The organism is Bacillus cereus group sp. BfR-BA-01379 (assembly GCF_022663605.1).
Taxonomy (GTDB): Bacteria; Bacillota; Bacilli; order Bacillales; family Bacillaceae_G; genus Bacillus_A; species Bacillus_A mobilis.
In genome coordinates this window covers 1-57,671 of sequence record NZ_JAKUFT010000015.1, presented here as the reverse complement: position 1 = coordinate 57,671, position 57,671 = coordinate 1, and the positions used below count along the sequence as shown (strand labels likewise).

Below are 57,671 nucleotides of genomic sequence, written 5' to 3'. Positions count from 1 at the left end.
ACGCTGATGCAATGGCTCGTTACGGTTCTGATAAGCCAGATACACGCTTTGAAATGGAACTAACAGACCTATCTGAATTTGCAGCAGGTTGTGGATTTAAAGTATTTACAAGTGCTGTAGAAAGCGGCGGACAAGTAAAAGCAATTAATGCAAAAGGTGCTGCGAGCAAATACTCTCGTAAAGATATTGATGCATTAACTGAATTCGTAAAAGTATACGGTGCAAAAGGTCTAGCTTGGCTTAAAGTTGAAGAAGACGGCTTAAAAGGACCGATTGCGAAATTCTTCGGTGAAGAAGAAGCAAACGCGTTAATGGCTACATTAGAAGCTACTGCTGGCGATTTATTACTATTCGTAGCAGATAAGAAAAGCGTTGTTGCAGATAGCTTAGGTGCACTTCGTTTACGTCTAGGTAAAGAGCTTGAGTTAATTGACGAAAGTAAATTTAACTTCCTATGGGTAACTGATTGGCCACTTCTTGAGTACGATGAAGATGCAGATCGTTACTTCGCAGCTCACCACCCATTCACAATGCCATTCCGTGAAGACGTTGAGCTATTAGAAACAGCACCAGAAAAAGCACGTGCACAAGCATATGACCTTGTATTAAACGGTTATGAGCTTGGTGGTGGATCACTTCGTATTTACGAGCGTGACGTACAAGAAAAAATGTTCAAAGCACTTGGATTCTCACAAGAAGAAGCACAAGAGCAATTCGGATTCTTATTAGAAGCATTTGAATATGGTACGCCACCACACGGCGGTATCGCATTAGGTTTAGACCGTCTTGTTATGTTACTTGCAGGCCGTACGAACCTTCGTGATACAATTGCATTCCCGAAAACAGCAAGCGCAAGCTGCTTATTAACAGAAGCTCCAAGCCCAGTTGCAGAAGCACAGCTTGAAGAGTTAAGCTTAAAATTGAGCGTGAAAGAAGAGAAGTAAGAGAAGTAAAAATAAGGTCTAGATGGTTATACTAATACCATCTAGACTTTTTTAATGGATAATTGAGAGAAGAGGTAAAAGCGCGGTTTACACTATGCTTTCCTTCTCGAAATATGTATTTTTAGGAATTCTATAACTTTTTCTATACAAATAGTCGGAAAAACGCTAGAATACATGGTAGACCATTTTTGTAATAGGAGTGTAGAGCTGAATGTTACATCAATTTTCACGTAATGAATTAGCCTTCGGTAAAGAAGGACTTGAAATATTAAAAAATAGTACAGTCGGTATTTTAGGAATTGGCGGCGTAGGGTCATTTTCGGCAGAGGCGTTAGCGCGTTCTGGCGTTGGGCGTCTCGTATTAGTTGATAAAGACGTTGTAGATATTACAAACGTAAACCGTCAAATTCACGCGTTAGTATCTACTGTAGGACGTTCAAAAGTAGAATTAATGAAAGAGCGTATCGCAGATATTAATCCAGAGTGTGAAGTAATTGGACTAGAAATGTTTTATACTGATGAAACATATGAAGAGTTTTTCAAACATGGCTTGGATTTCGTAGTAGATGCATCTGATACGATTACGTTCAAAATTCATTTAATTAAACAATGTTTACGTCGTAAAATTAAAATTATCTCATGTATGGGTGCGGCAAATAAAATGGACCCAACTCGTTTCCGTATTGCGGACATCTCTAAAACACATACAGATCCAATTGCGAAAGTAATTCGTACGAAGCTTCGTAAAGAGGGTATTAAAAAAGGTGTAAAAGTTGTCTTCTCTGACGAAAACCCAATCGTAATTCGTGAAGAAGTACGTAAAGAAATCGTACCAGACGAAAATGCAAAAATTCGTAAAGCGAAATTACCACCTTCATCAAATGCATTCGTACCATCTGTGGCAGGCTTAATTATGGCAAGTCATGTTGTACGTGAACGCATTAAAAACGTAGAAGTGAAACGTGTAGGGCAAGAATAAAGTAAAAGCATATACCCATTTCGGATATATGCTTTTTTGTATGTATTAAAGAAATATGGATATTTGCATTACTACTAGTTCAAATGTAAGCAAAGCTAGTAAGTAATGATCATATTTATCTGATGTATAGGCGGACGTCTTTTTTAAAATGTTAATGGTGAAAAGAGCTAAAGTTAGGACGAGAACACCGAGTGTTATTTTGAAGACTATTAATGAAATAGTAACCATCTCCCTTAAAAGATATATGTTTATAATAACATTTTAGTAAAAAATATCCAATTATTATCCGGGAGTTTTCTTGTATGACAGGGAGGCATATTTCGTCAATTTTTGTCGGTAAATCGATGTAATTTCATGTGCCAATATACTCTTTAACGAAGAAAAAAAGGGATGTCACTTAGTCAAAAAAGTGACATCCCTTTTCTAATTCTCAGCAGAATATATAATATCTAAATTTCCATTTTGATCTGTCTTGAAAATGGGAGCAATCTGTTCTTCTTGTTCTTCAACGGAAACGAGTTTTCGAGCACGGTCCATAATTCTAACAAGCATTGCATAATCTTCTTCGATTGCTTGTTGTTTTTTTGAGAGTACTGCTAATTTTGCTTCGAGTTCATGATTCGTTTTTTGCAGGGATGTGAGCTGAGCTTGTAATACGTCATTTTCAGTTTGTAACTTTGCGAGTGAAGGGTTATTGTGCTCTAAGTTTTGCAAAAATGAAATGACACTTTGCATTGTAAGTTCTTGTTTATTTGGCGTAATATCTTCTGAAAACTCGGCATCGATTACGAGTTGTTTCGTTTGCGTGAAATGCTCTTTTTCTATTTTAGCTTCAGAGCGTTTTAATTCTTTACGTTGTTTTTTTGCAAGTTGCACCGCATCTTCGTAATTCGGTCGTACTTCAGCATTCCATCGAAAGCCGCAAGCTGCTGAAGTGCGGTTCAATGTATCGCCGACTTCATCGAATGCTTTTATTTGTGTACTGCCGCTACGAATATGTCGTAAAACAGTTTCTGCTAAAAGGAGATCGTCTTCTTTTGTCCATGCATCTTGACGTGTTTTCATAAGCGAAGCCTCCATAATGGTGACGTTTTCGCTTATGTTACCCTTTATTTTTCGTTTTATTCGAACTTTGTAATCTTTCATATACAGTAGAAAGTGCTTGCTCAAATTTCCCTGTCGTTTTCGGTTTATAATATTGTTTGTTTTTAATTTTATCAGGTAAGTATTGTTGTTGTACCCAGCCATTTGGATTGTCGTGTGGATATAAGTATCCAATGCCTCTGCCAAGTGATTCTGCGCCTTTGTAATGACTATCTTTTAAATGACTTGGGATGTCGCCTGTTTGACCGTTACGTAAATCGTGTAGTGCAGCATCAAGTGCTTTATAAGCTGAGTTTGATTTTGGTGATAGGCAAAGCTCGATAACAGCATTTGCAAGTGGTATGCGTGCCTCTGGGAATCCAACTCGTTCAGCTGATTCTATAGCTGCTAGTGTACGCGGTCCGGCTTGTGGGCTAGCAAGTCCGATATCTTCATATGCCATAATAAGAAGCCGTCTACCAATGCTCTGTAAATCACCAGCTTCAATAAGGCGTGCTAAATAATGAAGTGCTGCATTTACATCACTTCCGCGCACCGATTTTTGAAATGCCGATAATACATCATAATGAGCATCTCCACCTTTGTCGTGAACGAAGCTCTTTTTTTGTAAGCATTCTTCTGCGATTTCTAGCGTAATTTCCGCAGCTTTGTCATCTGTTGTAAAGCTAGATAAAACAGCTAGTTCAAGTGCGTTATAAGCGGAACGCATATCTCCGCCTGATGCATTTGCAAAGTGATGTAATGCTTCAGGCGTAACAGTTACATCATATTCTCCAAGACCTTTTTCTTTATCTTCAAGTGCTCGTTTTAAGCCAATTAAAAGATCATCTTCTGTTAATGCGTGTAATTCGAAGATTTGACAACGACTTCGAATAGCAGAATTAATAGCATGGAAAGGATTACTCGTCGTTGCACCAATTAAGGTAAGGAGTCCACTTTCTAAATGAGGTAATAGAAAATCCTGTTTTGCTTTATCTAGACGGTGTACTTCATCTAAAATTAAAACAAGGTGTCGATGCATCTTTGCCTCTTGTACGACAACTTCCATATCTTTTTTATTATGAGTAACAGCATTTAATAGGCGAAAAGGGGTTCCGGTACTCCCTGCAATTGCGCTCGCAATGGATGTTTTTCCAGTGCCTGGAGGACCGTATAAAATCATAGATTGAAAATGATTTGCTTGGACCATTCGCCATAAAATCTTTCCTTCACCAACTAAATGTTGTTGTCCGATAATTTCTTGAATATTTGTAGGGCGCATTCGATGTGCGAGTGGTTGTTTCATTTTTACCGTCTCCCTTAATGTATAATCTCTTTCTATCGTATCATTTTTTTTAGTGGAATTTGAAATAGGATGCCGTTTTGTGGGAAAAATGAATATTAATATTTTCATTTTTCTTTCAATTGTAATAATTTCCGAGTTTTTCAATGTGATTTTATGTTATCATTTTGATACACAAGTTGAAATTTCTTATAATACTATATTATGCTATAATTTCATAGGATTTTAAATTGTGTTCTTTTATAAATAAGATATAACCAATAGAAGTGAAAATTTGAAAAGAGGTGCAAAATAGATGAAGATTTCAACGAAAGGCCGCTACGGCTTAACAATTATGATCGATCTTGCAAAAAAGTTTGGTGAAGGTCCGATTTCCTTAAAATCAATTGCGCAGGCACATGACTTATCGGAACATTACTTAGAGCAGTTAATTTCACCACTTCGTAACGCTCGTCTAGTAAAGAGTACGCGCGGGGCATATGGCGGATATGTATTGTCAGACCAGCCAGCTAACATTACAGCTGGGGATGTAATCCGTGTACTAGAGGGTCCAATTAGTGTTGTAGAAATGATAGAAGAAGAAGAACCAGCACAACGCCAATTATGGATGCGTGTTCGTGATGCGGTGCAAGAAGTGTTAGATAGTACAACGTTAGAAGATTTAGTACGTTATGAGGAAGAAAATCACGGGGGCTATATGTTTTACATTTAATTCCTTGTGAAACGATTTGGAAAGAAGGAGATTTAATGGAACGCATTTACTTAGATCATGCTGCGACATCTCCGACTCACCCAGAAGTGGTCGAAAAGATGATTCCATATATGACAGAAATATTCGGGAACCCGTCTAGTATTCACTTTTATGGACGTCAAACGCGCCATGCAGTAGATGGGGCGAGACGTGTGTGTGCACGTAGCATTCATGCGAATTCGAATGAAATTATATTTACGAGTGGTGGTACAGAAGCTGATAATTTAGCACTTATTGGTGTAGCACGTGCGAATCGTCATAAAGGTAACCATATTATAACGACGCAAATTGAACATCACGCAATTCTGCATACGTGTGAATTGTTAGAGCGTGAAGGGTTTGAAGTCACATATTTACCTGTTGATGAAACAGGACGCGTTCAAGTTTCTGACATACAAAAGGCATTAACAGAAGAGACAATTCTTGTATCCGTTATGTTTGGGAATAATGAAGTTGGAACGATGCAATCAATTGCGGAAATAGGTAAGCTGTTAAAAGAGCATCAAGCTTATTTCCATACAGATGCGGTACAAGCTTACGGATTAGTAGAAATAGATGTGAAAGAGTTTGGCATTGATTTATTATCGATTTCAGCTCATAAAATTAATGGGCCAAAAGGTGTAGGGTTCCTATTCGCTGGTGCAAATGTGAAATTTGAACCGTTATTAATAGGCGGGGAGCAAGAAAGAAAACGCCGTGCTGGTACTGAAAATGTACCGAGTATCGTTGGTTTACAGCAAGCAATTTTGCTAGCTGAAAAAACTCGTGAGCAAAAAAATGCCCAATATGAAGAGTTTAAAGATATAATGGTATCTGTCTTCAAAAATGAAGACATTACTTTCGAGGTAAACGGAAACTTAGAATATCGCTTACCGCATGTGCTTAATATTAGTTTTACAGGAATGAACATTGAACCGTTTCTTGTGAACTTAGACTTAGCTGGCATTGCGGTATCAAGTGGTTCTGCTTGTACAGCTGGTTCGATTGATCCATCACATGTATTAGTAGCGATGTTCGGAAAAGACTCCGATCAAATACGTTCATCCGTACGCTTTAGTTTCGGACTTGGAAATACGAAAGAGCAAATTGAGAAAGCGGCGTACGAAACAGTGAAAATCGTGAAGCGATTAACACAAAATTAGCATAGGAGGTGACATGATGAACAAACTACCTCAAGAAACACGCGTTGTCATCGGGATGTCTGGTGGCGTCGATTCATCTGTAGCAGCCCTTTTATTAAAAGAGCAAGGTTATGATGTAATCGGAATTTTTATGAAAAACTGGGATGATACAGATGAGAATGGTGTCTGCACAGCAACAGAAGATTACAATGATGTAATTGAAGTGTGTAACCAAATTGGCATTCCGTATTATGCAGTAAACTTTGAAAAACAATACTGGGATAAAGTATTTACGTACTTCTTAGATGAGTACCGAGCTGGTCGTACACCAAACCCAGATGTAATGTGTAATAAAGAAATTAAATTTAAAGCATTTTTAGAGCATGCAATTGCGCTTGGTGCTGATTATGTAGCGACAGGTCATTATGCACGCGTTGCTTATATGGACGGCGAATATAAAATGCTTCGCGGCGTTGATGACAATAAAGACCAAACGTATTTCTTAAATCAATTAAGCCAAGAGCAATTATCAAAAACAATGTTCCCGCTCGGTGAACTGAAGAAACCGCAAATTCGTGAAATGGCGAAAGAAGCTGGTTTAGCGACAGCGGCGAAGAAAGATAGTACTGGTATTTGCTTCATTGGTGAGCGTAACTTTAAAGATTTCTTAAGTAATTATTTACCAGCACAACCAGGTGTGATGCAAACATTATCTGGTGAAGTGAAAGGAAAGCATGACGGTTTAATGTACTATACAATTGGACAACGTCATGGCCTTGGTATTGGTGGTAACGGTGATCCGTGGTTTGCTGTTGGGAAAAACCTGAAAGAAAACATTTTATATGTTGACCAAGGATTCCATAACGAACTGCTATATGGTGATGAAGTTATTGCTACGAATATTGGCTGGGTAAGTAATGAAGCGAAGGAAAAAGAATTTAAATGCACAGCGAAATTCCGTTATCGTCAAGAAGACAATAAAGTAACGGTTCAAATCGTTGATGAAAATACAGTTCGCATTCTTTGTGACGAGCCAATTCGTGCAATTACACCAGGACAAGCAGTTGTTTTCTATGATGGAGATGAGTGCTTAGGCGGTGCTACAATTGATGAAGTGTACCGTAGCGGTAAGAAATTGGATTATTTAGGATAAAAAGAGAAGCCTCTGCCGATTCGCGGTTAGAGGTTTCTTTTACATAAAGCGAATTTTCGTTCGCTTGGAAAATACATTCTTTGTTATAATTTGTTGTAGAGGTGAAGGACATGTCAAACAAACTTGAAACAGGTATTCAATATATGCAAGAAGGAAACTGGGAAGAAGCTGCTAAAAATTTCACAGAAGCAATCGAAGAAAATCCGAAAGATGCGCTTGGATACATTAATTTTGCGAACTTATTAGATGTACTAGGTGATAGTGAAAGAGCAATTTTGTTTTATAAACGTGCATTAGAGTTAGATGATAAATCTGCTGCTGCTTATTATGGATTAGGAAACGTATATTACGGTCAAGAGCAATTTGCAGAGGCTAAAGCTGTATTTGAACAAGCGATGCAAGCTGGATTACAATCAGCTGATGTAACATTTATGCTAGGTATTACACATGTGCAACTTGGAAATGATCGTCTTGCGCTGCCATTTTTACAAAGAGCAACAGAATTAGATGAAAACGATGTAGAAGCTATGTTCCAGTGCGGACTTTGCTTTGCGCGTTTAGAACATATTCAAGAGGCGAAACCTTATTTTGAAAAGGTATTAGAAATGGATGAAGAGCATGCAGATGCGTATTATAATTTAGGTGTTGCGTACGTATTTGAAGAAAATAACGAGAAGGCTCTTGCTTTATTTAAGAAAGCAACTGAAATTCAACCAGATCACTTTTTAGCTGGTAATGGTGTTCGTTTATTAGAGCAAGAAGCTGAATAAGATGAAAATATAGTTTAATGGGTAGTTATCCCTCATCTAAAAAGGTGGGGGATGTACTGCTCATTAAAGTGAAATGAAATCGGAAAGGAGAGGAAGAATGGGAAATCAACATGCAATGGATTTGTTTGAGGAAGAGAAAAAGTTTATAAAAGCGCAAGTTCTTCATACCATTTTCCACAACGAAGAAAACCTCTATTCCGTTGTCAGTATGAAAGTCATTGAAACGAATGAAACGTACGACGAAAAAAAAGTGATGATAAACGGTCATTTTCCCCGCATGCATGAAGATGAAGTGTTTACATTGACAGGGCATTTTAAAGACCATCCGAAGTATGGGAAACAATATTTAGTTGAAACGTTTAAGAAAGAATTACCGCAAACAAAAGCTGGTATGGTGCAATATTTAGCGAGTGATTTATTTAAAGGGATAGGAAAGCGTACAGCTGAAAAAATTGTGGACCATCTTGGGGAACATGCCATTTCTAAAATTATGGATGATCCTGATGCGCTAAATGGTGTTGTCAACAAACAAAAAGCTCAGGAAATATATGAGACGATTGTTGAACATCAAGGGCTAGAGAAAGTAATGAGCTTTTTAAATGGCTACGGTTTTGGAACGAAGCTTTCTATTAAGATCTACCAACAATATAAAGAGATGACATTAGAAGTGATCCGTAATAATCCATATCAGCTTATTGAAGAAGTGGATGGTATTGGATTTGGAAGAGCGGATGATATAGGACGTGCGTTAGGGATATCGGGTAATCATGATGATCGTGTACGTGCGGGATGTTTTTATACGTTAGAAAATGTATCATTACAACTTGGTCACGTTTATATGGGGAAAGATCAACTCGTAAGAGAAACGATGTCACTTTTAAATAATCAAGAAGGAAGAGTGACAGAAGAAGATATTGTAGGTTGCGTTGAAATGATGCAAAGTGAAGGGAAAGTTATCATAGAAGAAGAACGAGTGTATTTAGCTTCGTTATTCTACTCTGAAAAAGGTGTTGTAAAGTCTATCCGCAGGCTCATGAATCAAGAGGAAACACCTTCATTTCCTGAAGCAGAAGTGTTAAAGACGTTAGGTCAAATTGAAGAACAACTGAATGTACAGTATGCACCATTTCAGCAAGAAGCGATTCAAACGGCACTTCATAAACCGATGATGTTATTGACAGGTGGACCGGGAACAGGGAAGACAACAGTTATTAAAGGAATTGTTGAAATGTATGCATCACTTCACGGGCTATCGTTAAATCCGAATGAATACAGTGATGATAATCCATTTCCGATATTATTAACGGCTCCAACAGGAAGAGCGGCGAAGCGAATGAGTGAATCAACAGGGCTTCCAGCTTGTACAATTCACCGTTTACTTGGCTGGACGCCAGAAGGGTCTTTCCAGCGTAATGAAACGGATCCGGTACAAGGGAAATTACTCATTATTGATGAATTTTCAATGGTTGATATTTGGCTTGCAAATCAGCTGTTTAAGTCATTGCCGACTAATATTCAAGTTATCGTTGTAGGTGATGAAGATCAATTACCATCCGTAGGCCCTGGACAAGTGTTGAAAGACTTATTGAATGCAGGTGCAGTTCCGACAGTAAAGCTTACTGAAATTTATCGTCAAGCGGAAGGCTCATCTGTTATTCAACTTGCCCATGCGATAAAAAATGGAACGCTCCCACCGGATTTAGCGCAAAATCAAAAAGATCGTTCATTTATCGGGTGTACAGGAGCTCAAATTGTTGAGGTTGTTAAGAAGGTTTGTGACAATGCTAAGACAAAAGGGTTTAGCGCAAGAGATGTACAAGTATTGGCGCCGATGTACCGTGGGCCTGCTGGTATTAATGTACTAAACGAAGCGTTGCAAGAAGTGTTTAATCCGAAAAGGGAAAAGAGTAAAGAAATTGCTTACGGTGATGTTGTATACCGAAGAGGCGATAAAGTATTGCAGCTCGTTAATCAGCCGGAGAGCCAAGTGTTTAATGGGGATATTGGAGAAATTGTTTCGGTGTTTTATGCGAAAGAAAACGTTGAGCAACAAGATATGATTATCGTTTCATTTGATGGAATTGAAGTAACGTATACAAAGCCAGATTTAAATCAAATTACACATGCCTATTGCTGTTCGATTCATAAGTCGCAAGGTAGTGAGTTCCCAATCGTAATCATGCCGATAGTAAAAAGTTACAATCGTATGTTACGTCGTAATTTAATTTATACTGGTATTACAAGAAGTAAGAAGTTCCTTATTATTTGCGGGGAGGAAGCCGCATTCCAGTCTGGTGTAAATCGCCTTGATGATGCAATGCGTCAAACGACTTTAGCGAGTCGCTTGCAAGAATCACAAGGAGAAGTACAGATGGTAACAGTTAATGGTGAAGAAATGGACGTGGAAAACATTTCACCGTATGATTTCATGTAACAAGGTGAAATTATATAGTGAAACTTTCAAACGTATAACGTTGAAAGGCTCCAGCAATGTATAAATGAATGCGGTTTGGACATAATGGCGAATAGAATCTGGGAGACTGTAAGGAGATGAAAGCCATATGTTCATTTGTCCAAATTGCAAAGGGAAAGACATTGGAAAAATAGGTGTCAACCAATTTTATTGCTGGAATTGTTATATCGAATTATCGGTTTCAAAGGGGAAAATCCATACGCATCAAGTAGAAGAAGATGGTTCATTAAGCTCACTTGATGATTTATTTGATGAGAACGAAAGAACGATCGGATAACGAAAAGGGGGATTTACTTTGAATCTACGCAATTCATTAATCGCATTAGGTGTTGGAGCGGCAGCATACCAATATGCTCGCAAGCAAGATGTATTTTCAAAACGCAATATGAAAAAAGCACGTAAGATGATTAAATCTTATCTATAAGCGCAAAAAACTCCCTTCATCATAAGGGAGTTTTTTTATGCACTTGTATGCAAATATAAAAGTCCAATTTCAGAGAAGAGATAAGATAGGCCGTAACATCCAACGCCAAGCATTCCGTAATGAAATAATTGCTTCGCTCTTTCTTTTCGTGAGGAACGAATAAAGAAACCTTTCCAAATACCAAACCCGATACAAACCCATTCAAGAATCATAAAAAGTGCTGATAATACGAGCATAAATAAAACCATCATGAACCCTCCTGATTATATTGTTTCATGCTGCATTCTCAGGGGTGGTTGTCCTTGTTATGTTATGTATATGTACGTCTTTACAAAACAGTATGGTCTGGATAAAAAGATTTTAAAACTTTTGCACATAACCTACCCTATTTATTTTCAAAATAAAGGTGGAGGAGGTTTTTCGTGTGAAGAATCTTAAAATTATTTGGATATATCGTTTAGGGTTATTGTTACTCGTATTTCTTTGCTTGCTCGTCTTTTTAAAAATTAAGCCGCTATGGGCACCGATTATTTTTGTATTTAAAGTGGCCATTACACCGTTTCTTATTGCGTGTTTTATTGCGTATTTATTGCATCCTTTAATTGAAAAAATTCATAAGGAAGGGATGCCACGCACACTCGCTATTTTGCTCATTTACATCCTTTTCTTTGGTGGAATTGGTTATGGAATTTATAAAGGAACGCCAGTTGTGATTAAGCAATTACAAGAAATCAATGAACAATTCCCGCAGTTTACAAAAATGTATGATTCTTGGATGGATGGCGTTACGGAACAAACAGCGAATTTCCCTTCATTTATTCATGAAAAGGTGAAACAAATTTTTGGTGGGGTAGAAACGAAGATACAATCACTTTTGAATAAAGTGATGAGCACAGCTCGTGGTGTACTCGATTCGTTACTCATTATTTTTTTAATACCGTTCATTGTATTTTACATATTAAAAGATTACGGTGAGTTTTATCATCTCTTTTGGAAACTAGTCCCGAGTAAGTGGCGGAGTACTGGGCAAATGCTAGCGAAAGAAATTGATAAGTCACTCGGAAGTTATATTCGAGGGCAGTTATTTGTTTGCTTAGTATTAGGGGGCGTATCTGTTCTTTCTTTTTGGTTTATCGGTATGAAATATCCATTATTACTCGGCATTATTATTGGGGTAACGGATATAATCCCGTACTTCGGTCCGATTTTAGGAGCAATCCCGACATTAATGATTGCGGCAACGGTATCAACGAGTTTACTTATTAAGGCGGGAATTACGATTGCTATTTTGCAATTTTTGGAAAGTAACATTTTATCCCCTTACATCGTTGGTAAGTCGCTTCGTATGCATCCTGTTATTATTATGCTGGCATTACTAGTTGGAGGAGAAGTGGCAGGAATTGTAGGATTACTCATATCAGTTCCAATTTTAGCAGTCATTCGTACAGTGATCGTTCATGTAAGGCCTCTTTGGAAAAAAGAAAATGTGTAATAAGAAAGCCCTCTACCTATAAAGGTAGAGAGCTTTCATTATTTTGAGAGTTGCTCGTGTATTTGTTGAACGAGAGAGCTTACATCATTTGTTTGAATATGTTTTATTTTTTTCCATTCATTATCATACATAAAGATAATTTGATTGCTGAAAAGACGCTTTTGTTCTTTTAGGTCAGAAATTTTTTCGAAAGAGTACTCCTCGAATAATGGATTCTTACTTACATCTGGTCCATAAAAGAAGAGCCGTTTGTTCGTTAAAATTAACAGCCCCGGCCTTGCGACGGAACGATAAATAAATATATCTAATGAACATGCTACGTAAAACAATATTGTTTCGTCAGTCGTTAATATAGTTTTTGCTTTGCTTAATAAGGTTGTCATTGTAATCGCTCCTTTATTGTTGATAATTTAATTATAACGAAAATATAATATTCAGAAAAGTTCGTAAGGATAGTACAATTTGTTAATACATGCATAATATATGAAAAGGCTGTTAAGAATGACTAGTAGAATAGCTATGATTAATAAGCAATTGATATAATATAAATGATTATCTACATTGACAAACTTAAGAGAATTCTATTATATTTAGTCATATAATACATTAAATCAATGACGGAACAAGTACGTTACAGTCCATTTATAGAGAGAAGCTTCCATATGGCTGAAAGAAGCTTTAAATGAAGGGTAACAGAAAGCTAATCCTGAGAGCAGCTAATCACTGCCGTTTTGCCACGTTACGGCACCATGAGGTGATGAGTTGATTGTTATAGTAATCAATTCATAATTAGGGTGGTATCGCGAGTTAACTCTCGTCCCTTTTATAGGGGCGGGAGTTTTTTATATTTAAGGAGGAAAATACAATGAAACAACTAACAGGCGCACAAATTCGTCAAATGTTTTTAGACTTTTTCCAAGAAAAAGGACATGCAGTAGAACCTAGTGCATCACTAGTTCCACATGAGGATCCATCTCTTTTATGGATTAACAGTGGTGTAGCAACATTAAAAAAATATTTTGATGGACGTGTAATCCCGCAAAATCCACGTATTACAAATGCTCAAAAATCAATTCGTACAAACGATATTGAAAACGTAGGGAAAACAGCTCGTCACCATACATTCTTTGAAATGTTAGGGAACTTCTCAATCGGTGATTACTTTAAAGAAGAAGCAATTACTTGGGCTTGGGAGTTCTTAACGAGCGACAAATGGATCGGATTCGATAAAGAATTACTTTCAGTTACAATCCATCCAGAAGATGAAGAAGCATTCACAATTTGGAATGAGAAAATGGGTGTCCCAAAAGAGCGCATCATCCGTTTAGAAGAAAACTTCTGGGATATCGGTGAAGGACCAAGTGGACCGAATACAGAGATTTTCTATGACCGCGGAGAAGCTTACGGTAATGACTTTAGTGACCCAGAATTATATCCAGGCGGAGAAAATGAGCGTTACTTAGAAGTATGGAACCTTGTATTCTCTCAATTTAACCATAATCCAGATGGTTCATATACACCACTTCCTAAGAAGAACATCGATACAGGGATGGGTCTAGAGCGTATGACATCTATCGTTCAAGATGTACCTACAAACTTTGACACAGACTTATTCATGCCGATGATTGGCGCAACAGAATCAATCTCTGGTGAGAAGTATCGTAATGGTGACTTAGAAAAAGATATGGCGTTTAAAGTAATTGCTGACCATATCCGTACAGTAACATTTGCTGTTGGTGACGGTGCTCTTCCATCTAACGAAGGCCGTGGTTATGTATTACGTCGTTTATTACGCCGCGCTGTTCGTTATTCGAAGAAATTAAACATCAACCGTCCATTCATGTTTGAATTAGTGCCGGTTGTTGGAGAAGTAATGAAAGACTTCTACCCAGAAGTACTTGAGAAGAAAGATTTCATCGCAAAAGTTGTGAAAAACGAAGAAGAGCGTTTCCACGAAACACTTCATGATGGTGAAGCAATTTTAGCTGAAGTTATCACAAAAGCAAAAGAAGAAAAAACAACTGTTATTTCTGGAGTAGATGCATTCCGTCTATATGACACATACGGTTTCCCAATTGAATTAACAGAAGAATATGCAGAAGAAGCTGGCATGACAGTTGATCAAGAAGGCTTTGAAAATGAAATGGAAAAACAACGTGAGCGTGCACGTGCTGCTCGTCAAGACGTTGACTCTATGCAAGTTCAAGGCGGTGTCCTTGGAGAAGTGAAAGTAGCGAGTGAGTTCGTTGGTTACGGTACAGTTGCAACAGAAAGTAACGTTGTTGCACTTGTGAAAAACGGCGAATACACAGACAGCTTACAAGCTGGTGAAGAAGGACAATTAATGCTTGATGTAACACCATTCTATGCTGAAAGCGGTGGACAAATTGCAGACCGTGGTTACCTTCTTGCTGACGGCGTGAAAGTTCTTGTAAAAGACGTACAAAAAGCACCAAACGGCCAAAACTTGCACAAAGTTGTTGTTGAAGAAGGCACATTAACGAAAGATGCTGCTGTGAAAGCTATCATTGATACAAAGAACCGTAGTAGTGTTGTGAAAAACCATACAGCAACTCACTTACTACACCAAGCATTAAAAGACGTACTTGGAACGCACGTAAACCAAGCGGGTTCTCTTGTAACTTCTGAACGTTTACGCTTTGACTTCTCTCACTTCGGTCAAGTACAAGCTGACGAATTAGAAAAAATTGAGCGTATCGTAAACGAGAAAATTTGGGAAAGTATTGATGTTGAGATTTCTCAAAAAGCAATCGAAGAAGCGAAAGAAATGGGCGCAATGGCATTATTCGGTGAAAAATACGGTGATGTTGTACGCGTTGTACAAGTTGGCGATTACAGCTTAGAGCTTTGCGGTGGTTGTCACGTTGATAACACAGCTTCTATCGGTATTTTCAAAATCGTTGCTGAGTCTGGTATTGGTGCAGGAACTCGTCGTATTGAGGCGGTAACTGGTAAGTCTGCATACGAATTAATGAACGATCAAGTAGGTTTATTAAAAGAAGCAGCAGGAAAAATGAAAACAAATCCGAAAGATATTTTAACAAGAGTAGATGGTTTATTTGCTGAAGTAAAACAACTTCAAAAAGAAAATGAATCTCTTGCAGCAAAATTAAGCAATATTGAAGCTGGAAACTTAACTGATTCAGTAATGACAGTTGATGGCGTGAACGTATTAGCAGCAAAAGTAAATGTTGCAGATATGAACAACTTACGTACGATGATGGATGACCTAAAAAATAAATTAGAATCTGCAGTTGTCGTATTAGCGTCTGTAAGTGATGATAAAGTAAACATCTTAGCTGGCGTAACGAAAGATTTAATTAGCCAAGGATACCATGCTGGTAAACTTGTGAAAGAAGTAGCTTCTCGTTGTGGCGGCGGTGGTGGTGGCCGTCCTGATATGGCACAAGCGGGCGGTAAAAACCCAGCGCAAGTTGAGGAAGCTTTAGCATTTGTACAAGAGTACGTTAAATCTGTTTCAAAATAAAGAGATAGTAGTGTACAATGGTAGGGAGAGGAGAAGTTCTTCTCCCTATACTTACTATATAAGTGAGGTGCTTGAAATGGACGGTTTTGATAAAACAATGAAGTTTAGCATTCAAGATGAAAAACAGAGTGTCCATGTAAATGATGTACTTTTAACTGTGTATGATGCACTTCAAGAAAAAGGTTATAATCCGATTAACCAAATCGTCGGTTATTTATTAAGTGGAGACCCAGCATACATACCTCGCCATAAAGATGCACGAAGCATCATTCGCAAGCTTGAACGTGATGAGTTAATTGAAGAGCTTGTGAAGTCTTACTTGAAACATCATCGTGAGGAGTAATTTATGCGGATATTAGGTTTAGATGTAGGTACAAAAACAGTCGGAGTTGCGATGAGCGACGAAATGGGCTGGACAGCGCAAGGACTGGAAACAATCAGGATTAACGAAGAACGAGGCCACTTTGGTTTTGATCGTATTTCTGAGTTAGTAAAGCAGTACAATGTGGACAAAATAGTAGTAGGTTTACCTAAAAATATGAATGGTACAATTGGCCCACGTGGTGAAGCGTGCCAACAATTTGCAGAAAACCTACGAGAGCTGTTACAATTAGACGTTGTAATGTGGGACGAGCGTTTGTCGACGATGGCAGCGGAACGTCTGCTCATTTCAGCTGATGTAAGCCGTAAGAAGCGAAAGCAAGTAATCGATAAGATGGCTGCAGTCGTAATCTTACAAGGATTTTTAGATAGTAAATAAGAGGTGACCAAAATGGAAGAAAATCAAATTACAATTGTAGACGAAAAAGGTAACGAACATTTATGTGAAATTATTTTCACTTTTGATGCTGAAAAATTTGGCAAAAAATCATACGTAGTCTTCTCTCCAATCGGTGAAGTAGACGAAGATGGAGACCCAATTTATGACGCAATGGCTTATGAGCAAAATGAAGAAGAGGGCGGAAGTTTACTTCCAATCGAATCTGAAGAAGAGTGGGAAATGGTACAAGAAATGTTCAACACTCTAGCTGATGAGCAAGAAGCTGAATAATAAGTACTGAAAAGATGGACGACATATAGTCCATCTTTTTTTATATGTAAAATGAAAGATTTTTTGTCGAAACCTTGCAATCCTTTGTAGTATAATGAGACGGATTGTAGAAAAATAAAATGTCTATCTAAAAAAGATAAATAAATTTATTGTGTTTTTATGTCGTGTTGTATAGAAAGATATACATGCGGTCTACAATTTAATTAAGGAGGAAGAGTGTTGATAGAGAATCAAGTGAAAAAGAAGCGTAGACGTCTTTTTTTATTTTCGATTATTGCACTGCTTTTAGTTTGTGGTTCAGTCTATGCGTATATTTCATCCGCATTAGGACCAGTTGATAGCGGAAATAAAAAAGAGATTGAAGTAGAAATTCCCAAGGGATCATCTACTAGTAAAATTGGTGAGGTTTTAGAAGAAAAAGGTGCTGTGAAAAACGGTACAGTTTTTAGTTTTTATACAAAGGCTAAATCGAAAAATTTACAAGCGGGTACATATTTATTAAATCCTTCAATGAGTGCCTCAGATGTGATTGAACAAATGTCATCTGGTAACGTTCATCGCCCAGCTCTTTATAAAGTGACGATAAAAGAAGGTGCGCAAGTAACTGAAATTGCAGAGACGGTTGCAAACGAATTAAAGTGGAATAAAGATGATGTTGTACGTCAATTAAACGATAAAGCATTTATTCAAAAAATGCAGCAAAAGTATCCGAAGTTATTAACGGATAAAATCTTTGATAGCAATATTAAATATCCATTAGAAGGTTATTTATATCCTGCGACGTACTCTTTCTATAAAAAAGATACGACGTTAGAAGAAATCGTAATTCCAATGCTTGAGAAAACGAATGCAATCATTGTTCAAAACGAGGCAAAAATGAAAGCGAAGAACTGGGATGTTCATCAGCTTTTAACATTGTCTTCACTTATTGAAGAAGAGGCAACAGGCTTTACAGATCGTCAAAAGATCTCTAGTGTCTTTTACAATCGTTTAGCGAAAGGTATGCCACTGCAAACTGATCCAACGGTATTATACGCACTTGGAAAGCATAAACAACGTGTATTATACGAAGATTTAAAGATAAACTCACCGTACAATACGTATGTTGTGAAAGGATTGCCAGTTGGTCCAATCGCAAACTCGGGTAAACATTCAGTGGAGGCGGCGTTAGAACCTGCGCAAACAGATTATTATTATTTCTTAGCTGCACCAACTGGTGAAGTGTATTATGCGAAAACATTAGACGAGCATAATGCATTAAAGCAAAAATATATTACGAAAAAACAGTGAAATGGGGAGGGATAGCGAAAAAGGTCGCACATCCCTCTTTTTTGTGGTAAAATATATCGGGTTAAAAACTGGCAGAAGAATCGTTTTTAATATCAAAACGGGACGTACAAGCTAAGGGTGAAACTGGCTTGTATTTTTATTGCATTCTATGTGTGAAAAGACGTCATAGAGGCACTTCTCCATGTAAATAAGGAGGACCATTATGGAGGATGCAGTTAACGAGTACCTATTATCATTTATTGATCCGAAAGATAAATTAATTCTTGAAATGGAAGACTATGCGAAAGAAAATCATGTGCCGATTATGGATCGACTTGGAATGGAATTTATGTTGCAATTTTTACGTTTAATTGGACCAAAAAGCATTTTAGAGCTTGGTACAGCAATTGGTTATTCTAGTATTCGTATGATGCAAGCTATTCCAAATTCTCGCATTGTGACAGTTGAACGCAATCGTGAGCGATATGAAAAAGCACTTGAATATATAGAACGTTCACCAGTTAAAAAGCGTATTTCTGTTATTTACGGTGATGCGTTAGAAACAGGCGAGCAAGTAGAAGAACATGGAACATTTGACGTTATTTTTATTGATGCAGCAAAAGGACAATATCGTCGCTTTTTTGACTTATATGAACCGTTATTAAATTCTGGTGGCGTAATTATTTCAGATAATGTTATGTACCATGGGCTTGTAACGACAAAAGAGAAAATTGAAAACAGACGTACACGTGGTTTAATCCGTCGTATTAAGACGTACAATGAATGGCTTATGAATCATGAAGGATATGATACAACGATTTTCCCAATTGGTGATGGAGTAGCTGTTAGTAAAAAGAGAGGGTGACCAAGGTATGAAGAAACCTGAATTGTTAGTAACGCCAAAAGCAGTGGCGGATATCGAACCTCTTGCGAAAGCAGGAGCAGATGCGGTAATGATCGGTGAGCAAAAGTTTGGTTTACGTTTAGCGGGGGAATTTTCACGTGAAGATGTGAAACAAGCTGTGAAGATTGCACATGAGAACGGTGTGAAAGTATACGTAGCAATGAACGCTATGTTTCACAATGATAAAGTAGACGAATTAACAGATTATGTTGCATTTTTAAATGAAGTAAGTGTAGATGCAATTGTTTTTGGAGATCCAGCAGTATTAATGGCGGTCCGAGAAGTAGCACCAAATATGCAATTGCACTGGAATACAGAAACAACAGCAACAAACTGGTTTACTTGTAACTACTGGGGACAAAGGGGAGCAAAACGTGCTGTATTAGCTCGTGAGCTTAGTTTAGATGAAATTGTTGAATTAAAAGAAAATGCTGAAGTGGAACTTGAAGTACAAATTCACGGTATGACTTGTATGTTCCAATCGAAGCGTTCATTAGTAGGAAACTACTTTGAGTATCAAGGACGTAATCTTGACATTGAAAAGAAAAAATATGAAGAGAATATGTTCTTATATGACCCAGAGCGTAACAATAAATATCCAATTTATGAAGATGAAAATGGTACTCACATTATGAGTCCAAACGATATTTGTTTCATCGATGAGTTAGAAGAGCTAATTGACGCTGAAGTCGCTAGCTTAAAAATTGATGGTGTACTAAAAAGCTCTGCATACATTCTTGAGGTAACGAAGAAATATCGTAAAGCAATTGATTTATGTGTAGAAGATCGTGATGCGTATTATGACGTGAAAGACGATTTATATAAAGAGATAGAAGAAATGCAACCAGTAAATCGTCCGTTAGACACAGGATTCTTCTTTAAAGAGACGGTTTACTAAACGAGGAGGGTGTAGGAAATGACTGTACAAGAAATTTCACGAGTGATCGATGGCAAACGCGTTATTGTGAAGAAACCTGAACTGTTAATCCCTGCGGGTAACTTAGAAAAATTAAAAGTAGCTATCCATTACGGGGCAGATGCTGTATATTTAGGTGGACAAGAATTTGGTCTTCGTTCGAATGCAGGTAACTTTACACTGGAAGATATGGCAGAAGGTGTTGAATTTGCAAAGAAATATGGAGCAAAAATATATGTAACAACAAATATCTTTGCACATAATGAAAATATGGACGGGCTAGAGGAATATTTAAAAGGGATTGAAAAAGCTGGCGTAACGGGAATTATCGTTGCTGATCCGCTTATTATCGAGACGTGTAAACGTGTAGCGCCTTCTGTTGAAGTGCATTTAAGTACACAACAATCACTATCCAACTGGAAAGCAGCACAGTATTGGAAAGAAGAAGGTTTACATCGTCTTGTATTAGCTCGTGAAGCAAGCTATGAAGAAATGAAAGAAATTAAAGAAAAAGTGGATATTGAAATTGAAGCATTCGTCCATGGTGCAATGTGTATCGCATATTCAGGCAGATGTACGTTAAGTAACCATATGACAGCACGTGACTCTAACCGTGGTGGTTGTTGTCAATCTTGCCGTTGGGACTATGATTTAGTTCAAACAGTATCACAACATAAAGATGCAAAAGAGCTTCCTCTATTCCAAGAAGAAGATGCTCACTTTGCAATGAGTCCAAAAGACTTAAATTTAATTTTATCAATTCCGAAAATGATTGAAATTGGAATTGATAGCTTAAAAGTTGAAGGACGTATGAAATCAATCCATTACGTAGCGACTGTAGCAACGGTATACCGTAAAGTAATTGATGCGTATTGTGCGGATCCGGATAATTTTGAGTTTAAACAAGAATGGTTAGATGAGCTTGATAAATGTGCAAATCGTGATACAGCTCCCGCATTCTTTGAAGGGGTTCCAGGACATCAAGAGCAAATGTTTGGAAATCATAGTAAGAAAACAACGTATGATTTCGCTGGTTTAGTGTTAGATTATAATGAAGAAACGGGCATCGTAACGATTGAGCAACGTAATCATTTCAAACCAGGACATGAAGTGGAGTTCTTTGGGCCAGAAATAGAAAACTTTACGCAGACGGTGGAGAAAATTTGGGATGAGGATGGAAACGAATTAGATGCAGCGAGACATCCGTTGCAAATCGTGAAATTCAAAGTGGATCAACCAGTGTATGTGAATAATATGATGCGCAAAAACATACTTCAATAAGAAAGAGTGATAGTCGAATGGGGACGAATAAGCCTGTTGTAATTGGAATTGCTGGTGGTTCGGGATCAGGTAAAACGAGTGTAACGAAAGCGATTTTTGACCATTTTAAAGGTCATTCTATTTTAATCTTAGAGCAAGATTATTATTACAAAGATCAAAGCCATTTACCAATGGAAGAGCGTTTAAAAACAAATTATGATCATCCGCTTGCGTTTGATAATGATCTGTTAATTGAACATTTGCAGCAGTTGCTTGCATATGAGCAAATTGATAAGCCTGTATATGACTATACATTGCATACGCGTTCAGAAGAAGTTATTCCAGTTGAGCCGAAAGATGTAATCATTTTAGAAGGAATTCTTATTTTAGAAGACCCACGTCTTTGTGAGTTAATGGACATTAAGCTATTCGTTGATACAGATGCAGATCTTCGTATTTTACGCCGCATGCAGCGTGATATTAAAGAGCGCGGTCGTACGATGGATTCAGTTATTGATCAATACGTAAGTGTTGTACGTCCAATGCACAATCAATTTATTGAGCCTTCTAAGAAATTTGCGGATATTATTATCCCTGAAGGTGGACAAAACCATGTTGCAATTGATATTATGGTGACAAAAATTGCAACAATTCTTGAACAAAAAGTAAATTTGTAATAGCATAGTAAAAGATATACGATAGGAAGGGATTTTTTCCCTTCCCATCGAATACAATGAAACATGCAACCTCATCTATATATAGGTGAGGGCATATTTATATCAACTTTCCATACATATCTTCTTTATATAAAGAAGAATTGGGAATACGGGGTTGTATGTGACAACTCCGCTAGTACAGGCGTGCTAGAAACCTCCGCTATACATATAAGTGGGGGAGTTTTCATATGGAACTCCTCTTTTTTTCGGGGGATTGGTATATAAAAGGAGTGGAAAATATGGCAACAGAAAAAACATACCCTATGACGCAAGAGGGTAAGCAAAAGTTAGAGAACGAACTTGAAGATTTAAAAACGGTAAAACGTAAAGAGGTTGTAGAGCGCATTAAGATTGCACGTAGCTTCGGAGATCTTTCTGAGAACTCTGAGTACGATGCAGCGAAAGATGAGCAAGCGTTCGTAGAAGGACGTATTACACAATTAGAAAACATGATTCGTAACGCAGTTATCATCACAGATAATGGCGAAGAATCTACAGTTGTTACATTAGGTAAAACAGTAACATTTAAAGAGTTACCAGGTGGAGATGAAGAATCTTACACAATCGTAGGTAGCGCAGAAGCAGATCCATTTGAAGGAAGAATTTCTAACGATTCTCCAATTGCAAAAAGCTTATTAGGTAAGCAAATTGGTGAGAAGGTAGCAATCCAAACTCCAGGTGGAGAAATGCAAGTAGAGATTATCTCTGTAAAATAATAAAAAATCACTCGTGTAAAAGCGAGTGATTTTTTTATTTGTATAAAAGAGGAAACACTCCGTCCAAACTATAATAGACGAGGTGTTTTTTTATGAAAATAAAACGGAGAATTACAATTGTTTTAATTTGTTTTATATGTATCATGTTTATTTTACTTTGTCGTTTAATTCAAATACAAATTATAGATACAGAATCATTTACAGACCGTAAGATAAATTTAATTGAAAAAAGTGTTACACAGCGGACGCAGTCCATTACGGTAGATGATGGACGAGGCCATTTTATAGATCGGAACGGTAAGGAAATAGGTGAGAAAAAGTATCCTGTTTTAATTGTTTTTCCATTTCTACAAATAAAAAATGACATGTTAGAGAAAATTGCGCATATCATTGGTGTGTCGAGACAAGAGATTGAAAGTCAAATGAAAGACAAAAAAAGTGCATTTATCGTGCAAAGGGGAAATGGTCCATTTCACTTGGTACGAGAGCAGATGGAGAAGGTGAATCAATTAAATGTATTAGGTATTGTAGCAGCTGAAGTTCGTTTACGGCAAGCTGACGCGATGAATCATTTAATTGGCGATGTGGGGGAGAATGAACGAGAATTTGAAAAACGATACGGAGAAGTAAGAAATATTTCAAGGCAAACGCCAATTGGCATTTCAGGATTGCAGCAATCATTTGATGAATTTCTTTTGACCGATGGAGAGGCAAAAGTATTGTATCAAGTGGACCGACAAGGAGAACCGATTTTTGGAAAACAAGCGAAATATACTGCGCCTGGAAATCCGTTTTATCCGGTGACGATTCAAACTACTTTACATAACGGGTTACAGCAAAAAGCAGAAGAGGTGGTTGAAGCAAGCGGAATAAAGAAGGGAGGACTAGTATTACTTGATGTAAAGAAAAATGAAATTTTAGCGATGGTCAGTAAACCATCTGTGCAGGTGAAGGATGAGCGTTTATATACCACTACACTTGAAAATCAAATGTTAACACCACATTTTCCCGGTTCTGTTTTTAAAACAATAGTTGCAGCAGCAGTGATTGATCAAAATGAAAATGTGTTGAATCGTACATTTAATTGTAATCAAGATCTATATGGTGAAGACCACCCACAAGTTATGATGGGTACACTTAGTTTTAAAGAGAGCTTTGCTAGAAGCTGTAATAGGACATTTTCAGAACTAGGTAATGAGCTAATACAAAAGGATGAGATGGTGTTAGAAACTTACGTAGAAGCGTTAGGAGCCGCTGGTAAGGTTGGATGGAAAGGTTCTGTATTTCATACAACTCATTTTGAGCAAATGCCAGAGGAGAAGAAGGTTACGATTTGGGGAAGTGAAGGAAATAAGAATAGTAAAAAGGCGGTAGCGCAAACAGCAATTGGACAGAAAGATGTACGTATGTCACCTCTGGCGATTGCAAATATGATGGCGACGATTGCTAGGGATGGAGAAAAGATGGAAGTGAAAGCTGTGGAAAAAATAAAGTATAAAAATGGAACGGACTTTTATACTTTTGAAGACCATACATTAGGTGGAAAACAGCTTTCGTATGAAGCGGTGAAAACATTACAAGAGTTATTAAGGGGCGTTGTAACAACAGAGAAAGGAACAGGAGCCGCATTCAGGTCGTTGCCACTAAGTGTCGCCGGAAAATCTGGGACCGCGCAAACAGGAAAAGGGGCGAAAGTGAATCGTTGGTTTGCAGGTTATTTTCCATATGAAAACCCAAGATATGCTTTAGTTGTCGTGGATATAGAAACGAATAGCAGTGAAAATAAAGTTACACCTATTTTCAAAGCTATCGTAGAATCAATCTATCGATTAGAGAATGAAAAGTAATCTTGCAATTCATAGTGAAATGTTTTCATTTCGTGAAAATATTATTGTAAATGTTCAACCTTTCTAGATTTAATGTTACAATAGCAAGTATGAAAAACTGCATGGAGGTTTGAAGAATGGCAGGAGGATCTAGATTCCAACAGAAACAACAAAAACGTCGTCAAAACGGTGTTTTAAATATTGCAATTGCAATTGTATTAATATTAGTAGCTATTGTATCATATCAATTGTTTGTTCCTGAAAGAAAAGAACAAGCGTCTTCTAGTGATAAAAAAGTAGCTCAGCAAACAACGAAAGAGAATAAAGCTGAGAAAGCTAAAGGCAAAGAAGAGACGAAGAAGAACGAGCAAGATAAGGCAGATGCTAAGAAGAAGGAAGAAGAGAAGCAAAAGGCTGAAGAAGAACAGAAAAAAGCTGAAGAAGAAGCGAAAACTAACGAGAAAGTAGCAGCTGAAAAAACACAGCCAAAAGCAACTGACGCTTATACGAAACCTTCTTGGAAGCCAGTAGGTACAGAGCAAGGTGCAACACCTGCGATGACGTTTAAAAAAGGTACAGCAGATTGGAATGAGATGAATCAAGCTATTTCAGCTGCAATTGACGTTCCAGTAGAGCAATTAGTTATCCATAGAATTGGAAATAACGGTAAGAATAAAGCTTACGGTAACGTACAAGATAAACAATCAGGCAAGAAATATTATGTGAATATTGATTGGGTAGACAATGAGGGCTGGAAACCAGTACTTGTTCAAACTCTAAACTAAAAAAGAGAAGCTCCTTAGGAGCTTCTCTTTTTTAGTTAGCGTAATTTCTTTAATTTAAAATGAACAACCGCGCTATAATATGGTCTTTTGCTTTCGGGATCCATAACCATTTGATGCGAGATGTGATGAACTTCAAGCATAAGTGCTTTATTATTATCGATTTGTTCACTAATTTTTCGTTCCAAAGAAGCTAAGTCTCCTGCTTCGAAAAACTCTACTTTATCTTCTAACATTTCAAAGGTAAATGACACGAAGACGACCCCTCTCCTATGTAATCAACTATAGTGTAACAAAGAAAAGAAGGAAATACCATGTACATTTCAATTGACATTTTTGGAAAGAGGGCATATTATACTGATAAAACCGATAAGAAAAAGGGGAATTTTTATGGGGACAGAATTTAATGGTTTATTTGATGAGTGGGCTCATACGTACGACTCATTTGTACAAGGCGAAGATATACAATATAAAGAAGTTTTCGCCCGTTATGAGGACATTCTAGAGGATGTAGTTAACAAGTCATTTGGTAATGTATTAGAATTTGGTGTTGGTACAGGTAATTTAACAAATAAATTATTACTTGCTGGCCGCACAGTTTACGGTATAGAACCGTCACGTGAAATGCGCATGATTGCTAAAGAGAAATTACCGCAAGAGTTTTCCATTACAGAAGGTGATTTTCTTTCGTTTGAAGTCCCAAATTCAATTGATACCATAGTAAGCACCTATGCATTTCATCATTTAACAGATGATGAAAAAAATGTAGCGATTGCGAAGTATAGTCAATTGCTAAACAAAGGTGGTAAAATAGTGTTTGCTGATACGATATTTGCGGATCAAGATGCATATGATAAAACTGTCGAAACAGCAAAACAAAGAGGTTTCCATCAGTTAGCAAACGATTTGCAAACGGAATATTATACACGTATTCCGATCATGCAGTCTATTTTTGAAAACAATGGCTTCCATGTAACGTTTACGAGATTAAATCATTTCGTTTGGGTAATGGAGGCAACTAAGCAATAGAAAGAGGGATTAGATTGAGAATTGCTGTAATTGGAGCAATGGAAGAAGAAGTACGTATTTTACGTGACAAATTAGAACAAGCAGAAACAGAAACGGTTGCGGGTTGTGAATTTACGAAAGGACAATTAGCAGGACATGAAGTAATCTTGTTAAAGTCTGGTATTGGTAAAGTAAATGCAGCGATGTCAACGACAATTTTATTAGAAAGATATAAGCCTGAAAAAGTAATTAATACTGGTTCAGCTGGTGGCTTCCATCATTCTCTAAATGTTGGAGATGTAGTTATTTCAACAGAAGTTCGTCATCATGACGTAGATGTAACAGCATTTAACTATGAGTATGGTCAAGTACCAGGAATGCCGCCTGGCTTCAAAGCTGATGAAGCATTAGTTGCATTAGCTGAGAAATGTATGCAGGCAGAAGAAAATATTCAAGTTGTAAAAGGTATGATTGCAACTGGTGATTCATTTATGAGTGATCCGAACCGCGTTGCAGCAATTCGTGATAAATTTGAAGATCTTTATGCAGTAGAAATGGAAGCAGCAGCTGTTGCACAAGTATGCCACCAATATGAAGTTCCGTTTGTTATTATTCGTGCACTTTCTGATATTGCTGGTAAAGAATCAAATGTTTCATTTGATCAATTTTTAGATCAAGCAGCTCTTCATTCTACAAACTTTATCGTAAAAGTACTAGAAGAGTTAAAGTAATGTAACAAAAAGGCAACTGTCTCATATAAAGAAAATACATACAGTTGCCTTTTCTTTATTGGCAAATAAGGGGGAGAACACGATGAATGTATATCGTGGAGTTCATGAGTTGATTGGTCATACACCAATTGTAGAAATTACTCGTTTTTCACTTCCAGAAGGGGTCCGTTTATTTGCAAAGCTTGAATTTTATAACCCAGGTGGAAGCGTTAAGGACCGTTTAGGAAGAGAATTAATCGAAGATGCGCTAGAAAAAGGGCTTGTTACTCAGGGTGGAACAATTATTGAACCGACTGCTGGAAATACTGGTATTGGACTGGCACTTGCAGCGTTACAACATGATTTACGGGTTATTGTTTGTGTACCAGAGAAATTTAGTATTGAAAAACAAGAATTAATGAAAGCACTAGGCGCAACGGTCGTGCATACACCAACTGAGCAAGGAATGACCGGTGCAATTGCAAAAGCAAAAGAATTAGTAAATGAAATACCGAATTCGTACTCTCCAAGTCAGTTTGCGAATGAAGCAAACCCGCGTGCTTATTTCAAAACACTAGGTCCTGAACTTTGGTTGGCACTGAACGGAGAGATTAACATATTTGTTGCTGGAGCAGGAACTGGTGGCACATTCATGGGGACTGCATCTTATTTGAAAGAAAAAAATGTGGATATAAAAACGGTTATTGTGGAACCGGAAGGGTCCATTTTAAATGGTGGTAAACCTGGTTCGCATGAAACAGAAGGGATTGGCCTTGAATTCATCCCACCATTTTTGAAAACATCTTATTTTGATGAAATTCATACAATTTCTGATCGAAATGCATTTTTACGAGTGAAGGAATTAGCCCAAAAAGAAGGGCTGCTTGTTGGGAGCTCGTCAGGAGCAGCATTTCATGCAAGTTTACTTGAAGCAGAGAAAGCGGCGCCAGGTACAAACATTGTAACGATTTTTCCTGATAGTAGTGAGCGCTATTTAAGTAAAGACATATATAAAGGATGGGAATAAAAAATGAGAGCAAAGACAAAGTTAATTCATGGTATTCGCATAGGAGAACCTTCAACTGGATCTGTAAATGTACCGATTTATCAAACAAGTACGTACAAACAAGAAGCAGTTGGTAAGCATCAAGGATATGAATATTCACGTACAGGAAACCCAACACGTTCAGCTTTAGAAGAAATGATTGCTGTATTAGAAAACGGTCATGCTGGTTTTGCATTTGGTTCAGGAATGGCTGCTATTACAGCTACAATTATGTTGTTCTCAAAAGGTGACCACGTTATTTTAACAGATGATGTGTATGGTGGAACGTACCGCGTTATCACGAAAGTATTAAACCGCTTCGGTATTGAGCATACATTTGTAGATACAACAAATTTAGAGGAAGTTGTAGAAGCAATTCGTCCAAACACGAAAGCGATTTATGTGGAAACACCAACGAACCCATTACTGAAAATTACTGATATTAAGAAAATATCTACTCTTGCTAAAGAGAAAGATTTATTAACAATTATCGATAACACATTCATGACGCCATATTGGCAGTCGCCGATTTCTTTAGGAGCAGACATTGTACTTCATAGTGCAACGAAATATTTAGGAGGTCATAGTGACGTAGTTGCAGGCCTAGTAGTTGTAAATAGCCCGCAATTAGCAGAAGACCTTCACTTTGTACAAAACTCAACAGGAGGCATTCTTGGCCCGCAAGATAGCTTCTTACTACTTCGTGGTTTAAAAACATTAGGAATTCGAATGGAAGAGCATGAAACGAATTCACGTGCAATTGCTGAGTTTTTAAATAACCATCCAAAAGTAAATAAAGTATATTATCCAGGTCTTGCATCACATCAAAACCATGAATTAGCAACAGAACAAGCAAATGGATTTGGTGCTATTATTTCATTTGATGTAGATAGTGAAGAAACATTAAATAAAGTACTAGAGAAATTACAATACTTTACACTTGCTGAAAGTTTAGGAGCAGTAGAAAGTTTAATTTCTATCCCATCTCAAATGACACATGCATCAATCCCAGCAAATCGCCGCAAAGAATTAGGAATTACAGATACATTAATTCGTATTTCTGTCGGTATTGAAGACGGTGAAGATTTAATTGAAGATTTAGCACAAGCACTAGCGTAATAAAAATGCACTGCTAATATAGAGCAGTGCATTTTTATTATGTTATTTTGTGAAATAATTCACAAAATGGACATACACAAATGAAATAATTTCATGTATATTAATTTCATGAAGTGTTACTCACGAATAAACTTGTGAAATATTTCACAAACAATGAGGTTCATGTAGGAAAGCAACTCTATTTTTTTTGCGCTAATCGGGACTTATTATGACCTATAGGGTCTTATTTAGTCCACGATAGCAGAATAGGAGGAATTTACATGGTAGTCAAAGAGAAAGCTGTAAATGAAATGCAGGAAGTAAAAGAGATGATTGATACGTTAGTAAATAACGGTCAAAAGGCCTTACAAGCATTAGAAAGTTTTACACAAGAGCAAATTGACAACATTGTTCATGAAATGGCATTAGCAGGTGTTGATCAACATATGCCACTTGCAAAGCTGGCTGTTGAAGAAACAGGTCGTGGTGTATATGAAGATAAATGCATTAAAAATATTTTTGCTACTGAATATATTTGGCATAGCATAAAAAAAGATAAAACAGTAGGGATTATTCACGAAGATCCTCATGAAGAAGTAATAGAAATTGCGGAACCTGTCGGTGTAGTAGCTGGGGTAACGCCAGTAACGAATCCAACATCGACAACAATGTTTAAAGCATTAATCGCGATAAAAACGAGAAATCCAATTATTTTCGCATTTCACCCTTCAGCACAAAACTGTTCCATTGCAGCGGCGAAAACAGTATATGATGCAGCGGTGAAGGCGGGTGCACCAAAACATTGTATTCAGTGGATTGAAAAACCTTCTGTAGAAGCAACGAAACAATTAATGAACCATGAAGGTGTTGCGCTTGTTTTGGCAACTGGAGGAGCAGGTATGGTGAAATCAGCTTATTCTACTGGAAAACCAGCGCTAGGTGTAGGGCCTGGTAATGTACCATGCTATATAGAGAAATCAGCACATATAAAACGAGCTGTTAATGATTTAATTTTATCAAAAACATTTGATAACGGTATGATTTGTGCATCAGAACAAGCAATCATTGTAGACAAGGAAATCTATGATGATGTGAAAACAGAAATGATTGCAAACAATTGTTACTTTGTAACAGAAGAAGAGAGAAGAAAATTAGAAAAGCTTGTTATTAATGAAAATACATGTGCAGTAAATAGTGATATTGTAGGGAAATCCGCACAGTACATTGCCGCATTAGTTGGAATTACTGTGCCTGAAAATACAAAAATGCTTGTAGCTGAAATACAAGGTATCGGAGCAGCATATCCACTATCTCGTGAGAAGCTAAGTCCAGTATTAGCTTGTGTAAAAGCAAATTCACTAGAAGAGGGACTTACATATTGCGAAGATATGTTAAACCTTGGTGGTTTAGGACATTCAGCAGTCATTCATTCTACAAATAAAGAAGTGCAAAAGCAATTTGGATTACGTATGAAAGCGTGCCGTCTTATTGTAAACGCTCCTTCATCACAAGGTGGAATCGGTGACATATATAATGGGTTTATTCCATCACTTACGCTTGGTTGCGGCTCGTACGGGAAAAACTCAGTTTCTCAAAACGTAACAGCGACGCATTTATTAAATATAAAAAGGTTGGCAAATAGAAAAAAGAATATGCAGTGGTTCAAATTGCCACCAAAAATTTATTTTGAAAAACATGCGACAGCATATTTAGCAAATATGCCTAACATTTCACGTGCATTTATTGTAACGGATCCAGGAATGGTTGAGCATGGATATGTAGATACGGTTACGCATTATTTACGTAAACATGCAAATGATGTAAAAGTTGAAGTTTTCTTTGAGGTCGAGCCAGATCCATCAGATGAAACTGTTTTTAAAGGTGCGGAAATGATGAGAAGTTTTAAGCCAGATGTAATTATTGCACTTGGTGGTGGTTCAGCGATGGATGCAGCGAAAGGGATGTGGCTTTTCTATGAGCAACCAGAAACAACATTCTATGGAATTAAACAGAAGTTTTTAGATATAAGAAAACGTACATGTAAATATCCGGAATTAGGGAGTAAGGCACAGTTTGTTGCTATTCCAACAACATCAGGAACAGGATCAGAAGTGACACCATTCGCGGTTATTACAGATAAGAAAAATAATATAAAGTATCCACTTGCAGATTATGAATTAACACCGGATGTAGCAATTGTTGATCCACAGTTTGTAATGACAGTGCCACCACATGTAACAGCAGACACTGGTATGGATGTATTAACGCATGCAATCGAGGCGTATGTATCTGTTCTAGCAAATGACTATACAGATGGATTAGCATTAAAGGCCATTGATCTCGTATTTAAATATTTACCAAGAGCATTTAAAGATGGAAATGACGAAGAAGCACGGGAAAAAATGCATAATGCTTCTGCAATCGCAGGGATGGCATTTGCAAATGCTTTCCTAGGTATTAATCACAGCTTAGCACATAAAATTGGACCAGAATTTCATATTCCGCATGGGCGTGCGAATGCAATTCTTATGCCGCACGTAGTTCGCTATAATGCTATTAAGCCAAGAAAACACGCATTGTTCCCAAAATATGAGTACTTTGTAGCTGATGAGCGCTATGCACATATTGCGAGAATGCTCGGGCTTCCAGCGAACTCAACAGTCGAAGGCGTAGAATCACTCGTCCAAGCAATTATTGAACTTGGAAAAAGTTTAAATATTAATATGAGTATTGCGGGACAAGGAGTTGCTAAAGACCAGTTTGAAGAGGTTGTTGGATTGTTAGCAGAAAGAGCTTTTGAAGATCAATGTACAACAGCTAATCCAAAATTACCTCTTATTTCAGAGCTGAAAGAAATTTATATGGAAGCATATAAAGGGGAGTAATGCTTATGAAAGAGTCGCGATAAAGCGGCTCTTTTTCATTTGGAAAACATCTCCCAGAATGTCTGTATTTACTTGTCTTTAAGTGTAATAGAATATGATACAGTGAAATGGAGGAGTGAGAATATGATGAAAGAATTACAAGAAAAAATAGCAGATTATACTCGGTTCGGACAAATCCTTCTCGCTGTAAGTGCATTGTTAATGGTTGGCTTGTTGATTCCGAATGGAGCAAAAGAAGCAATACAATCTTTTGTTATGATGGGGAGCATCGTTATATTTTTAAGTTTATCCTTCTTTTTCTTCCAGCGTGTGAAAGTGATGCGAGATCAGTTAGAGGGAAATGAATGTGAGTAATATTATGAAATAGAGCACTACGAAAAGACCGAATCTTTTTGTAGTGCTTTTTGTTTTTTGTAAAAAATGTATGCGGTTTATATTGACAATGATAATCCTTATCAATTAAAGTAGAATAGTAGTTAATGATTATCATTATCAGTTAGAGGTGGAAGGATGAAAAAATCTATTACGCTATTCACAGCGATTTTATCTATTTTTTTCTTATTAATAGGTTGCAGTGCAAAAGGAGACGAAAAAGCAGCTGCAACAAAAACAGAAAAAGGAAAAGAGAAAATCGAAGTTACCGACCTGTCAGGAAGAAAGGTAACATTCGATAAAGTGCCAGAGAGTTTTGCAACATTAAGTATGGGAGACATGAATATTATTCATGCGTTAGGCGGAAAAATAGTAGGTCGTCCGGATGCAAAAATAACTCTTCCAGAGGATATAAAGAAAGTACAAGTAATCGGGAATGCGCATCAGCCGAATTTTGAGCAAATTGCTAGCTTAAAGCCTGATGTACTTATTGCTAATAATGGATTCCAAAAGAATGTTCCAACGGTTGAAGGACAAGGAACGAAAGTAATGATTTCTTCTGCGAATTCTGTACAAGATATTCAAAAGAATATTGAATTATATGGAACGATTATGAAGAAAGAAGATAAAGCAAAAGAACTGAACCAAAAAATTAATGATCAAATGAAGACATATGAGAAAAAAAGCGATGTGAAAGCATTGCTAGTGTATGGAGCACCAGGTACGTATTTAGCAGCGTTACCAACATCTTTATCAGGTGATATTTTAGAAAAAACAGGCGGGAAAAATATTGCAGCTGATTTTCCGGAAATGAAGGAATATCCGCAATATGCGCAGCTAAGTGTAGAACGTATTATTGAGGCAAATCCAGATGTGATTTATTTAATTACACATGGAGATCCAAATAGCGTTAAAAAAGCATTTGAAGGCGAAATGATGAAAAATGAAGCGTGGAAAAATTTAGATGCAGTAAAACAAAATCGTGTAGTTATTTTGCCACCAGACTTATTTGGATCAAATCCTGGAACAAAAGTTACAGAAGCAATGGACTTTATGTATAAAAGTATACAAGATGTAAGGAAATGATAAGTATGGAAAGTAGTGAAGTAGTAAGGGAAAAGGAACATCCTTTTGCGAAAAAAAGATGGATAATAGCAGTTACTTTAGTTGTATTAACGATTTTAGGTCTTTTTTACGGTCTTTTTGCAGGAAGCCTATCCTTTTCTTTACGAGATATTCTAACAGGCATACAAGATGAAGGTTCGACGGTTCATCGAATTGTATGGGATCTTCGTATACCGAGAGTGCTCGTTGGATTTATAGTAGGAACATGTTTAGCAGCATCTGGTGCACTGCTGCAAGGGGTTATGAGAAACCCTCTTGCAGACCCAGGTATTATCGGGGTTTCATCTGGAGCAGGCCTTGTAGCGATTGTAATTATGATTTTATTCCCTCAGCATATGGCATTTTTACCGCTCGGGGCGTTTTTAGGAGCTTTCATAACGGCGATGGTCATTTATGCTTTATCATGGCAAAAAGGGGCACCGCCTTCAAGGATTGTTTTAGTAGGCGTATCAATCAATGCATTAATTGGTGCAGCGACGTCAGCGTTAATGTTATTACATAGTGACAAAGTACAATCCGTGTTACCGTGGTTAGCGGGTGGCATTGGTGGGGTAAGTTGGGCACATTTAGACATGATTATTTATTATGCAATATTCGCTATTATATTAGCCTTCTTTGGTATTAAGCATATTCGAGTACTAATGCTTGGAGATGAAATGGCGAAATTATTAGGTTATAACGTGGAGAGAAGCCGGTTTTATTTAATAGTAGTAAGTACACTATTAGCTGGAATTGCAGTTAGTGTTTCTGGTCTTATTGGATTTGTCGGTCTTGTCGTACCACATATGTTACGTTTATTAGTTGGAAATGATTATAAATATTTATTGCCATTATCATGCCTTGGCGGAGGGATATTACTTGTTTTCGCGGATGCGATAGCTCGAAGTTGGTTCGATCCAATTGAATTGCCTGTTGGTATTTTATTATCCTTTTTAGGCGGTCCGTTCTTCTTATATTTAATTCATAGAGGAGGAAAACGAAGTGATTTCCGTTAACAAAGTGTTTTACGCACATTCTGAAAGATTTCAAATGCAAAATATGAATGTACATATTAAAGCTGGAGAGGTCGTTAGTTTAATTGGACCGAATGGATCGGGGAAATCTACCTTGCTTCGTTTAATGGCAAGATTACTTAAACAAAGCGAAGGCGATATCATTTTAGATGGAAAAAGTATTCATACGATGAAAAGTGCCGATGTAGCAAAGCAATTAGCGATGTTACCACAAATGCATGATCATCAATTAGATTTAACAGTGAAAGAATTAATCGAATTTGGAAGAGGTCCTCATAAATCATGGAGCAATCGCTTAAATAAAGAAGACGAAGAAATTGTTGATTGGGCATTGTCTGTTACAAATCTTGAAGGGTATGAATATCGTCTATTACAATCTTTATCAGGAGGAGAAAGACAACGAGCCTGGATTGCAATGACGCTAGCACAACGTACAAATGTCTTATTATTAGATGAGCCAACAACCTTTTTAGATATCGTTCATCAATTGGAAGTAATGGAACTTGTGAAACGGTTAAACGAGGAGTTTGGCATGACAATTGTAATGGTTTTACATGATATTAACCAAGCGGCTCAATATAGTGATCGTTTACTCGTATTAAAGCGAGGGCAGCTTCAGTATGATGGTATACCAGAAGAAGTGTTATGTCATGAAATGTTTCAACGTGTGTTCGGCATAGAGGTAGATATTTTTCAAGGAAGTGACAAGCCATTTTTCACACCAAAACGAATTTCTAAAAAAGGAGGAGCAAGATGCGAACAGAAGAATGTATTACCACTGAGTTAGTAAGAGAATTTGTCATGGCAGCTCACGGAGATCTAGAAAAAGTACAAGAACTGTTGGCTGAATCGCCAAGCTTACTTCATGCCTCTTACAATTGGGGCGGATCAGATTGGGAAAGTGCATTAGGAGCAGCGGCACATGTAGGTCGTAAAGATATTGCTCTCTATTTACTAGAAAAGGGTGCTCGAATGGATATTTTCGCGGCCGCGATGCTTGGAGAATTAGAAGTTGTACAAGCTATTTTAGTAGCACAACCAGAGGCATTGCGTGCATCGGGTCCACATGGTATTTCCCTTCTGCAACATGCACGAATGGGTGGAGAAAAAGCGCAGCGTGTATTTGAGTACTTAACGGTGCTCTCTTAATGACCGCAAAGGTTCTTATGTGCGGTAAACTTTTCACTTTCATATAATTGAAAAGTTTACCGCCCGTTAGAACGGGATAAGTATCTAGTATATTTGAAAATCCTACACCCCCCTCAATTGTAGTTTTCTTTATGCTAGTTATGATATGGATGCAGTAGACAATATTTGTCTACTGCCTTTTTTTAATTCTTTCAGGATTGAATATTCTGTATTTTATTGTTAGTTCCTTTATAATAGACAGTAACATTTAGTATATATTCAAAACATGGTCGTGTAGTTAAGCACAAATGAGTGGAAAGGAGTGCAGAGATGTTTCATACAGATCGGTTACAAATTCGTAAATATACAATGGATGATTTACAGTTCTACGCTTCGCTATGGGGAAATGAGAAGGTAATGCGCTATATTGGAAATGGGACGTTAAAAACATATATGCAATGTAAAAAAAGTTTGGAGGAGTGGGTGATTCCTAGCTATAAAAACGGCCTCGGTTTATTTGTATTGATTGAAAAGGAAACAGGAATACGAATTGGTCATGCAGGATTAGTAAAGCAGCAGATAGATGGAAAAGAGGAAATTGAAATTGGGTATTGGCTACTACCTCAGTATTGGGGAAAAGGGTATGCGAAAGAAGCAGCGGCAGCATTTAGAGACTATGGCTTCCAAGCGTTACGAATGAATAAATTAATTTCTCTTATTAATCCGGACCACCCCGCCTCTATCTTTGTTGCTAGAAAAACAGGACTTAGTTATGAGAAAACAACTTCATTTCATGGGATGGATGTTCTCGTTTATTCTATTAAGCGCGTTGGATGAAAAAGGGTAAATTGCATCTTTTGAAGAATGGTATATAAAAATAAAGGGGTGATTACATGTATATTTATCATAATGGACTTATTATTCGTGAGGGAACGAATGGTGTACCTGCATATGCAATTAAAACTTTATTCGAAGATGCCGGTTGGAGCAATGATGATATCCCTTCATGGCAAATTGAAAAATTCACGATAGCATTTGAAAATTCAACATGGGCGTTCACAATTTGGGATGAAGAAGAGATGATTGCGATGGTTAGAGTCATTTCTGATGGAATTATGGTCGCGAACATAGTAAATTTAGTTGTGAAATGTGAATATAGAGGGAAGGGATTAGGTAAGAAACTTGTCGCTCTTTGTCTGCAAAAGCTGCCACATGGCGATTGGTTTGCGCATACATCTGCTAGTAATTTTGATTTTTATAGAAGTTGTGGCTTTGAGGTGAGGGAGTTATCTAGAAATGGAACATGTGCGTACTACGGGTATCAAGCGGCAAAAAAAGATGGGCACCGATAAAAGTAAGGTAGTGTAGAAAAAGGATCACTATTTTAATAATATAAACTGAACTGAGACTCATTTTATGATAAAATGAAAGAAAATTCTGTTTATTATTAGGGGGATAAAAATGAGTGTAAAAGTTGGGGATGTATTTAAATATGAAAGAAGATTTACTGAGGAAGAGGTTTTTGAATTTGCAAATATTACAGGAGATAAAGGCAGGCATCATATGGAATATGATGAAAATGGACGTTTAATGGTTCATGGTTTATTGACTGCTAGTATTGGAACGAAAGTAGGCGAAGAATTACATTACATAGCAAGAGAATTAGTAAGTGAGTTTATTAGACCGGTTTTTACAGGGGATACGGTCACTTGTGAATTGACTTTAACAAATGTTGAACAGATGGAAGGATACAAAAAGGTTTCAATCGAGTCAGTTTATCGCAATCAACACGAAAAGACTGTACTAGTTGGTACAAGCTATGGAGTTATAAGGGGATAAAAAAAGAAGCCTAATTTACAGGCTTCTTTTTTATTTAATAAACACGTTTTCGATTTTCTGCATGACTAGAGATGAGTAATAATGCCGTTTCGTCTCCTATATTACGAACGATATGAGGAACACATGCATTCCAAGAGAAAGAATCACCTTCTTCTACAATTGCAATGTCTTCTCCGTGTTGAACTTCTAGTTTTCCGCGTAATACAAGGTGACACTCTTCCCCCTCATGGGCATTTGGTGTGTTTTCTTTCGGAAACCCAGCAGGAATTTCTACGAGGTTTAGACGGAGGCCACCTTGCTCTGCAACATGTTCAATTCTTTGTTCATCTTTTCCGTATACACTGTATTTACGCTCTACCTTTTTGACAACTTTCAATCGATCTTTTTGTTCTAACAATAAATAGGGAAGAGGAACGTTTAAAAAATTGGAGATTGTTTCTAAAGTTGAGATAGATGGTGAAGTTTTATTATTTTCAACCTGACTCATAAATCCTTTAGAAAGACCTGTTCCCTCACAAATTTGTGCGATTGTTATGCCTCTACGTTGACGAATTTCACGTATTGCAGAACCAATATTCATAAAATCAAGCTCCTTTTTGTAAACAACTATTTGTATCATAGCAAAAAAAATATATATTTTCCCAGTGAAAATGAATTGACGAATAAAAAAAAGTAGTGTATGTTTTGTAATGTAAATAAAAGTTTTGTATAAGGAAACTATAAAGGAGAGAATGAAATGAATCAACATATCGGTAACTTAATTATTCGTATCGTGTTAGGGGTAACGTTCTTTATGCACGGTTTAACAAAATTCCAATCGGGGATTGACAATATTGCAGGGTGGTTCACAAGCATTGGTTTACCAGGAGGACTTGCATACGGCGTAGCAACAGCGGAAGTAGTTGGTGGTATATTGTTAATTCTAGGTTTAGGAGTAAGATATATTGGATTACTATTTGCACTTGTTATGGTTGGAGCAATTGTGAAAGTAAAATGGTCAGCTGGTTTATTAGGAGATGGAAAAAATCCTGGCTTCGAATTAGAGCTTGCATTATTAGCAATGGGTGCGTACTTATTTGTTGCGAAAGCAGACGGTTTTGTAGATAATTTCTTAAAAGAGAAGATGTCAAAGAAGAACTAAATGAAATGGGGGCTAACAAGATGAGTTTTCAACTTCATCCCGACACAACACTTGATGTTGTTCATTTATATGTATCAAATATAAAGAAATCACTAGAGTTTTATACAGAAGTACTAAGTATGAAAGTGCTAAAAGAAGATGACATGGTTGTTACATTTGGGAATGAAAATAACGAACCACTCCTTATCGTTGAAGAAAAGAAAGAAGCCATACCAAAGCAAAGAGGGAGAACGGGGTTATATCATTACGCAATTTTATTACCAAGTAGACAGGATTTAGCGAATATTCTTCGTCATCTTGTAGAAATGGTATATCCACTACACGGCGGAGCCGACCATTACTTTAGTGAGGCCCTTTATTTAGCTGATCCAGATGGAAACGGGATTGAAATCTATCATGATCGCCAAAAAGAAGTTTGGCGTGATGAGAATGGAGAACTACCATTTGTTAGTAATCCGTTAGCTGGTGAAGAATTATTACAACAAGGAAGTGCGTGGAATGGTTTTCCAGCGGGTACTGTGATAGGGCATGTTCATTTCCATGTAGCTGATTTAGAAGAAGCAAAACGTTTCTATGTGGATGGTCTTGGTTTTGAAGTGACAATCCCAGCTCGTAATGGCGCGTTGTTCGTATCGGCAGGTGGCTATCATCACCATATCGGTTTAAATACGTGGCAAGGTGAAGGAATACCACCGCAAATGCCAAATTCCGTTGGTTTGAAATATTTCACAATTGTACTAGCGAATGAAAAACAAAAAGAGCAAGTATGTGAAAGCTTAAAAAATATTGGCAAAGTTGCTACGTACAAAGATGGAATATTACAAGCCCAGGATCCGTTTGGACATTGTATTCATTTCAAAATGAAAGGAGAAGCCTAAAAAAGGCTTCTCTTTTTTATTTTCTTATAATCGCTTTTTCATTTTGGACAAATAGTTCATCAAATTGCTTTGCAAGCTCAAAATCTAGTTTCGTTAAACCTTTTGCATTCCAAGATGACAAAGTAATAATGACTGCTTTATACTGGATAAGGATAAATGGATGGTGATTATGTTCTTCTGATAGTTTGGCGGCTTCAGAGACAAATTCGACTCCTTTTAAGTAGTCGGAAAACATATATTTTCGTTCAATCCATTTCTCATCTTTTACCATCCATTTATCTACCTTCAATAATTCCTCTTGAACTTCTTCCTCAGTTAATCGTAGCATCATTTTTCACATCCTTTATTGGAAGTAACGCAAGACCATTGTTAATAAGGCGTGTTACAGCTTCGTCAGTTGTGAAAGTAGAAAGTTGATGTAGTAATGTTGCCGATGTTTCATGCCCTTTGTTATGCTCTAAAAGTAACTCTAATACTTCAAGGCGCAGCAACCATTCTTTCGCATAAAATTTATTTAATACCTCTTGAATTGCTACTAATTGATCGATATGCGCGTCGTGTAAGATCCCCTCACTTCGAATATTTCGAACTGTTTGATACATACGTTCAAGTTCATTCAGTACAAGTGGAGCAGGAATTTCTTGAACTTCTTCATCCATTGGGAAAAATGCTGCTGCATCTGCGGCACCTGGGAATACTGAAGTGATTTGTGAGCCAACAGCCATATCAAATGCGCCCCATGAAGCATCAAATAAAACGCGGGCGTTATAAGTAACTGTGCAATCGATAAAGGAAATAAGAGCAATTTTCTTATTGGTTTTTACAATATTTGTTACTGTTCCTTTTACATGAATACCACTTGCAAAAGTAAACTCAGCGATAGTTCCAATTGTAATTCCTAATGATTGTAGTTGTTCGTCTGTACAAGTTTCTAATGCAATATTTTCAGTGAGTAATCCAATCGGTGTTCCAAATCCATCACTGTGTACAGAAGTAGAATGATTCGCTAACTGTTTATTATGAAGCGCTAATGCCGTTGGCGAATTTGTTCGCATGTAAATTAATTCACCTGCATCGTTTTCAATTGTCTCGCTAAATGTACCAGTAATTTGTAAGCCGCTATTTAGCTCAGCTGTTGCATAGTTCTCGGAGCGAATTGCTTTTTCTAAACCTTCTTTTCCACCTGTTTTAAAGGCCATCGTTTTAGAAAATGTTTCAAGCGCATCTGTTAATTCTTCAAAGGATTTACAAACAAATAGTTGTGGTTGCATTTTTGTTACGTCATAAGTTGTCCCTGTACATGCTTCGATAGAAAATGGAACCTTTTCTACAGCGTCAGTTAAGCAATGTTTGCTTTCGCCAACAGAAGAAAGGAGGCCAGCACCATATATTTTTGGATCATCTATATTTCCAATTAATCCATATTCTACTGTCCACCAGAAAAGACGTGAAATTTGTTCAGCTTCTGATAAACCAGAAACTAAGTTTTGTTTTTCAATTACAGCATTTTCAGCAGCCTTAACTTCATCAGGAGTAGAAGTAGGGCTTTCTTTTACTATCGTTAATGTACGAACAGCTTCAAATGCATCATGTTCTTCTTTTGTAGAGAAAGCTTTTGCACCAATTTGCCCAAAACGTTTCACATATTTTGCATATGTAGGATCAAGTAAAATCGGTGCGTGTCCTGCTGCTTCGTGTACGATATCTGGAGCTGGTGTGTACTCGATATTTTCTACTTTCCGAATATCTGTTGCGATCGGTAGTAATCCGTGTCCTTGAAAATCGAAGAATGCTACGCCGGGAATAAGTCCGTCAATCGTTACAGCGCCCCAGCCACTTGGTGCTAAACATTCATTCATTTCTTCTACTTTTGGAATTGCATCTATATTAATACCAGATGATTGTAGTCCGTTCACATAGGCTGGATGAGCAACGTCTTTTAAGAAGCTATGATTTTGTCTCATAATATAACGCCACACGGCGTGATTCACCGGTGTGTATTGATCATAATGTTGTGTGGATACGAATGGTTTTAAATGCGATGGAATTTCTGTTTTCTTTGTCATTTAGACATCCTCCTTTTTTTCAATAAAATTGAATATCGATTTCGTATAGCTTGTATCACCTCCTTTCATTTTTTGTAAGCGCTTATAAAATTTTATCATAAGATTCGGAATTATTTAACATCTGTTTCTATGAGAAATAGAAAAAGCCCCTATCGGAGAATCCGATAGGGGCGAAAGAATCGCGGTACCACCCTATTTGTAAGTGAAAATATACTTACATCTCAATTAATGATAACGGAAAAATTCCGTCTTTTCCTTCATGCATAAAAGCACTACGAAAAAGAAGCTCCAGAATTGTAATTCATACTTATATATGTGCTAATTTCCACCGACCATTAGCTCTCTGTAACAGGGATATAAGATACTACTGCGATTCCTTCAACGCGTATATATGAAATTGTGTAAGAGGTTGGACGCAAAAAAGTCCCTATCGGAAAATCCGATAGGGACGATAAAAATCGCGGTACCACCCTATTTGTAAACAACTAATTGTTTACCACTCACTTTACGATAACGGAAAGATCCGTCTTTCTCTTCATGCATAAAAAGCATTACGGGAAAGAAGCTCCAGAATTGTAATTCACGCTTGTATATGTACTGATTCGCACCAACCATCAGTTCTCTGAGACAGTGATATAAGTCGCTACTAGTATTCCTTCAAAGCCGATATATAATTCGTTCAACTAAACTATGTTTTGTATTATAAAACTATATTAAAAAATTTGTCAATAAAAATTTTTTATCTCATGTTAATGAGCAGTAAAACTTCTACCTCAAAATTCGGTGGGAGTAAAGAAGTTAGATGGGAGACTAACTACTCGTGAACCCCGATTGGTGAAGGCTAATAATCAGTGGGGATGAATGAAATCTCCACTGATTAAAGTCTCACTTTATTTTACTTCTAAATCAACATTTAAATTAGTTGTATTTCCAGCTGCATCGGTTGCAACAATATGAATGGTATTCTTTCCTTGTTGTAATTGATTACGATCGAAATAAATGTCGTAGTTTTTCTCCCAAGTGTTTAGGAATGCACTCTCCCATACACCATTACCGTTAATCTCATATTGCATTCTCACTGGAATACCAGGTGCAATCCAACCGGATTCTGTCATCCAATCTAGTAGAATATCATCAACTTTTCCTCTAATTATGAGGTTTTCCTGATCAACTTCGTGCGTTAACTTAGGTGCTGTTCGGTCAACAAACACAGCTCCTGTTTGCTTTGTTTCTCCACCAGAGTTAGAAGCAACAGCTTCGATTTGGTATAAGCCATCAGGCAACGGAGATCCGTCAGTTCTTGTACCATTCCATTTGAAAGATTTATAACCTGGTGTTTCGTTTTTACCTTGATATACCGTGCCTTGATATGCCACACGGTCTTTCGTAATTAAATTGGCATGAAACGCTATATCTTCAACTGGTGTAACTAAATAGTAATTGATTAGATTGTCATCTAGTATGTTGTCATTATTTGGACTGAAAGTAGAATTAACGATTTCAAGGCCATCAATACGCTTGTATTCTTTCGGATCGATGCTAAATGTAAATGGAATACGCATCTCTTCCGTTTTCCCTTGCTCTTTTACATATAGATTCCCTGTATATACGCCTTGTGGTAAGGAGCTATCTACAGTAATAGTAAAAGGTTTTTCAATATTACTATTCGGTTTCATACTAATAGAAGAAGGGAAAGAAGTCTGGATTTTTGTTTTTGTATCTAATAATTCAATACGAGTTGAAAAGTTTTTCTTTTTGTTAGAAAGATTTTCTAACGTAATATTTTGTGTTAGTTTCAGTTTGCCGCTATTCGGTTTAATAAGACCGAAGCTTACATTGTTCGGTTTCACTAACGCATCCGTTTGTGCTGCTTTTGGAATGTTAATTAAACCTGATCCTTGCGCCATGACAGGATATGTATTTTCATTGACATCCTTTAATGTTTTTGCAGTGTTGGCAAGAGCAGATTTCAATTGTTCTGTCGTCCAATCAGGATGCATTTGACGTAGTAAGGCAACGGCTCCTGCTACTTGTGGCGCAGCCATACTTGTTCCGTTGTGAGATTCATAGCCACCTCTTGGTACCGTACTAGTAATTTTTACGCCAGGTGCAACAATATCAGGTTTTATGAGCCAACTACCTTGTGATGGTCCTCTTGAACTGAAGTTACCAATCAGTTCGGTTTTATTTGGTTGTCCAATCTTTATATTTTTCTTTCGTTTTGTAATTAAATTTTTCAACTCTTCGCCATTTGTATTTGATAGTTGCATGACTGGAAGAGTTATATCTTCACGTCCAAAATATTCGGGCATAATATTAATTTCTTTTTCGTTAGAAATTAATAGCACGCCGAGAGCACCAGCTTGTTTTGCTTGTTCTGCCTTTACTAACGTGCTCGAAGTTCCTTGTAAAACAAGGGCGAACTTACCTTTCACATCTTGTTTAGCGTAATCGCTTGAATTACCGTAGCCAACATAGACAAGCTGAGCATCGTTTCCTACTCGGAAGTCCGCTTTTGATAACGGTAATCCTTGATAAGATTTATTAGAACCAGCTACTTGGAATGTTGGGAATGGAATAGAAACAGTAGATGCACCAACAGAGATGACGCTACTCGCGTTACCAGGAGCATCAACAGACCAAGGCTTTGGTCCATCATTTCCATTTGAAACGACTGCAGTAACACCAAGTTTTGCTGCACGTTCTAACGTCATTGTTACAGGTTGATCAGGGACATTTAAATCTTGACCGAGAGATAAATTTAAAACGTCAGCGCCATCTTGAATAGCGCGCTCAATACCTTGAAGAATATCTTCGGTCGTACCAGTACCGCTATCATTCATTACACGATAAGCTAGAATAGATGCATTTGGAGCAACACCTTTAATTTTTCCGTTACCAGCAATAATGCCAGCTACATGAGTACCGTGTACATTGCCATCCATCGGATCATTATCCTCATCGACTGTATCATATCCACCGATATAGTTTGCTTGTAAATCAGGATGTGTATAGTCTACGCCAGAATCAATAATAGCGACTTTCATACCTTTTCCATCAAGCGGTTTGCCAGATGGATCTTTTAAATTCCATGCTTCAGGTGCACCGATTGTCGGTCCACCGACATTTGGCGCTTCTTCATTAGTAGTGCTTTTTGCTGTTTCATGCAATTTATATGTTAAGTTCGGATAAATAGCTTTTACTTCAGGCAAAGAAGCTAAAGCAGCAACTTGATCTCCTGGAATAGAAATAGAAAATCCAGAAAATAACGTACTATACGTTTCTTTTATCTTTGCTTTTGGTGCTTTTTCTTTAATTTTCTTTGTTGTATCCTCTTGTGCCTTTTTTAATTGTGCATGGTATGATTGCACATTTCCATTTTTTAAATCTGGAGCATGCTGAATGTTACTTTGTGAAGCGAGCGGAGCATGTTGCAATTCTACAATGACTGAAATTTCTTTTGCTGTTTTTGTTTCAACATTTTGCGCGATTTTGTTTTCTCCCCATTGCTCAATATTGGCTTTTAACTGTGGACTAAATTGTTTCTCCTTTTGCAGCGATTCAGCATGTGCGCTTAAAGCTCCAAAGCTAGAAAAGACAAGCGCCATACTTAATAGTGCAGATGTAGTTTTTTTCATTGAAACTCCCCCTAATAAAAAGTGCCAATATTCCGAAAAGTTATCTTACATTTTTGTTGCGAAAAATAAAACCGAATGTTGGCTAAACTATACTTTCGACATAATTCATACCAATCCTCTTTGAATTAAAAATTTCTTGGGGAATTTTTTGGGATTATGTCGAATGCATAATATTCAGCGTGGAGAGGCCCACCCTTACTGGGCATAAATCCACAACAATTGTGCAATGAATCTGGAGTGAAATTCGCATATAGTAAGCGGAATATGAGGAATGCTATAAGAAAAATGGAGGAACGTATGAAAAAAATTATCGTGAGTAGTAGTGTGGGTTTATTCATTTTTATATCTTCAATTTTTAGCACTAGTGCGGAACATAATGGGATGAAAGTTGCTTTCATTCGTCATCATGACCTTTGGGTTAAAATTGATGGAAAAGAAAAACAAATAACAAAGGGTGAGTACATAACAGGGCCAAAATGGTCTCATGATGGAGAATGGATATCTTATGCTAAAGGAAAGAAGCAAAACACCTTGGAATTGTACCGACTGGAAGATGGAAAAAAAATTAGCCCATTGCAATCTGAAGTATCAAATTATCAATGGTCACCGAAAGAGAATATAATTGCATTTGTATTTGCAGATACATTAAATACGTTTGATGTCCAAAAAAAGAATGCAGATTTTGAAAATGTATCCGCTGGTGTAGGGGATTATGCATGGTACCCTGATGGAAAGAAGTTTCTTGTATCTTCTGAAGCACACTTACTTCCAACAGGATGGACAGGAGCCCAGCTATATGAAGTGCAACAAGATGCACATATGAATCCTCATAAAATGAAACATTTATATGCATTACCAAATGAACATGATGATTTTCTAGCGCTAGTTGCAAGCGGGTTTGAGTGGTCACCAGATCGAAAGTGGATTTCATTTTTAGCTGTACCGACAGCTTCATGGTCAGCTGATAGCAATACGCTTTGCTTAGTTCGAGCAGATGGCAGTCGATTTGAAAAGGTAGATCAAATGTTATTAAACACACAATGGTTCAAATGGGCGCCATCCCAGAATATATTAGCTTATATTGAAGGAAGCGGGAGAGTTGCGTTAGAGAATAAACATTTAAAAGTAAAAGAATTGCCGGCACTTCAGCAGAACACATTTACGCCGAAAGGATATGTCGATTGGGATTTTGCATGGAAGAATGATAAAGTAATTATCGTTTCACGGGCAAAAGAGGCAGGGATAGAAACTCCGCCAGAAAAAAGGCCACTGCCATCTTTAAATGAGATTGATCGTACAAGCGACAAACAACATCAAATCACAAAGCCACCTCATAAGCAAGGTGATTATCATCCGATTTTTATGAATAAGAGCAATCAATTAATATGGATACGTTCAGACCGTGAGAAAGCCAATGTATGGATTGCAAATAGTGATGGGAAACAGGAAAAGAAGTGGATTGAAAATATAGATGTACCTGAGTGGTATTATGAGAAATGGAATTGGGAAAATGTTATCTCAGTGAAAGCAGAATAAAAAAACGTGCCTAAAAGATAATTTTAGGCACGTTTTTTATTGTTATTTATGTGTTTTATTTGGCTTTTTTTTCGCTGGGTTCCCGTTTCCCTGACGCTTTCTGTTTTGTTCATCTTTTGCTTGTTTTTCATGCAGTGTATCTAAAAAATCATTCGAGTTACTCATTTTTATATCGCTCCTTTCATTTCGTCCTAATTACTATAACCATTTAGGAGGATAATCATGAGATAAAAATTAAGCACTTAGTTTTCTCCGATAATATATATAAAATATGCCATACGTAATAAATAGCATAAATAAAATTTGTAACTCTACATTTTCTTTTAAAATAGTTGAGACAGAAGATGGTAAGTAAGGGGATGTATCGCTCGTTCCTATACCTAACCATTTGTTTAAGAGGTTAATGGTACAAAACATAAAAACACCAGACCAGCTTGCAATAATTGCCTTCTGTTTAATTTTTGTTTCACGTTCATCATCTGTAATCCAAGGATTAGCAGTTTTATCACTACTAAAAAATCCGTTTATATATCCCCATATAATCATTCCGATTAAGATAGTTATCCATTTCATATTTGTGATTCCCCTCTCTCTTGTAAAAAGTATTTTACATATATGATTGTAATATTTCCCAATTGTTTGTGTCAAATCTTTTTTACATATCGTTTTTTCTTATAGCAGGAATAATGGATGAGATAGGGAAGGAATTATGTTGAAGGATTTCATAGAGAGAGGAGGATGAGTATGAAACTCGTCTTTGTTCGGCATGGAGAAGGTGAACATACAAAAGATTTGCCGTCAACTTTACAAGTATTGCATCCATCATTAACGGATGAAGGAAGGAATCAGGCTAAATTACTTCAATGCAATGTGCCATTGCAAGAAACGGATATATTAGTTGCCAGTCCTACAATTAGAACTTTACAAACGGCGACAATATGGAGTGAGAAGGTATCTTGTCAAACAATTGTTCATCCATATGTATCCCCACGTATTTTTCCTTATCGAGAAGGAGCGAAAACATTACCATGTGATCACATAGTAGAGCAGGAAATGATAGCAAATTTATTTCCACATTTTTTGATAGAGAAAAACACAAATAAGCAGTTATGGACGGAGGGTATAAATACTATTTCAGAGAATCGCTTTCAGCAAATAGTAGATGAATTTCTTCTTTGGTGTTATGAGCTAGACGCTGAAAGAATTTGCATTGTATCTCACGACGGGACGATTACAGCATATAGGCAATATTTACAGAAAGTCGTTTTAACTAGATCTGATTTTTTGAAGGAAACGGGTATATATGAAATGGAGGTATCCCTTAAAAGTTTGATTGATGAGATCTAATGATAGGATGGAGGGTGTGTATGTTGAATGTTGCACTAGTAGTTGGCTTTAACTCTGATTTAGAGGCGCAATCAATCCGGGCATCGCTTGAATATTTTGGGGCAAAAGTTATAACATACTGGATTGGTAGACCGAAAGAGTTCATCGATATTCTTTCTGGAAAAGGTTTATATAATGATATCGATTATGTTGTCTTTTGCTTTCATGGTGAGGAAGGAAAGTTTGTTATGGAAGAGTTAGGTGAAGATATATATGAACAAAATGAACCGAGGGGATACTTTGGTGCAGCAGAAATTTATAAATATGCAAAATTGCATAATACACATATTGTAAATAGCGGGTGTACGTTAGGGGATCGAAAACTAGCAGAATCTTTTTTACGTAGTGGAGCGAAATCGTATATTGGATCGATAGATTATGTAGATGGGAATGCAGCACTTATGTTTACAATACGCTTATTTTATGGGCTTATTAACCATGAAAAAACGATAGAAGATGCTTTTCAAGAGGCGATATTAATCGATGAGGAGATACGTACATTTCAATTCTATAAATAGAAAAAACGCTTTTATTTTATATTCGAATAAAGGCGTTTCACATTTAACTCACATTTTTTTTACATTTTCTTCAATGAAAATGATTATCACCTATGGTATGATATGTTCAAGTTTTTACAGGTAAAAAAAGTTACTATATAAACGTTAGTTTTTAATGTTTCATACACATGTCACAAATTATTCGTAATTAACATTTTAAAAATAAGTAACTAATGTTATTATATTATCTGTAACTAACTTAATTACAACTTTAGGAGGAAGATATGGTTATTCAATTTTTAAGAGAAAACAAAGCAGTTTCTTTTGTGTTAGCAATAATCCGAGTATATCTTGGTTACACATGGTTAATGGCTGGAATCGGTAAACTACAAGGAAAAGGATTCGATGCAACTGGTTATTTACAAGGTGCAATTGAAAAATCTAAAGGAGCACAACCGGCTGTTCAATCTTGGTGGGCATCGTTTTTACAAGATTTCGCAATTCCAAACGTTGATCTATTTAATACACTTGTAACGTGGGGAGAAATTTTAGTTGGAATTGGTTTAATTGTAGGTTGTTTAACAAAAACAGCGGTCTTTTTCGGCCTTGTAATGAACTTTTCCTATATGCTTAGTGGGTCAATTGGTGTAAACCCTGAAATGGTTATCCTATCAATGTTCGTTTTAGTCTCTAGTATGAATGCTGGTAAATTTGGAATAGATGGTTTCGTTATTCCGAAAGTACTAGGATCAAAAACTCAAAAACGCCAAAAGCAAGCTGCTTAATATATGAAAGCGGGTATCTCAAAATGAGATACCCGCTTATGTTATTTTTCAACTTTGATTGGATTGTTCTTAAAGAATTCTTTTACATAACCTACAAATTCTTGTGGCTCTTGACGAAATGGTGCATGATAACCTTTTTCGATAATATGGAAAGTACTATTTTTTAAGAATTGATGATACGTTTCTCCTTCTTTCCAAGAAACGCTACTATCATTTCTTCCCCATATAATTAAGGTTGGTTGTTTCAGTTCATTTGCATTGATTTGAAGACGTCTAGGCCATAATTTCATTTTATTGTAATGCTCTTCATCATTACGTTTAAAATTCACTTTACTTTCATCATAATCTGCAACAGCAGAAACGGTATTTAAATCAGTCGACAACTGTGGTTTTGGTGAGCCTTGTTTATTAACAAATGTATGAGGCCCACCTGTAGCATCAGTTAAGATAAGGTGGGTAACGGCTTCAGGATATAAATATGTTAAATTAAGAGAAATTTCTCCGCCCATTGAGTGTCCCAGTATTGCAAACGAATCATAACCTAGTTTTTTCATTAATTTATAATATAAATTTGCATGAGTTGGGAAAGAATAATAAAAATCCATCGGCTTAGATGAGCGCCCGAAGCCTAAAGCATCTACAGAAATAATTGTATGATCTTTTGCTAAATCTGAGTAAATCTTTTGAAAACCATCTGACGATCCTCCAAATCCATGGATCATAAGTAAAGGTGGCTTTTCATTACCAATCTTTTTAAAGTAAATGGTTTGCCCATCTATTTCTACCATTTTTTCCTCGGTAGCTAGTTTCGCTGTAAGTGTATTTTTAACTTGTTTTACTTGTTCTACTGGCTTTTCTGCTGCACTACATCCTACTAATAGTGTAAGAGTAAGACAACCTACCATAAAATAGCTAAATCGCTTCAATGAGGTGTCCCCTTTCTAACATAACGCTGTATCTATCATAGCAAATAGCATATTACGATTTCCAGGAAGTTGGCTACCACTTTTTATCATAAGAGGTGAAAGGAGCGTTTCTTGGAAATTTTCTGTTTGAAGAAATTGACGAAATGAAAATTGTGAATGTGGGACATCAATCCTTACTGTGCCATTCCAACACTCACAGATTCTCTTGAATAATTGAATAGCGTCCTGCTCTTGCTTTGCGATAAGTGGATTGACGCACAATATATTACCTTTTTGTACACATAAGGAAAAAGCTTCTATACAGTTATTTCTCTCAATTTTAAAAGAGTGGCTTGCTCTTGGTAAGAGTAATGAATAAAGTAAAGAACGATTAGCACCAGTTGTAATTTGATCGAGAGAAATTAGTGATGCAAGGTCCGATTCTTTTACTTGTTGTGTATGAGCAATATGTGTCTTAGTAGTTTGTTTTTCGAAACGATGAATCGTCGTGACTGTTTGAAATCCGCACGATGTATAAAGAGGCTCGCCAGCCTTTGTTGCAATAAGTGCAATTGGTTGTTTTGGGGTGGTGCATTCTAAGCAGCGATTAAGCAACATACGTCCGATGCCCCGGCCTTGAAAATTAGGATGGACAATTAACATGCCAATAGTAGAAAAACTATCTTTAAAAGGAAATACTCCTCCAGATGCAATCAGTTTATTTTCATGCATATAACCGATAAGTGTGCCGAGAGAAAGATACATTTCGAATTGCTTTTTCATAAATGCTTTATCTTGTAACCATCCGATAGCTTTGCAAAGGTCGAGTAAATCAAAAATAGAAGATTCATCTAGCGTTATTATTTTCATAAGTGCTCACCGCGTTTCTATTAATTTTCATGAAAGTAGATTAAAAATGTTGAATAAGAGATTTACGTTAAATGAAATCCAACTTATTTTTATTTTGATTGTAAAGGGGAAGAAGGTTGGTACGAAAAGACAAAGTTATACAAATTATAACTGATATTTACATAAGTTAACAAAAAATTTACATATAACTAATTTTCTCTTAATAGTCTTCTATTAAATTTGATAGTGGGAAATGAATAACCTAATTAGGGGGACAATATAGTGAAAAAGTTTGTAAAAAAAGCATGGCCATTTGCAGTTGTGGCATCGTTAGCTGTTACTTCGGTAGCAACATGGAATTTTACTCGTTCTAGTGAGGTTAATGCAGATGAGAGCGGAAGCAATGCAAAGATTAAAAATGTCATCGTATTAATTGGGGATGGTATGGGACCTTCATATATGACGGCTCACCGTTATATGAAAGATAATCCAAAAACTTTTGAGATGGAATCTACAGAATTTGATAAGCATCTTGTAGGAACGCAAAAAACATATCCGGAAGATGAACATGAAAATATTACAGACTCTGCATCTGCAGCAACTGCTATGTCAGCAGGAATTAAAACATACAATGCGGCAATTGCAGTTGATAATGATAAAGCAGAAGTGAAAACTGTTCTTGAACAAGCGAAAGAAAAAGGGAAATCAACGGGACTCGTTGCTACTTCTGAAATTACACATGCAACACCAGCTGCTTTTGGTGCGCATGACATTAGTCGTAAAAATATGGACGCAATTGCAAATGATTATTTTGATGAAAAAATTAAAGGGAAGCATAAAGTAGACGTTATGCTTGGCGGCGGAGTAAATAACTTTGTTAGAAAAGATCGTAATCTTACAGAAGAATTTAAGAAATCTGGTTATAGCTATGTAACTGATCGCAATCAATTGTTAAATGATAAAAATGATCAAATTCTAGGTTTATTTGCGCCAGGCGGTTTAGATAAAATGATTGACCGTACTGATAAAACACCTTCATTAGAAGAAATGACAAATGCAGCAATTGAACGTTTGAACAAAAATAAAAATGGTTTCTTCTTAATGGTTGAAGGAAGTCAAATCGACTGGGCTGGACACGATAATGATATCGTTGGTGCAATGAGTGAAATGGAAGACTTTGAAAAAGCATTTAAAGCAGCGATTGAGTTTGCGAAAAAAGATAAAAATACGTTAGTCGTTGCAACGGCAGACCATGCTACTGGCGGATTATCTTTAGGTGCGAATGGCGAGTATAACTTTAAAGTAGATCCAATTAAAGCTGCAAAACGCACACCAGACTTCATGGCAAATGAAATTGCAAAAGGTGCAAATGTAGAAGAAACATTGAAAAAATATATTGATTTACAATTAACACCAGAAGAAATTAAAGCGGTAAATGATATTGCTCCTTCAAAAGATGTAACAAAGATTGATAATGCGATTGAGGATATTTTCAATAAGCGTTCGGTTACAGGCTGGACAACAGGCGGACATACAGGGGAAGATGTAAACGTATATGCATTTGGCCCAGGTAAATACTTGTTCTCGGGTGTTCAAGAGAATACAAATATTGCTAAACGTGTCTTTGATATTATCGGCGGTGGCGATCCGAATAAAGGAAGACGCTAATTATAAATGAAAGTGAGGCGAAATGCCTCACTTTTCTTTTTAGGGGATGGAAAGATGAGGGCTTTTTTCAGAGGGATAGGATCCCTTCTAATAAGTGCATTATTACTAGTTGGGTGTCAATCCAAGGAGAGTCATATAGAACAAAAATCTACTACTACAAAAACTGAGGAAAAGGTACAAATAACGAAAGAAGAAGAGAAATCGATTCAAGATGTTATGGAGAAATTTGTACGGACAACAAATGAAAAAAATCTTGCTGAACATATGGATTTATTTTCAAAGAAGATGCCTAGTGCTGAAGACTTAAAAACACAAAAAGAAGCAACTTTTCAAAAGGGAAATAAGAAAATTGAATTGGAACATATAGACATGAAAGCTAGTAAAGCAGGGTATGTTGTTGTTGAGACAAAGGAAAAAGAAATAGAGGGAGAGATCACTCTTCAGAAGAAAGTACAGTATGCACTTGGAAAAGAAGAGGATGGATGGAAAATTGAAGAGGTTCGCACGATAGAGAAGAAATAAAGTGCAACTTTAATCAGAGCGTCTTCCTGCCTGTAAATAGCGAAATAAAAAAGGTTCTCATTGGCGAGAACCTTTTTTTATAGTGGTAACATAATTTGATTTGAGCATGCTTCGATATCATCAATATCTTGGCGGATTGTTGCCATTTTATTATCGAGGTCTTCAGCCTTCATTGCTGCATCATGTAGTTCATCTTTTAAATACTCAGGTATTTTCCCTTCATATTTATAATAAAGTTTATGTTCTAAACTTGCCCAAAAGTCCATTGCGAGTGTACGCAACTGAATTTCTGCAAATACTTCTTTTGTACCAGAATTCAGTGATAAAGGATATTTAATAATCATGTGTAAACTTTTATAGCCGTTTCCCTTTGGATTAGCGATATAATCTTTTACCTCTATGATTTCCATATCTTCACGCTTTTGAATGACTTCTTTTAAATGATAAATATCTTCTACGAAGCAACATGTAATACGAATGCCGATGATGTCTTGTAAATGCGTTTGGGCATTGTCAACTGTCGGTAATAAATTTTTACGTTCAAGCTTTTTAATAATACTTTCAGGTTGTTTTAATCTTGTTTTTATATGTTCAAACGGGTTGTAATCCTCTAAAAATTGAGCTTCCCGGTTCATAATTTCAAATTTAGTTTTTAACTCTTCTAAAGCAAATGTATATGGTAGTACAAAAGCTTTCCAGTAGTTAACTGTTGATTGATTATATTCCATTTATATACACACCTTTTCCTATTTACAAGTGAGGTTGTTATTATACTAAATACCAAAGCATATAAGCGCAAGCAGCAAATGATGAGATCATAAAACGATATTTAGTTTTCATACTTTCAACTCCTTTCGAGTAAGATTCTATATGAATAAACGTGATTGTTAATAAGTTCACTATGTACAATTCCTATAGTAATAGATTCATGTGAATTTCGTATGAACTAATTGTTTCAGATTTTTGTCTTTTTTTTGTAAAGCATCATTATTATCCATAATTTAAAGTGTTTTCATTTGGTTTATTTAATTGTATAAATTAATGTATATTTGAATTTATGGTTATTAAGGAGGCTATACGGTGAACTTTGAAGAATTAGCAATTGCTAGACGTTCCGCGATGAAATTTGTACAAGGAATAGAAATCCCTGATGAGGATTTTAAAAAAATATTTGAGCTAACAAAGCTTTCGCCATCTTGTTACAATTTGCAACATACACATTATGTTGTAATTCGTGATCAAGAGCGAAAAGAAAGATTAAAAGAGTTAGCTTTCGGACAATATAAAGTATCGAGTGCATCTGCGGTAATACTTGTTTGTGGTGATAAGAGAGCATACCAAAATGTCGAAAATATTTATTTCGGTATGAAGGTTTTAAAGATGATTGATGAATGTGAATATGAAGATACAATTAGGCAAACGAAAGGGCTATATGAAGGAAAAGGGGAGCGCTTCATGGAAGAGGAAGCGATTAGAAATGCTTCGTTAAGTGCGATGACTTTTATGTACGCAGCTAAATATTATGGCTATGATACGTGTCCAATGATCGGTTTCGATGAAAAAGCAGTACAAAGTGAATTAAATATGCCGGACCATGTAGTGCCTGTTTTAATGATTACGATAGGAAAAAGTGATACTACTAAAATTCGCCCAAGAGGATATCGAAAGCCGATTAGTGAGTTTGTTACATACGAAACATTTTAATATAAGGTATAGATTATTGAAAAGAAAGGGTTCTATTTAGACCCCTTTTGTTTCAATTGACAAATAGAATAAAGTTATATAACATATAAATCGTAATCATTACGTTTTAGTTTGCGATCTTTGAAAGAAAGGAGAATGACATATGCGTGTAAATATTACACTAGCTTGTACGGAGTGCGGTGATCGTAATTATATTTCTAAAAAAAATAAGCGAAACAATCCAGAGCGCATCGAACTAAAAAAATATTGTCCACGATTAAAACGAGTAACGTTACATCGTGAGACGAAGTAGAAGACTAGAGATATCTCTAGTCTTTTTTGTTTGTTATAATTACCTTAAATTGTAATAAAGGGAGAGGTATGATGAATCAAAAAGATAAAGAAAGAAAAGAGAAAGTGGCTCATATAATTAATATTCCAGATGATTATAGACTTGCTGTAGATGATGAAGAAGGTGTGGATGACCCGTATCATCTATTATGGTGGGAGCATAAAGAGGATGAGGAGAGAACGATACAAATTACGTTGAATAGACATACTGGTAATTTAATTGAATTTAGTATAGATGATGAAAAAATTTTTTCGAGCGGTAAGAAAGCGCTAGAGGAGAATAAAGCAAGAGAGATTGCAAATGCATTCTTAAAAAAATATACAAAAGAAGGATATGAATTTTATACATATGAAACGGTTAAGGACGACAGGCGTGGTCGGAAAGAAGTAAATTATATGCAAGAAGTGAATGGCTACCCATTGCCGAATACAGGGTGTGTTGTGCGAGTTCATCCTTCAGGTAATGTTGTGCATTTTCGTTATAATAGACAAAAAGCTATCGAGAAAAAACCGTTATGGCCAAGTGAAATCGTTGAAGAGAACGTCGTCTTAGAAAATTTGAAAGCTAAACAAGATATGAGACTTGTATTTGTAGATTTAACACACTCTTCATGTGAGTATGAAAATGGAGAAGAAGTAAAAGGGTACCATCTTGTATATGAACCTGAACCTAGTCATGCGTTTATTAATGCAAGTACAGGTAAAGATTTATTTGGACCCGATCATTATAAATTGCCTTCAACTGTAGCTGTTGAAAAACCGAAAAAAGGCAGTAAACAATATGATATATTCGATTTGCTTGACTGGGATAAAGAAAGTTTTACAAAAGTAGCTGAGACGGAAAATGATGATGAAATAAGAATGAAATTTGTTCCGAAAGAGGAACTGCAGAAACAGAAAGAAGAAAAGAATCCCTATTTAATGAATGAATTCTTTAAGAAGCATTTACCGATGTTAAAATATAATAATTTAATTGGCATTACGGTTGATAAATCTACCAATGAATTAATTGGCTTTATAAAATTGACAGAAGATAAAGAAGTAAAATCAATATTGTCTAGAGAGGAATGTTTACAAAAAGCACTTCAATTTTTGGAACAAGTTATTCCAGATGTCACACAATATCTACGCCTTTGGGAAGAACGTGAAGAAGCAGAAGGTGGGATTGAAAGATTTATCTTTTCCGTATATGTGAATGGTATTCCAGCAGAGTATAAGCAATTTATGGTCAACATCAATACAGAAAATGGGGCTGTGATGCATTATTCAGGAGAATCTAGCAATTTTATAAAAGAATTACTTACATACGAAACAACACCAAAAGTAACAAAGGAAAAAGCGTTAGAAATATACAGAGGGGCCATGCGAGTTCATTTAGAATGGTTTTTAGAGAATGATGTAGAGGAAACTAGCTACGAACTATTGTATAAACAAACAACGGATGAAAATTATAAAGAATCCTTCGATTGTAGTCGAGAACTGCGTTATATTGATGCGCATACCGGGGAGAAAGTTTGGAGTAAATACTAGTAAAAGCCAATCGATACGTATCGATTGGCTTTTACTACGTTCTTAGAATCATTTATTAATTGCCGTTAAGTGGTTGAAGAATACCATCTTGCGCTTTTGACCAATCATATAGGTTTCCATCAGATCCCACTGCAAAATTTAGAGTACGAGAGTTCTCAGGAGATTCGCGTCCGTATAAGACGTCGTATATCTTAATACCATTTATTGTGCCAATTAGTCTGTCTTCGCTGGAGCCGTAACGAATTTCATTTGAGCGAGCCCCCATTCTTTTTTCTAGAACTTTTATAGCATCTTCACTTGTGAATGTAATAGTATCAGTTTGTTTATTTGGTTGTTTAGTTGGTTGTTGCTCTTTTTGTGTGTTTTTAGATTCTGCTTCAGGTTTTGTATTATTTTCAGGTTTTGTGTTGTTCTCAGTTTTTGCATTGTTTTTAGTTGTTGTGTTGTTCTCAGTTTTTACGTTGTTTTTAGTTGTTGAGTTGTTTTTAGTTGTTGAGTTGTTCTCAGCTTTTGAGTTGTTCTCAGCTTTTGAGTTGTTCTCAGCTTTTGCGCTGTCTTCAGTTTTTTGGCTG

Annotated in this window: 61 protein-coding genes and 3 other annotated features (1 of these 64 running past the window's edge); of the genes, 46 read left to right on the top strand and 15 right to left on the bottom strand. The window is 36.6% G+C overall.

Annotated elements, in window-relative coordinates; translation table 11 throughout:
* Positions 1-944, top strand: the 3' portion of a protein-coding gene (aspS, locus tag MR113_RS08425) for an aspartate--tRNA ligase (RefSeq protein WP_242240519.1). Its footprint begins 832 nt before the window's first position; 944 of the gene's 1,776 nt are visible here — the last part of the coding sequence; its start codon lies off the left edge, out of view; it ends in the stop codon at positions 942-944.
* Between the two features lie 211 nt (positions 945-1,155).
* A complete protein-coding gene (locus MR113_RS08420; protein ID WP_000903182.1) occupies positions 1,156-1,923 on the top strand; it encodes a tRNA threonylcarbamoyladenosine dehydratase in 768 nt (255 codons plus the stop codon).
* A gap of 423 nt (positions 1,924-2,346) precedes the next feature.
* On the opposite strand, the gene MR113_RS08415 is transcribed toward MR113_RS08420, so the two are convergent.
* Positions 2,347-2,988: an RsfA family transcriptional regulator gene (locus MR113_RS08415; protein WP_000857720.1), complete on the bottom strand. Its 642-nt coding sequence runs from the start codon at positions 2,986-2,988 to the stop codon at positions 2,347-2,349.
* Positions 2,989-3,025: 37 nt separating this feature from the next.
* Entirely contained in the window at positions 3,026-4,312 is a 1,287-nt protein-coding gene (locus MR113_RS08410) for a replication-associated recombination protein A (RefSeq protein WP_000812939.1), read from the bottom strand.
* A gap of 292 nt (positions 4,313-4,604) precedes the next feature.
* Between MR113_RS08410 and cymR the strand changes: the two genes are divergently transcribed.
* The 7 genes from cymR to MR113_RS08375 all read left to right on the top strand — a co-directional run bounded on the left by cymR (position 4,605) and on the right by MR113_RS08375 (position 11,001).
* Complete coding sequence (gene cymR, locus MR113_RS08405; protein WP_000704116.1) at positions 4,605-5,021, top strand: cysteine metabolism transcriptional regulator CymR; 417 nt, start codon at positions 4,605-4,607, stop codon at positions 5,019-5,021.
* A 35-nt stretch (positions 5,022-5,056) separates the two neighbouring features.
* A complete protein-coding gene (locus MR113_RS08400) occupies positions 5,057-6,202 on the top strand; it encodes a cysteine desulfurase family protein (protein WP_242253400.1) in 1,146 nt (381 codons plus the stop codon).
* 16 nt (positions 6,203-6,218) lie between these two features.
* Positions 6,219-7,334: a tRNA 2-thiouridine(34) synthase MnmA gene (mnmA, locus tag MR113_RS08395; protein WP_048531354.1), complete on the top strand. Its 1,116-nt coding sequence runs from the start codon at positions 6,219-6,221 to the stop codon at positions 7,332-7,334.
* A gap of 110 nt (positions 7,335-7,444) precedes the next feature.
* The gene (locus tag MR113_RS08390) at positions 7,445-8,104 is read left to right on the top strand and encodes a tetratricopeptide repeat protein (protein WP_073516586.1); all 660 of its coding nucleotides are present in this window, start codon (positions 7,445-7,447) and stop codon (positions 8,102-8,104) included.
* A 97-nt stretch (positions 8,105-8,201) separates the two neighbouring features.
* On the top strand, positions 8,202-10,538 hold the full coding sequence (recD2, locus tag MR113_RS08385; protein WP_097844005.1) for an SF1B family DNA helicase RecD2: 2,337 nt from the start codon (positions 8,202-8,204) through the stop codon (positions 10,536-10,538).
* A 127-nt stretch (positions 10,539-10,665) separates the two neighbouring features.
* Positions 10,666-10,854 (top strand): hypothetical protein, encoded by a 189-nt coding sequence (locus MR113_RS08380; protein ID WP_000469281.1) that lies wholly within the window; start codon positions 10,666-10,668, stop codon positions 10,852-10,854.
* Between the two features lie 18 nt (positions 10,855-10,872).
* Positions 10,873-11,001 (top strand): YrzQ family protein, encoded by a 129-nt coding sequence (locus tag MR113_RS08375; RefSeq protein ID WP_001053553.1) that lies wholly within the window; start codon positions 10,873-10,875, stop codon positions 10,999-11,001.
* A 35-nt stretch (positions 11,002-11,036) separates the two neighbouring features.
* Here MR113_RS08375 and MR113_RS08370 read toward each other — a convergent pair whose 3' ends face one another.
* On the bottom strand, positions 11,037-11,249 hold the full coding sequence (locus MR113_RS08370) for a hypothetical protein (RefSeq protein ID WP_000242555.1): 213 nt from the start codon (positions 11,247-11,249) through the stop codon (positions 11,037-11,039).
* Positions 11,250-11,425: 176 nt separating this feature from the next.
* On the opposite strand from MR113_RS08370, the gene MR113_RS08365 reads away from it, so the two are divergent.
* Positions 11,426-12,493 carry an AI-2E family transporter gene (locus MR113_RS08365; RefSeq protein ID WP_242253393.1) on the top strand — a complete coding sequence of 356 codons (1,068 nt, stop codon included), beginning with the start codon at positions 11,426-11,428 and terminating at the stop codon, positions 12,491-12,493.
* 38 nt (positions 12,494-12,531) lie between these two features.
* On the opposite strand, the gene MR113_RS08360 is transcribed toward MR113_RS08365, so the two are convergent.
* The gene (locus MR113_RS08360; RefSeq protein ID WP_242253391.1) at positions 12,532-12,876 is read right to left on the bottom strand and encodes a PH domain-containing protein; all 345 of its coding nucleotides are present in this window, start codon (positions 12,874-12,876) and stop codon (positions 12,532-12,534) included.
* Positions 12,877-13,098: 222 nt separating this feature from the next.
* Positions 13,099-13,318 (top strand) — a binding site (T-box leader).
* Between the two features lie 40 nt (positions 13,319-13,358).
* Between MR113_RS08360 and alaS the strand changes: the two genes are divergently transcribed.
* The 12 genes from alaS to MR113_RS08300 all read left to right on the top strand — a co-directional run bounded on the left by alaS (position 13,359) and on the right by MR113_RS08300 (position 25,444).
* Positions 13,359-16,001 (top strand): alanine--tRNA ligase, encoded by a 2,643-nt coding sequence (alaS, locus tag MR113_RS08355; protein WP_242253376.1) that lies wholly within the window; start codon positions 13,359-13,361, stop codon positions 15,999-16,001.
* A 76-nt stretch (positions 16,002-16,077) separates the two neighbouring features.
* Entirely contained in the window at positions 16,078-16,344 is a 267-nt protein-coding gene (locus tag MR113_RS08350) for an IreB family regulatory phosphoprotein (RefSeq protein ID WP_000348590.1), read from the top strand.
* Between the two features lie 3 nt (positions 16,345-16,347).
* On the top strand, positions 16,348-16,761 hold the full coding sequence (ruvX, locus tag MR113_RS08345; RefSeq protein ID WP_001221203.1) for a Holliday junction resolvase RuvX: 414 nt from the start codon (positions 16,348-16,350) through the stop codon (positions 16,759-16,761).
* Positions 16,762-16,773: 12 nt separating this feature from the next.
* Positions 16,774-17,052 carry a DUF1292 domain-containing protein gene (locus MR113_RS08340; protein WP_000392245.1) on the top strand — a complete coding sequence of 93 codons (279 nt, stop codon included), beginning with the start codon at positions 16,774-16,776 and terminating at the stop codon, positions 17,050-17,052.
* A 219-nt stretch (positions 17,053-17,271) separates the two neighbouring features.
* Positions 17,272-18,342: an endolytic transglycosylase MltG gene (gene mltG, locus MR113_RS08335; protein ID WP_242253374.1), complete on the top strand. Its 1,071-nt coding sequence runs from the start codon at positions 17,272-17,274 to the stop codon at positions 18,340-18,342.
* Between the two features lie 202 nt (positions 18,343-18,544).
* The gene (locus MR113_RS08330) at positions 18,545-19,186 is read left to right on the top strand and encodes an O-methyltransferase (protein WP_242253359.1); all 642 of its coding nucleotides are present in this window, start codon (positions 18,545-18,547) and stop codon (positions 19,184-19,186) included.
* Between the two features lie 7 nt (positions 19,187-19,193).
* Entirely contained in the window at positions 19,194-20,123 is a 930-nt protein-coding gene (locus MR113_RS08325) for a peptidase U32 family protein (RefSeq protein ID WP_242253357.1), read from the top strand.
* Between the two features lie 18 nt (positions 20,124-20,141).
* Positions 20,142-21,422 carry a peptidase U32 family protein gene (locus tag MR113_RS08320; RefSeq protein WP_242253351.1) on the top strand — a complete coding sequence of 427 codons (1,281 nt, stop codon included), beginning with the start codon at positions 20,142-20,144 and terminating at the stop codon, positions 21,420-21,422.
* Positions 21,423-21,439: 17 nt separating this feature from the next.
* Positions 21,440-22,078, top strand: coding sequence for a uridine kinase (udk, locus tag MR113_RS08315; protein WP_000537082.1), 639 nt, complete (start codon positions 21,440-21,442; stop codon positions 22,076-22,078).
* Between the two features lie 278 nt (positions 22,079-22,356).
* Entirely contained in the window at positions 22,357-22,833 is a 477-nt protein-coding gene (gene greA / locus MR113_RS08310; protein ID WP_000179964.1) for a transcription elongation factor GreA, read from the top strand.
* Positions 22,834-22,925: 92 nt separating this feature from the next.
* A complete protein-coding gene (locus tag MR113_RS08305; RefSeq protein WP_242253349.1) occupies positions 22,926-24,680 on the top strand; it encodes a peptidoglycan D,D-transpeptidase FtsI family protein in 1,755 nt (584 codons plus the stop codon).
* A 116-nt stretch (positions 24,681-24,796) separates the two neighbouring features.
* On the top strand, positions 24,797-25,444 hold the full coding sequence (locus MR113_RS08300) for a YrrS family protein (RefSeq protein WP_242253347.1): 648 nt from the start codon (positions 24,797-24,799) through the stop codon (positions 25,442-25,444).
* Positions 25,445-25,479: 35 nt separating this feature from the next.
* Here the strand turns inward: MR113_RS08300 and MR113_RS08295 are convergent, their stop codons facing one another.
* A complete protein-coding gene (locus tag MR113_RS08295) occupies positions 25,480-25,695 on the bottom strand; it encodes a YrzA family protein (RefSeq protein ID WP_000010984.1) in 216 nt (71 codons plus the stop codon).
* A 136-nt stretch (positions 25,696-25,831) separates the two neighbouring features.
* Between MR113_RS08295 and MR113_RS08290 the strand changes: the two genes are divergently transcribed.
* The 13 genes from MR113_RS08290 to MR113_RS08230 all read left to right on the top strand — a co-directional run bounded on the left by MR113_RS08290 (position 25,832) and on the right by MR113_RS08230 (position 37,664).
* Complete coding sequence (locus MR113_RS08290) at positions 25,832-26,470, top strand: class I SAM-dependent DNA methyltransferase (protein ID WP_097818249.1); 639 nt, start codon at positions 25,832-25,834, stop codon at positions 26,468-26,470.
* A 14-nt stretch (positions 26,471-26,484) separates the two neighbouring features.
* Positions 26,485-27,180: a 5'-methylthioadenosine/S-adenosylhomocysteine nucleosidase gene (mtnN, locus tag MR113_RS08285; protein WP_001217038.1), complete on the top strand. Its 696-nt coding sequence runs from the start codon at positions 26,485-26,487 to the stop codon at positions 27,178-27,180.
* 82 nt (positions 27,181-27,262) lie between these two features.
* Positions 27,263-28,186: an O-acetylserine dependent cystathionine beta-synthase gene (locus MR113_RS08280; RefSeq protein ID WP_242253345.1), complete on the top strand. Its 924-nt coding sequence runs from the start codon at positions 27,263-27,265 to the stop codon at positions 28,184-28,186.
* Positions 28,187-28,189: 3 nt separating this feature from the next.
* The gene (locus MR113_RS08275) at positions 28,190-29,323 is read left to right on the top strand and encodes a bifunctional cystathionine gamma-lyase/homocysteine desulfhydrase (RefSeq protein WP_242253342.1); all 1,134 of its coding nucleotides are present in this window, start codon (positions 28,190-28,192) and stop codon (positions 29,321-29,323) included.
* A gap of 260 nt (positions 29,324-29,583) precedes the next feature.
* Positions 29,584-32,187: a bifunctional acetaldehyde-CoA/alcohol dehydrogenase gene (gene adhE / locus MR113_RS08270; RefSeq protein ID WP_242253328.1), complete on the top strand. Its 2,604-nt coding sequence runs from the start codon at positions 29,584-29,586 to the stop codon at positions 32,185-32,187.
* 126 nt (positions 32,188-32,313) lie between these two features.
* On the top strand, positions 32,314-32,541 hold the full coding sequence (locus tag MR113_RS08265; RefSeq protein ID WP_242253488.1) for a YrhC family protein: 228 nt from the start codon (positions 32,314-32,316) through the stop codon (positions 32,539-32,541).
* 156 nt (positions 32,542-32,697) lie between these two features.
* A complete protein-coding gene (locus tag MR113_RS08260) occupies positions 32,698-33,645 on the top strand; it encodes a helical backbone metal receptor (RefSeq protein WP_242253324.1) in 948 nt (315 codons plus the stop codon).
* Between the two features lie 5 nt (positions 33,646-33,650).
* Complete coding sequence (locus tag MR113_RS08255; protein WP_242253322.1) at positions 33,651-34,679, top strand: FecCD family ABC transporter permease; 1,029 nt, start codon at positions 33,651-33,653, stop codon at positions 34,677-34,679.
* Complete coding sequence (locus MR113_RS08250; RefSeq protein WP_242253320.1) at positions 34,666-35,484, top strand: ABC transporter ATP-binding protein; 819 nt, start codon at positions 34,666-34,668, stop codon at positions 35,482-35,484. The genes MR113_RS08255 and MR113_RS08250 overlap by 14 nt, the downstream gene beginning before the upstream one ends.
* Positions 35,451-35,846, top strand: a complete 396-nt coding sequence (locus tag MR113_RS08245; RefSeq protein ID WP_001258431.1) for an ankyrin repeat domain-containing protein — start codon at positions 35,451-35,453, stop codon at positions 35,844-35,846. Before MR113_RS08250 ends, MR113_RS08245 begins: the two co-directional genes overlap by 34 nt.
* Positions 35,847-36,155: 309 nt before the next feature.
* Positions 36,156-36,662, top strand: a complete 507-nt coding sequence (locus MR113_RS08240) for a GNAT family N-acetyltransferase (RefSeq protein WP_000469127.1) — start codon at positions 36,156-36,158, stop codon at positions 36,660-36,662.
* A 56-nt stretch (positions 36,663-36,718) separates the two neighbouring features.
* A complete protein-coding gene (locus MR113_RS08235; RefSeq protein ID WP_061677234.1) occupies positions 36,719-37,177 on the top strand; it encodes a GNAT family N-acetyltransferase in 459 nt (152 codons plus the stop codon).
* Between the two features lie 109 nt (positions 37,178-37,286).
* Positions 37,287-37,664 (top strand): hotdog family protein, encoded by a 378-nt coding sequence (locus tag MR113_RS08230; RefSeq protein ID WP_242253315.1) that lies wholly within the window; start codon positions 37,287-37,289, stop codon positions 37,662-37,664.
* Positions 37,665-37,698: 34 nt separating this feature from the next.
* Here MR113_RS08230 and MR113_RS08225 read toward each other — a convergent pair whose 3' ends face one another.
* The gene (locus tag MR113_RS08225) at positions 37,699-38,244 is read right to left on the bottom strand and encodes a helix-turn-helix domain-containing protein (RefSeq protein WP_061677238.1); all 546 of its coding nucleotides are present in this window, start codon (positions 38,242-38,244) and stop codon (positions 37,699-37,701) included.
* Positions 38,245-38,400: 156 nt separating this feature from the next.
* Between MR113_RS08225 and MR113_RS08220 the strand changes: the two genes are divergently transcribed.
* The gene (locus MR113_RS08220; RefSeq protein WP_001071550.1) at positions 38,401-38,805 is read left to right on the top strand and encodes a DoxX family protein; all 405 of its coding nucleotides are present in this window, start codon (positions 38,401-38,403) and stop codon (positions 38,803-38,805) included.
* Positions 38,806-38,825: 20 nt separating this feature from the next.
* Positions 38,826-39,683: a VOC family protein gene (locus tag MR113_RS08215; protein WP_242253314.1), complete on the top strand. Its 858-nt coding sequence runs from the start codon at positions 38,826-38,828 to the stop codon at positions 39,681-39,683.
* A gap of 16 nt (positions 39,684-39,699) precedes the next feature.
* Here MR113_RS08215 and MR113_RS08210 read toward each other — a convergent pair whose 3' ends face one another.
* From MR113_RS08210 to MR113_RS08200, 3 genes are all read right to left on the bottom strand, one after another.
* A complete protein-coding gene (locus tag MR113_RS08210) occupies positions 39,700-40,014 on the bottom strand; it encodes a 4a-hydroxytetrahydrobiopterin dehydratase (RefSeq protein ID WP_242253310.1) in 315 nt (104 codons plus the stop codon).
* A complete protein-coding gene (locus tag MR113_RS08205) occupies positions 39,995-41,749 on the bottom strand; it encodes an aromatic amino acid hydroxylase (RefSeq protein ID WP_242253309.1) in 1,755 nt (584 codons plus the stop codon). The genes MR113_RS08210 and MR113_RS08205 overlap by 20 nt, the downstream gene beginning before the upstream one ends.
* 163 nt (positions 41,750-41,912) lie before the next feature.
* Positions 41,913-42,140: a binding site (T-box leader), on the bottom strand.
* Between the two features lie 50 nt (positions 42,141-42,190).
* Positions 42,191-42,419: a binding site (T-box leader), on the bottom strand.
* A 220-nt stretch (positions 42,420-42,639) separates the two neighbouring features.
* Positions 42,640-45,387, bottom strand: a complete 2,748-nt coding sequence (locus MR113_RS08200) for a S8 family serine peptidase (protein WP_242253308.1) — start codon at positions 45,385-45,387, stop codon at positions 42,640-42,642.
* Positions 45,388-45,684: 297 nt separating this feature from the next.
* On the opposite strand from MR113_RS08200, the gene MR113_RS08195 reads away from it, so the two are divergent.
* Positions 45,685-46,923: a TolB family protein gene (locus MR113_RS08195; RefSeq protein ID WP_242253307.1), complete on the top strand. Its 1,239-nt coding sequence runs from the start codon at positions 45,685-45,687 to the stop codon at positions 46,921-46,923.
* Positions 46,924-46,965: 42 nt separating this feature from the next.
* Here MR113_RS08195 and MR113_RS08190 read toward each other — a convergent pair whose 3' ends face one another.
* Both MR113_RS08190 and MR113_RS08185 read right to left on the bottom strand, forming a co-directional pair.
* Complete coding sequence (locus tag MR113_RS08190; protein ID WP_000071861.1) at positions 46,966-47,088, bottom strand: DUF4023 domain-containing protein; 123 nt, start codon at positions 47,086-47,088, stop codon at positions 46,966-46,968.
* A 69-nt stretch (positions 47,089-47,157) separates the two neighbouring features.
* Positions 47,158-47,496: a phosphoglycerate mutase gene (locus MR113_RS08185; protein WP_242253306.1), complete on the bottom strand. Its 339-nt coding sequence runs from the start codon at positions 47,494-47,496 to the stop codon at positions 47,158-47,160.
* Between the two features lie 171 nt (positions 47,497-47,667).
* Here MR113_RS08185 and MR113_RS08180 point away from each other — a divergent pair, with 171 nt between their 5' ends.
* The 3 genes from MR113_RS08180 to MR113_RS08170 all read left to right on the top strand — a co-directional run bounded on the left by MR113_RS08180 (position 47,668) and on the right by MR113_RS08170 (position 49,591).
* Complete coding sequence (locus MR113_RS08180; protein WP_242253305.1) at positions 47,668-48,270, top strand: histidine phosphatase family protein; 603 nt, start codon at positions 47,668-47,670, stop codon at positions 48,268-48,270.
* A 20-nt stretch (positions 48,271-48,290) separates the two neighbouring features.
* The gene (locus MR113_RS08175; protein ID WP_242253304.1) at positions 48,291-48,827 is read left to right on the top strand and encodes a CHAT domain-containing protein; all 537 of its coding nucleotides are present in this window, start codon (positions 48,291-48,293) and stop codon (positions 48,825-48,827) included.
* A 263-nt stretch (positions 48,828-49,090) separates the two neighbouring features.
* Entirely contained in the window at positions 49,091-49,591 is a 501-nt protein-coding gene (locus MR113_RS08170; RefSeq protein WP_098870262.1) for a DoxX family protein, read from the top strand.
* 41 nt (positions 49,592-49,632) lie between these two features.
* On the opposite strand, the gene MR113_RS08165 is transcribed toward MR113_RS08170, so the two are convergent.
* Both MR113_RS08165 and MR113_RS08160 read right to left on the bottom strand, forming a co-directional pair.
* Entirely contained in the window at positions 49,633-50,517 is an 885-nt protein-coding gene (locus MR113_RS08165) for an alpha/beta fold hydrolase (protein WP_242253303.1), read from the bottom strand.
* 15 nt (positions 50,518-50,532) lie between these two features.
* A complete protein-coding gene (locus tag MR113_RS08160) occupies positions 50,533-51,366 on the bottom strand; it encodes a GNAT family N-acetyltransferase (RefSeq protein ID WP_242253301.1) in 834 nt (277 codons plus the stop codon).
* Positions 51,367-51,627: 261 nt separating this feature from the next.
* Between MR113_RS08160 and MR113_RS08155 the strand changes: the two genes are divergently transcribed.
* A complete protein-coding gene (locus MR113_RS08155) occupies positions 51,628-53,013 on the top strand; it encodes an alkaline phosphatase (RefSeq protein ID WP_061677265.1) in 1,386 nt (461 codons plus the stop codon).
* Between the two features lie 54 nt (positions 53,014-53,067).
* Complete coding sequence (locus MR113_RS08150; protein ID WP_242253296.1) at positions 53,068-53,535, top strand: hypothetical protein; 468 nt, start codon at positions 53,068-53,070, stop codon at positions 53,533-53,535.
* A 77-nt stretch (positions 53,536-53,612) separates the two neighbouring features.
* Here the strand turns inward: MR113_RS08150 and MR113_RS08145 are convergent, their stop codons facing one another.
* Complete coding sequence (locus tag MR113_RS08145) at positions 53,613-54,263, bottom strand: GTP pyrophosphokinase (RefSeq protein ID WP_097818229.1); 651 nt, start codon at positions 54,261-54,263, stop codon at positions 53,613-53,615.
* 391 nt (positions 54,264-54,654) lie between these two features.
* On the opposite strand from MR113_RS08145, the gene MR113_RS08140 reads away from it, so the two are divergent.
* The 3 genes from MR113_RS08140 (at position 54,655) to MR113_RS08130 (ending at position 57,099) form a co-directional block, all read left to right on the top strand.
* Positions 54,655-55,239 carry a nitroreductase family protein gene (locus MR113_RS08140; RefSeq protein ID WP_277929653.1) on the top strand — a complete coding sequence of 195 codons (585 nt, stop codon included), beginning with the start codon at positions 54,655-54,657 and terminating at the stop codon, positions 55,237-55,239.
* 142 nt (positions 55,240-55,381) lie between these two features.
* Positions 55,382-55,531, top strand: a complete 150-nt coding sequence (gene rpmG, locus MR113_RS08135; RefSeq protein WP_001265617.1) for a 50S ribosomal protein L33 — start codon at positions 55,382-55,384, stop codon at positions 55,529-55,531.
* Between the two features lie 68 nt (positions 55,532-55,599).
* Positions 55,600-57,099 carry a YcdB/YcdC domain-containing protein gene (locus MR113_RS08130; RefSeq protein ID WP_242253294.1) on the top strand — a complete coding sequence of 500 codons (1,500 nt, stop codon included), beginning with the start codon at positions 55,600-55,602 and terminating at the stop codon, positions 57,097-57,099.
* 55 nt (positions 57,100-57,154) lie between these two features.
* On the opposite strand, the gene MR113_RS08125 is transcribed toward MR113_RS08130, so the two are convergent.
* Positions 57,155-57,671 (bottom strand): hypothetical protein (locus tag MR113_RS08125; protein WP_242253293.1); only part of this gene is annotated, 517 nt, incomplete at its 5' end.

Excerpts from the sequence above, each read along its gene's own strand:
- MR113_RS08420 (WP_000903182.1), top strand. The coding sequence starts at position 1,156 with ATGTTACATCAATTTTCACGTAATGAATTAGCCTTCGGTAAAGAAGGA.
- MR113_RS08415 (WP_000857720.1), bottom strand. The coding sequence starts at position 2,988 with ATGAAAACACGTCAAGATGCATGGACAAAAGAAGACGATCTCCTTTTA.
- MR113_RS08410 (WP_000812939.1), bottom strand. The coding sequence starts at position 4,312 with ATGAAACAACCACTCGCACATCGAATGCGCCCTACAAATATTCAAGAA.
- cymR (WP_000704116.1), top strand. The coding sequence starts at position 4,605 with ATGAAGATTTCAACGAAAGGCCGCTACGGCTTAACAATTATGATCGAT.
- MR113_RS08400 (WP_242253400.1), top strand. The coding sequence starts at position 5,057 with ATGGAACGCATTTACTTAGATCATGCTGCGACATCTCCGACTCACCCA.
- mnmA (WP_048531354.1), top strand. The coding sequence starts at position 6,219 with ATGAACAAACTACCTCAAGAAACACGCGTTGTCATCGGGATGTCTGGT.
- MR113_RS08390 (WP_073516586.1), top strand. The coding sequence starts at position 7,445 with ATGTCAAACAAACTTGAAACAGGTATTCAATATATGCAAGAAGGAAAC.
- recD2 (WP_097844005.1), top strand. The coding sequence starts at position 8,202 with ATGGGAAATCAACATGCAATGGATTTGTTTGAGGAAGAGAAAAAGTTT.
- MR113_RS08380 (WP_000469281.1), top strand. The coding sequence starts at position 10,666 with ATGTTCATTTGTCCAAATTGCAAAGGGAAAGACATTGGAAAAATAGGT.
- MR113_RS08370 (WP_000242555.1), bottom strand. The coding sequence starts at position 11,249 with ATGGTTTTATTTATGCTCGTATTATCAGCACTTTTTATGATTCTTGAA.
- MR113_RS08360 (WP_242253391.1), bottom strand. The coding sequence starts at position 12,876 with ATGACAACCTTATTAAGCAAAGCAAAAACTATATTAACGACTGACGAA.
- alaS (WP_242253376.1), top strand. The coding sequence starts at position 13,359 with ATGAAACAACTAACAGGCGCACAAATTCGTCAAATGTTTTTAGACTTT.
- MR113_RS08350 (WP_000348590.1), top strand. The coding sequence starts at position 16,078 with ATGGACGGTTTTGATAAAACAATGAAGTTTAGCATTCAAGATGAAAAA.
- ruvX (WP_001221203.1), top strand. The coding sequence starts at position 16,348 with ATGCGGATATTAGGTTTAGATGTAGGTACAAAAACAGTCGGAGTTGCG.
- MR113_RS08340 (WP_000392245.1), top strand. The coding sequence starts at position 16,774 with ATGGAAGAAAATCAAATTACAATTGTAGACGAAAAAGGTAACGAACAT.
- MR113_RS08330 (WP_242253359.1), top strand. The coding sequence starts at position 18,545 with ATGGAGGATGCAGTTAACGAGTACCTATTATCATTTATTGATCCGAAA.
- MR113_RS08325 (WP_242253357.1), top strand. The coding sequence starts at position 19,194 with ATGAAGAAACCTGAATTGTTAGTAACGCCAAAAGCAGTGGCGGATATC.
- MR113_RS08320 (WP_242253351.1), top strand. The coding sequence starts at position 20,142 with ATGACTGTACAAGAAATTTCACGAGTGATCGATGGCAAACGCGTTATT.
- udk (WP_000537082.1), top strand. The coding sequence starts at position 21,440 with ATGGGGACGAATAAGCCTGTTGTAATTGGAATTGCTGGTGGTTCGGGA.
- greA (WP_000179964.1), top strand. The coding sequence starts at position 22,357 with ATGGCAACAGAAAAAACATACCCTATGACGCAAGAGGGTAAGCAAAAG.
- MR113_RS08305 (WP_242253349.1), top strand. The coding sequence starts at position 22,926 with ATGAAAATAAAACGGAGAATTACAATTGTTTTAATTTGTTTTATATGT.
- MR113_RS08300 (WP_242253347.1), top strand. The coding sequence starts at position 24,797 with ATGGCAGGAGGATCTAGATTCCAACAGAAACAACAAAAACGTCGTCAA.
- MR113_RS08290 (WP_097818249.1), top strand. The coding sequence starts at position 25,832 with ATGGGGACAGAATTTAATGGTTTATTTGATGAGTGGGCTCATACGTAC.
- MR113_RS08280 (WP_242253345.1), top strand. The coding sequence starts at position 27,263 with ATGAATGTATATCGTGGAGTTCATGAGTTGATTGGTCATACACCAATT.
- MR113_RS08275 (WP_242253342.1), top strand. The coding sequence starts at position 28,190 with ATGAGAGCAAAGACAAAGTTAATTCATGGTATTCGCATAGGAGAACCT.
- adhE (WP_242253328.1), top strand. The coding sequence starts at position 29,584 with ATGGTAGTCAAAGAGAAAGCTGTAAATGAAATGCAGGAAGTAAAAGAG.
- MR113_RS08265 (WP_242253488.1), top strand. The coding sequence starts at position 32,314 with ATGAAAGAATTACAAGAAAAAATAGCAGATTATACTCGGTTCGGACAA.
- MR113_RS08260 (WP_242253324.1), top strand. The coding sequence starts at position 32,698 with ATGAAAAAATCTATTACGCTATTCACAGCGATTTTATCTATTTTTTTC.
- MR113_RS08255 (WP_242253322.1), top strand. The coding sequence starts at position 33,651 with ATGGAAAGTAGTGAAGTAGTAAGGGAAAAGGAACATCCTTTTGCGAAA.
- MR113_RS08245 (WP_001258431.1), top strand. The coding sequence starts at position 35,451 with ATGCGAACAGAAGAATGTATTACCACTGAGTTAGTAAGAGAATTTGTC.
- MR113_RS08240 (WP_000469127.1), top strand. The coding sequence starts at position 36,156 with ATGTTTCATACAGATCGGTTACAAATTCGTAAATATACAATGGATGAT.
- MR113_RS08235 (WP_061677234.1), top strand. The coding sequence starts at position 36,719 with ATGTATATTTATCATAATGGACTTATTATTCGTGAGGGAACGAATGGT.
- MR113_RS08230 (WP_242253315.1), top strand. The coding sequence starts at position 37,287 with ATGAGTGTAAAAGTTGGGGATGTATTTAAATATGAAAGAAGATTTACT.
- MR113_RS08225 (WP_061677238.1), bottom strand. The coding sequence starts at position 38,244 with ATGAATATTGGTTCTGCAATACGTGAAATTCGTCAACGTAGAGGCATA.
- MR113_RS08220 (WP_001071550.1), top strand. The coding sequence starts at position 38,401 with ATGAATCAACATATCGGTAACTTAATTATTCGTATCGTGTTAGGGGTA.
- MR113_RS08215 (WP_242253314.1), top strand. The coding sequence starts at position 38,826 with ATGAGTTTTCAACTTCATCCCGACACAACACTTGATGTTGTTCATTTA.
- MR113_RS08210 (WP_242253310.1), bottom strand. The coding sequence starts at position 40,014 with ATGATGCTACGATTAACTGAGGAAGAAGTTCAAGAGGAATTATTGAAG.
- MR113_RS08205 (WP_242253309.1), bottom strand. The coding sequence starts at position 41,749 with ATGACAAAGAAAACAGAAATTCCATCGCATTTAAAACCATTCGTATCC.
- MR113_RS08200 (WP_242253308.1), bottom strand. The coding sequence starts at position 45,387 with ATGAAAAAAACTACATCTGCACTATTAAGTATGGCGCTTGTCTTTTCT.
- MR113_RS08195 (WP_242253307.1), top strand. The coding sequence starts at position 45,685 with ATGAAAAAAATTATCGTGAGTAGTAGTGTGGGTTTATTCATTTTTATA.
- MR113_RS08190 (WP_000071861.1), bottom strand. The coding sequence starts at position 47,088 with ATGAGTAACTCGAATGATTTTTTAGATACACTGCATGAAAAACAAGCA.
- MR113_RS08185 (WP_242253306.1), bottom strand. The coding sequence starts at position 47,496 with ATGAAATGGATAACTATCTTAATCGGAATGATTATATGGGGATATATA.
- MR113_RS08180 (WP_242253305.1), top strand. The coding sequence starts at position 47,668 with ATGAAACTCGTCTTTGTTCGGCATGGAGAAGGTGAACATACAAAAGAT.
- MR113_RS08175 (WP_242253304.1), top strand. The coding sequence starts at position 48,291 with ATGTTGAATGTTGCACTAGTAGTTGGCTTTAACTCTGATTTAGAGGCG.
- MR113_RS08170 (WP_098870262.1), top strand. The coding sequence starts at position 49,091 with ATGGTTATTCAATTTTTAAGAGAAAACAAAGCAGTTTCTTTTGTGTTA.
- MR113_RS08160 (WP_242253301.1), bottom strand. The coding sequence starts at position 51,366 with ATGAAAATAATAACGCTAGATGAATCTTCTATTTTTGATTTACTCGAC.
- MR113_RS08150 (WP_242253296.1), top strand. The coding sequence starts at position 53,068 with ATGAGGGCTTTTTTCAGAGGGATAGGATCCCTTCTAATAAGTGCATTA.
- MR113_RS08145 (WP_097818229.1), bottom strand. The coding sequence starts at position 54,263 with ATGGAATATAATCAATCAACAGTTAACTACTGGAAAGCTTTTGTACTA.
- MR113_RS08140 (WP_277929653.1), top strand. The coding sequence starts at position 54,655 with ATGAAATTTGTACAAGGAATAGAAATCCCTGATGAGGATTTTAAAAAA.
- rpmG (WP_001265617.1), top strand. The coding sequence starts at position 55,382 with ATGCGTGTAAATATTACACTAGCTTGTACGGAGTGCGGTGATCGTAAT.
- MR113_RS08130 (WP_242253294.1), top strand. The coding sequence starts at position 55,600 with ATGATGAATCAAAAAGATAAAGAAAGAAAAGAGAAAGTGGCTCATATA.